General features: G+C 59.0%; 53 protein-coding genes, 2 tRNA genes and 3 pseudogenes (2 of these 58 cut by a window edge). 16 read left to right on the forward strand and 42 right to left on the reverse strand.

The genetic code is table 11. From position 1 onward, the window contains the following. The 3 genes from BJ985_RS05965 to BJ985_RS05975 form a co-directional block, all read right to left on the reverse strand. A protein-coding gene (locus BJ985_RS05965; protein ID WP_179386909.1) for an ABC transporter substrate-binding protein crosses the window boundary here: on the reverse strand, positions 1–560 show its 5' end (the start). The gene continues 604 nt to the left of window position 1, outside the view; only the first 560 of its 1,164 coding nucleotides appear in the window; it begins with the start codon at positions 558–560; the stop codon falls past the left edge of the window. Positions 561–650: 90 nt separating this feature from the next. Continuing rightward, the gene (locus BJ985_RS05970) at positions 651–1,928 is read right to left on the reverse strand and encodes a glutaminase (RefSeq protein ID WP_179386910.1); all 1,278 of its coding nucleotides are present in this window, start codon (positions 1,926–1,928) and stop codon (positions 651–653) included. Positions 1,929–1,978: 50 nt separating this feature from the next. Beyond that, on the reverse strand, positions 1,979–2,257 hold the full coding sequence (locus tag BJ985_RS05975) for a DUF3618 domain-containing protein (protein ID WP_005323988.1): 279 nt from the start codon (positions 2,255–2,257) through the stop codon (positions 1,979–1,981). A gap of 96 nt (positions 2,258–2,353) precedes the next feature. Between BJ985_RS05975 and bcp the strand changes: the two genes are divergently transcribed. From bcp to BJ985_RS05990, 3 genes are all read left to right on the forward strand, one after another. Continuing rightward, positions 2,354–2,821, forward strand: coding sequence for a thioredoxin-dependent thiol peroxidase (gene bcp / locus BJ985_RS05980; RefSeq protein ID WP_179386911.1), 468 nt, complete (start codon positions 2,354–2,356; stop codon positions 2,819–2,821). A 3-nt stretch (positions 2,822–2,824) separates the two neighbouring features. Next, positions 2,825–3,451, forward strand: coding sequence for a TetR/AcrR family transcriptional regulator (locus BJ985_RS05985; protein WP_179386912.1), 627 nt, complete (start codon positions 2,825–2,827; stop codon positions 3,449–3,451). Positions 3,452–3,526: 75 nt separating this feature from the next. Continuing rightward, positions 3,527–4,513: an HNH endonuclease signature motif containing protein gene (locus BJ985_RS05990; protein WP_179386913.1), complete on the forward strand. Its 987-nt coding sequence runs from the start codon at positions 3,527–3,529 to the stop codon at positions 4,511–4,513. Positions 4,514–4,724: 211 nt separating this feature from the next. On the opposite strand, the gene BJ985_RS05995 is transcribed toward BJ985_RS05990, so the two are convergent. The 4 genes and pseudogenes from BJ985_RS05995 to pflB form a co-directional block, all read right to left on the reverse strand. Beyond that, positions 4,725–5,873: an SPFH domain-containing protein gene (locus BJ985_RS05995; RefSeq protein ID WP_179386914.1), complete on the reverse strand. Its 1,149-nt coding sequence runs from the start codon at positions 5,871–5,873 to the stop codon at positions 4,725–4,727. 59 nt (positions 5,874–5,932) lie between these two features. Then, positions 5,933–7,171 carry an alpha/beta fold hydrolase gene (locus tag BJ985_RS06000; RefSeq protein WP_179386915.1) on the reverse strand — a complete coding sequence of 413 codons (1,239 nt, stop codon included), beginning with the start codon at positions 7,169–7,171 and terminating at the stop codon, positions 5,933–5,935. Positions 7,172–7,182: 11 nt separating this feature from the next. Next, positions 7,183–8,052, reverse strand: a complete 870-nt coding sequence (pflA, locus tag BJ985_RS06005; protein WP_005327293.1) for a pyruvate formate-lyase-activating protein — start codon at positions 8,050–8,052, stop codon at positions 7,183–7,185. A gap of 2 nt (positions 8,053–8,054) precedes the next feature. Then, a pseudogene (gene pflB, locus BJ985_RS06015) lies at positions 8,055–10,436 on the reverse strand (formate C-acetyltransferase). Positions 10,437–10,752: 316 nt separating this feature from the next. Between pflB and BJ985_RS06020 the strand changes: the two are divergent. Beyond that, complete coding sequence (locus tag BJ985_RS06020; RefSeq protein ID WP_150850376.1) at positions 10,753–12,663, forward strand: solute carrier family 23 protein; 1,911 nt, start codon at positions 10,753–10,755, stop codon at positions 12,661–12,663. Here BJ985_RS06020 and BJ985_RS06025 read toward each other — a convergent pair whose 3' ends face one another. Both BJ985_RS06025 and BJ985_RS06030 read right to left on the reverse strand, forming a co-directional pair. Further along, positions 12,664–13,254, reverse strand: coding sequence for a hypothetical protein (locus BJ985_RS06025; protein WP_236587107.1), 591 nt, complete (start codon positions 13,252–13,254; stop codon positions 12,664–12,666). Positions 13,255–13,332: 78 nt separating this feature from the next. Then, a tRNA-Leu gene (locus BJ985_RS06030) sits at positions 13,333–13,414 on the reverse strand. Positions 13,415–13,504: 90 nt separating this feature from the next. On the opposite strand from BJ985_RS06030, the gene BJ985_RS06035 reads away from it, so the two are divergent. Beyond that, a complete protein-coding gene (locus BJ985_RS06035; protein ID WP_236587108.1) occupies positions 13,505–13,927 on the forward strand; it encodes a hypothetical protein in 423 nt (140 codons plus the stop codon). Positions 13,928–13,929: 2 nt separating this feature from the next. Next, a complete protein-coding gene (locus BJ985_RS06040) occupies positions 13,930–14,274 on the forward strand; it encodes a DUF3817 domain-containing protein (RefSeq protein WP_179386919.1) in 345 nt (114 codons plus the stop codon). Here BJ985_RS06040 and rdgB read toward each other — a convergent pair. From rdgB to clpS, 8 genes are all read right to left on the reverse strand, one after another. After that, positions 14,271–14,879, reverse strand: coding sequence for an RdgB/HAM1 family non-canonical purine NTP pyrophosphatase (rdgB, locus tag BJ985_RS06045; RefSeq protein WP_005327300.1), 609 nt, complete (start codon positions 14,877–14,879; stop codon positions 14,271–14,273). The two genes, BJ985_RS06040 and rdgB, sit on opposite strands and share 4 nt — an antisense overlap. Further along, a complete protein-coding gene (rph, locus tag BJ985_RS06050; RefSeq protein WP_005323955.1) occupies positions 14,873–15,601 on the reverse strand; it encodes a ribonuclease PH in 729 nt (242 codons plus the stop codon). Before rph ends, rdgB begins: the two co-directional genes overlap by 7 nt. Positions 15,602–15,616: 15 nt before the next feature. Continuing rightward, positions 15,617–16,378, reverse strand: coding sequence for an MBL fold metallo-hydrolase (locus tag BJ985_RS06055; protein WP_179386920.1), 762 nt, complete (start codon positions 16,376–16,378; stop codon positions 15,617–15,619). A gap of 71 nt (positions 16,379–16,449) precedes the next feature. After that, complete coding sequence (gene murI / locus BJ985_RS06060) at positions 16,450–17,229, reverse strand: glutamate racemase (protein ID WP_179386921.1); 780 nt, start codon at positions 17,227–17,229, stop codon at positions 16,450–16,452. Next, entirely contained in the window at positions 17,229–17,882 is a 654-nt protein-coding gene (locus BJ985_RS06065) for a rhomboid family intramembrane serine protease (RefSeq protein ID WP_005323951.1), read from the reverse strand. Before BJ985_RS06065 ends, murI begins: the two co-directional genes overlap by 1 nt. Before the next feature lie 13 nt (positions 17,883–17,895). After that, positions 17,896–18,822: a P1 family peptidase gene (locus BJ985_RS06070; protein WP_179387590.1), complete on the reverse strand. Its 927-nt coding sequence runs from the start codon at positions 18,820–18,822 to the stop codon at positions 17,896–17,898. After that, positions 18,822–19,358: a DUF2017 domain-containing protein gene (locus tag BJ985_RS06075; RefSeq protein ID WP_005327313.1), complete on the reverse strand. Its 537-nt coding sequence runs from the start codon at positions 19,356–19,358 to the stop codon at positions 18,822–18,824. Before BJ985_RS06075 ends, BJ985_RS06070 begins: the two co-directional genes overlap by 1 nt. Positions 19,359–19,362: 4 nt before the next feature. Next, positions 19,363–19,689 (reverse strand): ATP-dependent Clp protease adapter ClpS, encoded by a 327-nt coding sequence (clpS, locus tag BJ985_RS06080; protein WP_005323948.1) that lies wholly within the window; start codon positions 19,687–19,689, stop codon positions 19,363–19,365. A 122-nt stretch (positions 19,690–19,811) separates the two neighbouring features. Between clpS and BJ985_RS06085 the strand changes: the two genes are divergently transcribed. After that, the gene (locus BJ985_RS06085; protein WP_179386922.1) at positions 19,812–21,140 is read left to right on the forward strand and encodes a nicotinate phosphoribosyltransferase; all 1,329 of its coding nucleotides are present in this window, start codon (positions 19,812–19,814) and stop codon (positions 21,138–21,140) included. 18 nt (positions 21,141–21,158) lie between these two features. Next, positions 21,159–23,138 (forward strand): ATP-dependent DNA helicase, encoded by a 1,980-nt coding sequence (locus BJ985_RS06090; protein ID WP_179386923.1) that lies wholly within the window; start codon positions 21,159–21,161, stop codon positions 23,136–23,138. On the opposite strand, the gene BJ985_RS06095 is transcribed toward BJ985_RS06090, so the two are convergent. The 4 genes from BJ985_RS06095 to nrdF all read right to left on the reverse strand — a co-directional run bounded on the left by BJ985_RS06095 (position 23,104) and on the right by nrdF (position 28,148). Next, positions 23,104–23,835 (reverse strand): aminoacyl-tRNA hydrolase, encoded by a 732-nt coding sequence (locus tag BJ985_RS06095; RefSeq protein WP_179386924.1) that lies wholly within the window; start codon positions 23,833–23,835, stop codon positions 23,104–23,106. The two genes, BJ985_RS06090 and BJ985_RS06095, sit on opposite strands and share 35 nt — an antisense overlap. Then, a complete protein-coding gene (gene serB, locus BJ985_RS06100; RefSeq protein ID WP_179386925.1) occupies positions 23,828–25,018 on the reverse strand; it encodes a phosphoserine phosphatase SerB in 1,191 nt (396 codons plus the stop codon). Before serB ends, BJ985_RS06095 begins: the two co-directional genes overlap by 8 nt. 103 nt (positions 25,019–25,121) lie before the next feature. Further along, positions 25,122–26,816 (reverse strand): aa3-type cytochrome oxidase subunit I, encoded by a 1,695-nt coding sequence (ctaD, locus tag BJ985_RS06105; protein ID WP_179386926.1) that lies wholly within the window; start codon positions 26,814–26,816, stop codon positions 25,122–25,124. 342 nt (positions 26,817–27,158) lie between these two features. Continuing rightward, positions 27,159–28,148: a class 1b ribonucleoside-diphosphate reductase subunit beta gene (nrdF, locus tag BJ985_RS06110; RefSeq protein ID WP_179386927.1), complete on the reverse strand. Its 990-nt coding sequence runs from the start codon at positions 28,146–28,148 to the stop codon at positions 27,159–27,161. Between the two features lie 146 nt (positions 28,149–28,294). Between nrdF and BJ985_RS06115 the strand changes: the two genes are divergently transcribed. Next, a complete protein-coding gene (locus tag BJ985_RS06115; RefSeq protein WP_179386928.1) occupies positions 28,295–28,990 on the forward strand; it encodes a FadR/GntR family transcriptional regulator in 696 nt (231 codons plus the stop codon). A gap of 55 nt (positions 28,991–29,045) precedes the next feature. Here the strand turns inward: BJ985_RS06115 and nrdE are convergent, their stop codons facing one another. From nrdE to BJ985_RS06145, 6 genes are all read right to left on the reverse strand, one after another. Then, positions 29,046–31,208 (reverse strand): class 1b ribonucleoside-diphosphate reductase subunit alpha, encoded by a 2,163-nt coding sequence (gene nrdE / locus BJ985_RS06120; protein WP_179386929.1) that lies wholly within the window; start codon positions 31,206–31,208, stop codon positions 29,046–29,048. 53 nt (positions 31,209–31,261) lie between these two features. Further along, positions 31,262–31,693 (reverse strand): class Ib ribonucleoside-diphosphate reductase assembly flavoprotein NrdI, encoded by a 432-nt coding sequence (gene nrdI, locus BJ985_RS06125; protein WP_005327333.1) that lies wholly within the window; start codon positions 31,691–31,693, stop codon positions 31,262–31,264. Between the two features lie 23 nt (positions 31,694–31,716). Further along, positions 31,717–31,956, reverse strand: coding sequence for a glutaredoxin-like protein NrdH (gene nrdH, locus BJ985_RS06130; RefSeq protein WP_179386930.1), 240 nt, complete (start codon positions 31,954–31,956; stop codon positions 31,717–31,719). A gap of 307 nt (positions 31,957–32,263) precedes the next feature. Beyond that, the gene (locus BJ985_RS06135; RefSeq protein ID WP_179386931.1) at positions 32,264–33,169 is read right to left on the reverse strand and encodes an alpha/beta fold hydrolase; all 906 of its coding nucleotides are present in this window, start codon (positions 33,167–33,169) and stop codon (positions 32,264–32,266) included. Positions 33,170–33,333: 164 nt separating this feature from the next. Further along, positions 33,334–33,456 carry a type B 50S ribosomal protein L36 gene (gene ykgO / locus BJ985_RS06140; RefSeq protein WP_003847162.1) on the reverse strand — a complete coding sequence of 41 codons (123 nt, stop codon included), beginning with the start codon at positions 33,454–33,456 and terminating at the stop codon, positions 33,334–33,336. A gap of 120 nt (positions 33,457–33,576) precedes the next feature. Next, complete coding sequence (locus BJ985_RS06145) at positions 33,577–34,932, reverse strand: sugar porter family MFS transporter (protein WP_005323927.1); 1,356 nt, start codon at positions 34,930–34,932, stop codon at positions 33,577–33,579. Positions 34,933–34,959: 27 nt separating this feature from the next. On the opposite strand from BJ985_RS06145, the gene nadE reads away from it, so the two are divergent. Beyond that, the gene (gene nadE / locus BJ985_RS06150) at positions 34,960–35,781 is read left to right on the forward strand and encodes an NAD(+) synthase (protein ID WP_179386932.1); all 822 of its coding nucleotides are present in this window, start codon (positions 34,960–34,962) and stop codon (positions 35,779–35,781) included. Here the strand turns inward: nadE and BJ985_RS06155 are convergent. Beyond that, positions 35,778–36,503 carry a fructosamine kinase family protein gene (locus tag BJ985_RS06155; protein WP_179386933.1) on the reverse strand — a complete coding sequence of 242 codons (726 nt, stop codon included), beginning with the start codon at positions 36,501–36,503 and terminating at the stop codon, positions 35,778–35,780. The genes nadE and BJ985_RS06155 overlap by 4 nt on opposite strands. 30 nt (positions 36,504–36,533) lie before the next feature. After that, the gene (locus BJ985_RS06160) at positions 36,534–36,908 is read right to left on the reverse strand and encodes a DUF805 domain-containing protein (protein ID WP_236587109.1); all 375 of its coding nucleotides are present in this window, start codon (positions 36,906–36,908) and stop codon (positions 36,534–36,536) included. 80 nt (positions 36,909–36,988) lie between these two features. On the opposite strand from BJ985_RS06160, the gene BJ985_RS06165 reads away from it, so the two are divergent. Next, complete coding sequence (locus tag BJ985_RS06165) at positions 36,989–37,897, forward strand: NAD(P)/FAD-dependent oxidoreductase (protein ID WP_179386935.1); 909 nt, start codon at positions 36,989–36,991, stop codon at positions 37,895–37,897. Positions 37,898–37,950: 53 nt separating this feature from the next. On the opposite strand, the gene BJ985_RS06170 is transcribed toward BJ985_RS06165, so the two are convergent. From BJ985_RS06170 to pgm, 4 genes are all read right to left on the reverse strand, one after another. Then, positions 37,951–38,023 (reverse strand) — tRNA-Ala (locus tag BJ985_RS06170). Between the two features lie 1,031 nt (positions 38,024–39,054). Further along, a complete protein-coding gene (locus BJ985_RS06175; RefSeq protein ID WP_179386936.1) occupies positions 39,055–39,813 on the reverse strand; it encodes a DsbA family protein in 759 nt (252 codons plus the stop codon). Positions 39,814–39,867: 54 nt separating this feature from the next. Further along, positions 39,868–40,332 carry a MauE/DoxX family redox-associated membrane protein gene (locus tag BJ985_RS06180; RefSeq protein ID WP_236587110.1) on the reverse strand — a complete coding sequence of 155 codons (465 nt, stop codon included), beginning with the start codon at positions 40,330–40,332 and terminating at the stop codon, positions 39,868–39,870. Between the two features lie 16 nt (positions 40,333–40,348). After that, on the reverse strand, positions 40,349–41,965 hold the full coding sequence (gene pgm, locus BJ985_RS06185; RefSeq protein WP_179386937.1) for a phosphoglucomutase (alpha-D-glucose-1,6-bisphosphate-dependent): 1,617 nt from the start codon (positions 41,963–41,965) through the stop codon (positions 40,349–40,351). Between the two features lie 136 nt (positions 41,966–42,101). Between pgm and BJ985_RS06190 the strand changes: the two genes are divergently transcribed. Genes BJ985_RS06190 through BJ985_RS06200 form a run of 3 tightly spaced genes read left to right on the forward strand, consistent with a single transcriptional unit; the run spans position 42,102 to position 44,192 of the window. Next, on the forward strand, positions 42,102–43,523 hold the full coding sequence (locus tag BJ985_RS06190; protein WP_179386938.1) for an alanine/glycine:cation symporter family protein: 1,422 nt from the start codon (positions 42,102–42,104) through the stop codon (positions 43,521–43,523). A gap of 10 nt (positions 43,524–43,533) precedes the next feature. Beyond that, positions 43,534–43,836, forward strand: a complete 303-nt coding sequence (locus tag BJ985_RS06195) for a fluoride efflux transporter family protein (RefSeq protein WP_005327346.1) — start codon at positions 43,534–43,536, stop codon at positions 43,834–43,836. Further along, positions 43,833–44,192, forward strand: coding sequence for a fluoride efflux transporter FluC (locus tag BJ985_RS06200; protein WP_005327348.1), 360 nt, complete (start codon positions 43,833–43,835; stop codon positions 44,190–44,192). Before BJ985_RS06195 ends, BJ985_RS06200 begins: the two co-directional genes overlap by 4 nt. Positions 44,193–44,242: 50 nt before the next feature. Here BJ985_RS06200 and BJ985_RS06205 read toward each other — a convergent pair whose 3' ends face one another. From BJ985_RS06205 to BJ985_RS06215, 3 genes are all read right to left on the reverse strand, one after another. After that, the gene (locus BJ985_RS06205; RefSeq protein WP_179386939.1) at positions 44,243–46,786 is read right to left on the reverse strand and encodes an ABC transporter permease; all 2,544 of its coding nucleotides are present in this window, start codon (positions 46,784–46,786) and stop codon (positions 44,243–44,245) included. Next, complete coding sequence (locus BJ985_RS06210; RefSeq protein ID WP_005323898.1) at positions 46,787–47,515, reverse strand: ABC transporter ATP-binding protein; 729 nt, start codon at positions 47,513–47,515, stop codon at positions 46,787–46,789. A gap of 384 nt (positions 47,516–47,899) precedes the next feature. Then, positions 47,900–49,150 (reverse strand): MFS transporter, encoded by a 1,251-nt coding sequence (locus BJ985_RS06215; RefSeq protein WP_179386940.1) that lies wholly within the window; start codon positions 49,148–49,150, stop codon positions 47,900–47,902. 653 nt (positions 49,151–49,803) lie between these two features. On the opposite strand from BJ985_RS06215, the pseudogene BJ985_RS06220 reads away from it, so the two are divergent. After that, a pseudogene (locus BJ985_RS06220) lies at positions 49,804–50,022 on the forward strand (hypothetical protein). A 127-nt stretch (positions 50,023–50,149) separates the two neighbouring features. Here the strand turns inward: BJ985_RS06220 and BJ985_RS06225 are convergent. From BJ985_RS06225 to BJ985_RS06240, 4 genes and pseudogenes are all read right to left on the reverse strand, one after another. After that, a protein-coding gene (locus BJ985_RS06225; protein ID WP_100067808.1) for an IS3 family transposase occupies positions 50,150–51,342 on the reverse strand; the annotation gives its coding sequence in 2 pieces (ribosomal slippage) (positions 50,150–51,063 and positions 51,063–51,342; 1,194 coding nt in all). Positions 51,343–51,634: 292 nt separating this feature from the next. Further along, positions 51,635–51,961, reverse strand: a pseudogene (locus tag BJ985_RS06230) (transposase); the annotation flags it as partial. Further along, positions 51,936–52,457, reverse strand: coding sequence for a hypothetical protein (locus tag BJ985_RS06235; protein ID WP_236587112.1), 522 nt, complete (start codon positions 52,455–52,457; stop codon positions 51,936–51,938). The gene BJ985_RS06235 and the pseudogene BJ985_RS06230, both read right to left, overlap by 26 nt. Positions 52,458–52,615: 158 nt before the next feature. Continuing rightward, complete coding sequence (locus tag BJ985_RS06240) at positions 52,616–53,143, reverse strand: HNH endonuclease signature motif containing protein (protein WP_236587113.1); 528 nt, start codon at positions 53,141–53,143, stop codon at positions 52,616–52,618. Positions 53,144–53,219: 76 nt separating this feature from the next. Between BJ985_RS06240 and BJ985_RS06245 the strand changes: the two genes are divergently transcribed. Further along, positions 53,220–54,436, forward strand: a protein-coding gene (locus BJ985_RS06245) for an IS3 family transposase (RefSeq protein ID WP_101679514.1) whose coding sequence is annotated in 2 segments (ribosomal slippage) — positions 53,220–53,481 and positions 53,481–54,436 — 1,218 coding nt in all. Because the reading frame shifts where the segments join, the coding sequence is not laid out codon by codon here. 16 nt (positions 54,437–54,452) lie between these two features. On the opposite strand, the gene BJ985_RS06250 is transcribed toward BJ985_RS06245, so the two are convergent. Further along, a complete protein-coding gene (locus tag BJ985_RS06250; RefSeq protein WP_236587114.1) occupies positions 54,453–55,190 on the reverse strand; it encodes a hypothetical protein in 738 nt (245 codons plus the stop codon). A 156-nt stretch (positions 55,191–55,346) separates the two neighbouring features. Further along, positions 55,347–56,524 (reverse strand): IS3 family transposase gene (locus BJ985_RS06255; RefSeq protein ID WP_100067808.1). Its coding sequence is split into 2 segments (ribosomal slippage): positions 55,347–56,260 and positions 56,260–56,524, totalling 1,194 coding nucleotides; it runs 15 nt beyond the window's last position; the frame shifts between segments, so codons are not numbered across the junction.

Consider the following 56,524-nt stretch of genomic DNA (forward strand, 5'->3'; position numbering starts at 1 on the left):
CGGTCCTCCTGGCCGAAGATTTCGCCGAAGATGTCCATGGTCTTAGGCGTATTCTCCAGCGGCTTGCGGCGGAAATCGGTCACCGCGTACTTCAGGCCGGCCTGCTCCATCTTGTCGGTCAGGCCCGCTTCGCGGGAGGCATCGTATTGATCCAGCGACAGCACGATGAGATCCGGATCCAAGCTCACAAGCTTTTCCACGGTGACATCGCCCTTGGTGAAGCCGCCAATCTCCGGAACCTCGTTGACGGAGGGCAGCTCCTTTTCCAGTGCGTTGTAGTAATCCGGCACATTTTGCTTGAGGTCCGTGCCGATGCCAACGACCTTGTCCAGCGGATTATCGGTATTGAGTACGCCGGTAGCAAAAAGCGATCGGCCCTCTCCCAAAATCACGCGGTCGGGAGCCTTATCCAGTTCCACGTCACGGCCGGTGATATCGGTGAAGGAAAATTCGGCTTCGCCGCTGGCGCCGCCGGTTACTTCTTCGGCCGCTCCGCAGCCGACGAGCGCGGTTGCCGACGCCGCCACAACCGCCATCACCTTGAAGGGGGTATGAGCCATTTTTAGTCCTTGGTTGTTGGATGCCCTCGCGGCAGCCGCGAAGAGCCTTACATAGGACATCCTAACCTGACTAAGTAAGGTAACCCAAACCTAAACGGATTCGCCGTTGATCGCGTAGTCTTCCGGCTCGCCCTTGGGCACCTCGGTGCCGTCCGACATGGTGCGATCTTCCAGCTCCCCATCCGGATCCACGATGGCGATATCGAAGCCAGACTCGCGAATTCGGCGCAGCCCCTCCTTCAGCATGCGTCGACCCATGCGGTTCGTGCCCGTAATATGCGATAGCTCGAGCACCACCGTGCCCTCGCCAAAGTCCGACTCCATCAACTCGTACAAGATAGTCTCAGCCGCGTTGAAGTTGATCAGGCCCTGCAGATAAATCACGGTCAGCTCCGCATCCTGCTCCACCTTGCGCACTGGGTTCACGCCGTAGCGCTCGTCCGTGGACATCAGGTGCAGGCCCATGTCCTTCGACAGCAGCTTGAACGCATCCACCCCGCGCACCGAGTTGCCTTCTTTGTTCAGTCGCGGCGAGAATGTCGCCACGCCCAACTGGCCCGGCAGCGTGCCCAGCAGGCCACCCGAAACGCCCGACTTCGCCGGGATACCCACCTCGGCCATCCATCGGCCGGCGCCGTCGTACATGCCAGCCGAGCTCATTACCGATAGCGTCAACCGGCACACGTCCGCATCGAGAATCTTGTCCCCCGTCACCGGCTGCACGCCGCCATTGGCCAGCGTTGCCGACATCACGGCCAAGTCCCGCACCGTCACCACAATCGAGCACTGCTCAATATACGTTGACACCGCATCGTGTGCCTCGTCCTGGATGATGTCGTAGTTGCGCAACATGTGCGCCAGCGAAAGGTTGCGTTCGCTGACTTCCAGCTCGGAGGAACGCATGGCGTCGTCGATAAGCAAATCTCGCCCCGCCAGCCGCGAAAAATAGGTGCGCAGGCGCTCCACGCGCGCGGCAGGCTCCGAATCCACGCCATTAATCAGCTGCGTGACCGCAATCGCGCCCGCATTAATCATCGGGTTGACCGGCCGATGGTCATCGCGGTTGAGCGAAAGCTCGTTGAAGGCCTCGCCCGAAGGCTCCATGCCCACGATGTCGCGCACCGCGGAAAGACCAAGCTCCTGGAGAGCCAGCGCATAAACAAAAGGCTTGGACAAGGACTGAAGGGTAAATTCCACCTCATCATCGCCCGCAGAATAAACGTGGCCGGTGGTGGTGCACATCGCGGCGCCGAGATACTCGGGTTCCGCCTTAGCCAGCTCCGGAATATAGTCCGCCACGGCGCCGTCGCGATTATCGCGCACCTTGGTGAGGATTTCCTGCAAATAAAAAGGGATTGGTGTCTTCATCCCAACCCAGCCTACGAAAAAAGTCCCCGCGGTGTGCGGGGACTTCACAATTAGTGGCGCTCGGACAGCAGGCGCTGCAGCTCCTTCAGGTCGCTCTTGCGGCGGCGAGAGCGGAAGACCGAGAAAGCAATCAGGCCAACCACAGCGGCGCCGACACCGCCCAGGGCCATCTGCACGTTGCGGTCCTGCAGCTTATCGGTGGCCGCGGTCTTAGCCTCGTTGGCAAAGTTCTGCGGCTTGCTGCGCTGTGCCAGCTCGTCCAGGGTGCCGGCCAGCTGGCGGCGGGTGCGCTCGATATCGCGCTGAATGTCTTCAATATTGCGTGCCACGAAGTTCTCCTCTTAACTTAGGTTCGCTCTTAACGGGGTCATTCTACCCCGCCGGCCCAAAAGCGTGCAGCCCGGGCGGTAAGTAAGGTGGAAACTATGACTGAAAACCGTTTGAACGTTGGAGATACCGCCCCTGCCTTTGCGCTTGCCGACGACGCCGGAAACACCGTTTCCCTCCCCGATTACGCAGGCCAGCGCGTACTGGTCTACTTCTACCCCCGCGCCAATACCCCGGGCTGCACCAAGGAAGCCTGCGATTTCCGCGATTCCCTGGAACAGCTCAATGATCTCAATATTGCCGTCGTAGGCATCTCGCCAGATAAGCCGGAGGCGCTGGCGAAGTTCCGCGCGGACCACGAGCTGAACTTCCCGCTGCTTTCGGATCCGGATAAGTCTGTCATGACCGCCTACGGCGCATTTGGGGAGAAGAAGAACTACGGCAAGGTTGTCCAGGGCGTTATCCGCTCCACCTTCCTGGTCGAGCCGGATGGCACCATCGGCCAGACGCACTACAACGTCAAGGCCACCGGCCACGTTGCCCGCGTAATGAAGGGGCTTAGCTAGCGCGTGAGAGAGATTCTGCTACCGCGGCGTCGGCCAGCGCAGGCGCGCAGTCGCGAGCGCTTCGAGCGCATTCTGCAGGCCGCCCGCGCCGTGCTTGTCGACGTCGGCTTTGAATCCTTCACCGTCGACGAGGTCGCCCACCGCGCCGGAGTGCCCATCGGCACTCTGTATCAGTTCTTTGCCAACAAATACGTGCTCGTCTGCGAGCTCGACCGCCAAGACACGGCCGCCAGCCGGGCCGAAATCGAGCGCTTCTCCCGCCGCGACCCGGACGTGCAGTGGCCCGATGTGCTGGATGAAACCATCGATCACCTGGCGCGCATGTGGCGCGAGGATCCTTCCCGGCGCGCCGTGTGGCATGCCGTGCAATCCACCCCCGCCACCCGCGCGACAGCCGCAGATACCGAGCGTCAGCTGCTTTGCCCCTTGTCAGAAATCCTCTCCCCACTCGCGCCGTCCATGAGCGATGACGAACGCATTGACCTGGCCGGCTTCCTTATCCACAGCGTGGTCTCGCAGCTCAATTACGCAACTGCGGGCGACCCCAGTGGCTTTGATGCTGTGGTCGTAGAGATTAAGCGCATGCTCGTTTCGTATCTATTTTCCACTGCGGCCCACTGGGGCAGTTGACGCTTAAACAAGTTATCCACAGCTGCGGACGTCTTCGCCTCGGCTCGCCCGCCGGCTCTGCATAAAGTTGCAGCCATGAGCTCACTTAAGGCCTATGCCACCCATATTGCCTCGGCGATGGACATCCTCGCCGAGGCCCACGGCATGTCTGAACGCGCCCTTGTCGAGCTGGGTTTGCCGGATGTCGAGGCCCACGACCTCCGCGCGCTGGCCGCGGTCTACTTCGGTCCGACCGGCTTCAGCCGCAAGCAACGCCACGCAGCCGCGGCCGCCCGGCACCACGACCTCGTAACGCTCAAGCTGATTGAAAAGTACGTCTCCCGGGTGCGCACGAAGCGTGAAGCGTGGAACCTACGCGTGGAGCTGTGCCGCCTGCGTGGGCCGGCTTCTGAAATCGCCCGCCGCGCTAAGCAACGCCTGCGCGAACTTCGCCCGCGCCGCATGCCACCCCGCGAAGGCGTGCAACTCCTTCGTCGCCCGAACGGACCGTGGACTATGCGGATTACCGCGCCCTCGGCCTTCCTTGCCGAATTCGACGCCGCGCTCGACCCCGACCGCCCACTCGATTCCCTCCGCGACCTACTTCGCGGCACCGGCGCGCCCTCCGCGCGCACCACCACCAACGTCATCATCCCGCTCAACGCCCTAGACCAAATCCTGGACGGCGACGGCGAGGAAGTCACGCTGCGCCTTACCAATGGCGCCACCATTTCCGGCGCCGAGCTCGTCGAGCGCACCTTCACCGAGCACGGCCTTGCGACGCTAATCCACCCCGTCAAGGGCCCCGTCAACCTGTATCGCACATCGCGTTACGCCACCGAGAAACAGCGGCAGATGGCCGCGGCCGAAAATCCCACCTGCCCGTGGCCGCCGTGCAACCATCCGGCGGACAAGGCCCAGATCCATCACCTCAAGGCGTGGAAACACGGCGGGTTGACCAATATGGAGAACCTGACGGTGTGCTGCCCCTACCACAACGGGGTCAACCAGGATGATCCAAATGCCCCGCCGCTGCGCGGGCGCCTTGCCCGAGTCAATGGCAAGGTCCGCTGGGTTCGTTAGCGCTGCCTCTGCGAGGTAGCGCTACTCGGCGTGTCATCGGCCATAAGAACGTCGTGGACAAGGTCGCGCGCGGCGCTTAACGCATCACGACCTGAGTCAGGATGGCCGTCGTTGGCGAATACCTGGCACTCGTGATCAGGGATTACCTCCGCGCGGCGGGTTATGCCACGCTGCGCGGTATAGGCATCAAAGAGGTTATCGATGCTCAGGACTAGTCCTCGTTTTTCAGTTGTTCGCGCAGCTGCTGAAAGTACTCGCGGGCAGCCTGGGGCTGCGCGGTGGAGTGCTGGCCCTGCTGCGGCTGCGGCTCTGCCTGCTGGTTCTCGGAGCGTTGCTGCTCAGCGCGCTGGGAAGCGGCGATGGCTTCGCGCTTAGCGCGTTCGGCCTGTCGCTTAGATTCGCGCTCGATTTCTTCGGCGCGGGAAGGCTTCTTAGGCTGCGGGCGACGGCGCTGCGACGGCTCCTCGGCGGAGTCGAGGGCGCGGTTGGCCATGAGCACGTCGCGCATGCCGCTGAAAAGATCGCCCATCCCCTGCGGGTTGGAAGGCATGTAAAGAACGGACGCCTGGCCGTTGTGGGAGACGTCGACCATTGCGTCGAGGTACTGGGAAACCAGCATGAGGGCTTCGGGGGATTCTTCCACGCCGGCGTCGCGAAGCATCTCGTACTGCTGGGCAATGCCCTCGACGATTTCCTTGCGCTGGTCGGCGACGCCGCGGCCCTGCAGCTTCTTCGCCTCGGCTGCACCCTCAGCTTCCTTCACCACGCGGATCTTCTCAGCCTCCGCCTGGGCGACGGCCGCCTCGCGCTCGCGCTGCGCCGCGTTAATCGAGTTCATGGACTCGCGCACCCGGGAATCGGGGCGGATATCGGTGACCAAGGTGTTGACGAAGTTCCAGCCGTACTCGGCCATGTTGTCGCGCAAGGAGGCCGCAACATTGCGGGCGATGGTGTCCTTGGAGGAGAAGGAATCATCTAGGTTCATATTCGCCACGGAGGAACGAACATTGTCCTGAACGTAGGCCACAATCTGCTGCTCGTGATTGGAGAGCATGTAGTACGCCTCGCGCTCGCGACCCTGGACTACCTCGTACTGCACGGCGACAGGGATTTGGACGAAGACATTGTCCTTCGTCTTGGTCTCCACCATCACGTCCAGCTGGCGCACCTGCAGCGAAATCTTATCGCGTACACGGTCCACCCACGGCATTTTAAAGTGCAGGCCAGCATGCGCCACCTTTTGGAATTTACCCAATCGCTCCAGAATGGCAGCTTCGCGAGTGCGAACGATGAAATAACCATCGAAGAGCGTTCCCAAGATAATCAGCAGGATAATGACTAATACTATGGTGGCAATCATTGAGTCTCCCTAAATGTCGTAATGATCACTAATATTTTCGCATAGGAAATAGCGAAATGCTAGTGATCGTCGATAAGCGAAAAGAGCTTTCCCAAGATGGTCGCACCATCCTCGCGAATGCCGTTGTGCTGGAACTCATTGTTGATCCACGGCCGCAGGTCTCCCAGGTGCGCGGCCGTAGCCAAGGACTCCTCGAGCGGGACGAAAATATCATCGACGTAGATGGCCGCAGCCGTGGTGGGTACCTCGCCCAGCGCATAGGGCGGGGAGAATTCGTGGCGGGCGAGGCCATGGGCGGCGTCGGCAAACGCGTGCAAGGCCGGGTCCTCGTCGAACTGCCAGGGGAAAATGTGCTCCCCGGTCAGCCAGGTACCGGCCTCCGCAAATTCCGGAAATTCCTCGCGCACGCGGTGCGCCGCCCAGTTCGTAGCGGCCTGGCCACCGGCGCCGCCGTAAATCGACTCATGGATTGCGGCGTACAACGGAGCATCCGCAAAGCTCACGCGCTGGCCGACGTCCGCCAGGAAGTCACCCCGCAACCGCTTCTCCCCCGCTACGGTGCGGAAGGGCTCTTCCAGCAGATAGGCCAGCGAATCAAAGCCGGTGCCGCGGCCGAGCTCGATGCCGATAGTGCGAAACCGCAGTGCGGACAAGCGCTCACCGGTAGGAAGCCGCTCATCCGAATTGTCGAGGTGGGAAATGATCTCCTCGATCCGGCCCTGTGCCCACGGGAATTCGCGGTAGAAGCGCTCCTGGCGGGCCTTGAGTTTGCTGAAGGTAGCGCGGTAAAGATCGTCCGCGCCTTTCAGCGTGGGGATACCGCCGGTGAAGAAGGCATGCTCGACGCGCTCGGGCGCTTGGGAAAGGTAGGCGGTGATACAAAAGCCGCCGAAGGATTGGCCGAACAGCGACCATTTCTCGAGTCCGAGGTGCTCGCGCAGGCGCTCGGCATCGCGGACGATATTGTCTTGGCGCAGCAACGCCAAGTGCCCTGCAGTGCGCTCTGCGGCCGGGCTAAGCGCGTCAATGCGGTTTGAGCGGCCGGTGCCGCGCTGATCCATGAGGAAAACGCGGTAGCGCTCTAGCGCCTTGCCAATCAGCCCCGTAGGCGCCAGCGGCCGAGGCGCCGGGAAACCGGGACCGCCCTGCAGGTATAGCAATGCGGGCAGGTCCTCGCCGCCGGGAGGGATTATTTCGCGGGCGTAAAGCCCAAAAGTCCCGTGGGGATTGGAATAATCCCACGGGACTTCTAGGTGGTGCTCTTTAATTGTGTGGCCGAAGCGGCGATAGGAGGTCATGTCCTCCCAGGCTAGTGGACTTCCAGACCCTTCGAGCGGAAGACGTCGCGGATTTTCTCCACATCCTCCGGCTTCGGTGGCTTCGTGTCAGCTAGCTGGTAGTTCATACCCAAGTTATCCCACTTGTCCTTGCCCATATTGTGGAAAGGCAGGACCTCAACGCGCTCAACGTTGGATTTCCAACGCGCCACGATGTTGGCCACATTTTCCACGTTCTCTGGCGAGTCCGTGAGGTCTGGCACCACCACGAAGCGGATCCACACCGCCTTGCCCATCTTGTTTAGCCTGTCGCCGAAGTCCAGCGTGGGCTGGAGTTCGCGCTGAGTGACCTTGCGATAGGTTTCCTCGTCGCCCGACTTGACGTCGAGAAGCACGAGGTCGATATTGTCCAGGTCCTCGTCACGCAAACGCGCACCGAGATAACCGGCAGTATCGATGGTGGTGTGGATGCCCGCATCGTGAACTTCCTTCAGCACGCGGCGCGTGAAAGAAAGTTGGAAGAGGGGTTCACCACCGGAGATGGTGAGACCGCCACCGGAAGCGTTGAAGATTGGCTTATAACGCTTAATGCGCTTGACCACATCCTCGACCCGCTCTAGCGTGCCGGTCTTCATCTCCCAGGTGTCTGGGTTATGGCAGTACTGGCAGCGCAGTGGGCAGCCGGACATGAACATCGTCATGCGGGTACCCGGGCCATCGACGGCGGTCACGAGCTCCCAAGAGTGCACGAGGGCAATATCGCCGGTACGGCGCGCCTCCATGAGTTCGGGGCGGGTAATGTCATCGAATTGAGCGTCGTCTCCCAGGCCCGCGGCCGCGCCGCGGACTCGCTCTCCCTCTTCAGGAGAGAGGGTAACGACACCAGTAACGCCATCTGCCATGATTAGGAACCCTGGTGGAAGGTGCGGGAGATAACGTCGAGCTGCTGCTCCTTGGTCAGCTTGACAAAGTTGACAGCGTAGCCAGAGACGCGAACGGTGAGGTTCGGGTACTTCTCTGGGTGCTCAACGGCGTCCTCGAGGGTGGACTTGTCCAGCACGTTGATGTTTGCGTGGTACAGACCAGAGTTCATCTGGTGTGCATCGCGGTTTGCCTTCATTGCTGACATGCGGTCTTCGAAAGTTGGGGTTGCCATGATTTTCTCCTTTTCGAGATGGTTGAGGGGGGTTAGTGGTTTTTACTTCTCCATGATGAAGCCAGCATCCAGAACGCCCACCAAGTTATTGATGCGCTCTTCTGGGGTGCGGCCCAATCCGGAAGGAGTAATGGTGTTGGTCAGCGAGATGCCGTCCAAGGCGTCCTTGTAATCCAGCTTGCCGACGGACAGCATGGAAGCAACCATGCCGTGGCTGTCAGCACCGTTTTCAGGGTTAGCGCCTGGGGAGAACGGCGTGCCGGCCTTGTGGCCCGACGGGAAGGCGCCTGTTGCCTTGCCGTAGACCACGTTCGAGGTAATGGTCAGCACGGACTGGGTTGGGATGGCATTACGGTACATCGGGATGGCCTTAATCTTTTCCATCACGGTGTGGACAATGGTAGCGGCGATATCATCGGCGCGGTCATCATCGTTGCCGTAGAACGGGAAGTCACCTTCGGTGACGTAGTCCGTAATCAGGCCGGTCTCGTCGCGTACCGGGGTGACCTTAGCGTACTTGATAGCAGCCAGGGAGTCGGCGACGATGGACAGGCCGGCGATGCCGCAGCCCATGGAGCGGACGATATTGGAATCGTGCAGCGCCATCTCGACTGCCTCGTAGGCGTACTTGTCGTGGGAGTAGTGGATGATGTTGAGGGCTTCTACGTAGGTGCCAACAACCCAGTCCAGCATCTCCTCGTACTTCTGCCATACCTCGTCGAAGTCCAGCGGGCCGTCGCCCTTGATGGGCTCGTAGCCTTCGACAACCTGCTTGCCGGATACCTCATCGCGGCCACCGTTGATGGCGTAGAGCAGAGCCTTTGCGGCGTTCACACGAGCGCCGAAGAACTGCATCTGCTTGCCAACTTCCATCGGGGAGACACAGCAAGCAATTGCGGCGTCGTCGCCCCACTGCTCACGAATCTGGCGGTCAGACTCGTACTGGATGGAGGAGGTCTCAATGGAGATGTGGGCACAGAATTCCTTGTAGCCCTCTGGCAGCTTCGGATCCCAGAAGATGGTGATGTTTGGCTCAGGTGATGGGCCAAGGTTAACCAGGGTCTGCAGCAGACGGAAGGAAGTCTTGGTGACCATGTGACGTCCGTCGTTGCCAAAGCCAGCGTCGGACCAGGTTGCCCAGTATGGGTCGCCGGAGAAGATCTGGTCGTAGTCGATGGTGCGCAGGAAGCGAACGATACGCAGCTTGAGAACCAGGGAGTCGATGATCTCCTGGGCGTCTTCCTCGGTGATGATGCCAGCAGCGAGGTCGCGCTCGAAGTAGCAATCGAAGAAGGCGGACAGGCGGCCGATGGACATTGCGGCGCCATCCTGGGACTTAATGGAAGCCAGGTAGCCGAAGTAGGTCCACTGTACTGCCTCGTGAGCGGTCTTGGCCGGCTGGGAGATGTCGAAGCCGTAGGACTCGGCCATCTTCTTGAGCTTCTTCAGGGCCTTGATCTGCTCGGAGTGCTCCTCGCGGAAGCGTGCCCAGTGCTCAGAGAAGCCAGCATCTGCGACGGAATCGCGGGAAGCCTGCTTTTCCTCGATCAGGTAATCCACACCATAAAGTGCGACACGGCGGTAGTCGCCGATGATGCGGCCACGGCCGTAAGCATCCGGCAGGCCGGTGATGATGTGTGATGAACGAGCAGCGCGGATGCGCGGGGTGTAGATATCGAAGACCGCATCGTTGTGGGTCTTGCGGTAACGGGTGAAGATCTTCTCCACCTCAGGATCTACTTCCTTGCCCGCTTCGGCGATAGCCTGCTTGACCATGCGCCAGCCACCGAACGGCATCATGGCGCGCTTCAGCGGGGTATCAGTCTGCAGGCCGACGATAACGTCGTCGTCCTCTGAGATGTAGCCGGCCGGGAAGGCGTCGATATCGGTCGGGGTGTGGGTGTCAACGTCGTAAACGCGCTGCTCGCGCTCGACGGACAGATACTTCTTTTCCAGGGTGTCCCAGACGCGCTTGGTCTTCTCGGTCGGGCCTGCCAGGAAGCTGGAGTCACCGTCGTACGGCGTGTAGTTGCGCTGGATGAAGTCGCGGACGTTAATGCCCTCGGTCCATGGACCGGACTCAAATCCCTTCCAAGCTTCAAACTGTTGAGGCTGCGTTGCGGTAGTCATAATTCCCTTCTTTCGGGCGAATTTCTAGCAGGGGATAAATGCCGCTTTCTTCGAGCCACAGCACCAAGCCCCTCTGGCCTCAATTGTTGACCAATTCCCTGGTAATAACAAGTCTCGCAAACGTTTGAAAGCTAAGTAATAAACCGGTCGTGTTGTTTCGCAGGTGAGTGATTTTATGCAGTACGCACGTACGTCTTCCATCGGGGGTGAAATAGCCCCGAACGTGTTCCTCATCACCACTAAATTTTGGCCGCTACCTGCGCGAACCTCTACTGTTAATCCCGTTCAGCTTCGCTTCCGCACAAAGGAGGACTTCGTGGCTTCCCAGCCCAAGCATCCAGTAGATATCGTCCCACCCGCCCCCAAACTAGCCGCCTTGGGTTTACAGCATGTGCTGGCGTTTTATGCCGGCGCAGTCATCGTCCCGCTGCTCATTGCCGGCTCGCTCAATCTGGATGCGGAAACGACCATCCACCTCATTAATGCGGACCTGTTGACCTGTGGCATAGCTACGATCATTCAGTCCATGGGCGTCGGCAAGCGCATAGGCGTGCGCCTGCCCATCGTGCAGGGCGTGACTACTACGGCCGTCTCCCCGATTATTGCCATCGGCCTGGGCGCGACCGACGGCGCGGGTGGGGTGGCCTCGCTGCCAACCATTTATGGCGCCATTATTGTCGCCGGCCTTTTTACCTTCTTCGCGGCGCCGGTCTTTGGCAAGGTGCTGCGCTTCTTTCCGCCGGTGGTCACCGGTTCGGTCCTGCTGGTCATGGGTACGTCGCTGTTGGGGGTATCGGCCAATGACTTTGTCAATTACGCCGAGGGAGTGCCGGCCACCCGCGACTTGCTCTATGGCTTTGGCACGCTCGCGGTCATCATCTTGGTGCAGCGCTTTTCCTCCGGCTTCCTGGGCACCCTGGCCGTGCTCATCGGCCTAGTCTTAGGCACGGGCGTGGCGCTCGTGCTTGGCGACGCCTCCTTTGACGAGGTCTCCTCCGCCCCCGCCCTCGGCATTACTACCCCGTTCTACTTCGGCATGCCGAAGTTTGACCTGGTAGCCATCTTCTCGCTCATCATCGTCATGATCATCACCATGGTGGAGACCACCGGTGACGTCTTTGCCACCGGCGAGATTGTAAAAAAGCGCATCCGCCGCGATGACGTCGTGCGTGCCATTCGCGCCGATGGCCTGTCCACCCTGGTGGGCGGCGTGATGAACTCCTTCCCCTATACCTGCTTTGCCCAAAACGTTGGCCTGGTACGCCTGACCAGCGTGAAGTCACGCTGGGTGGCCGTTGCCGCCGCCGGGTTCATGATGGTGCTGGGCATTTTGCCCAAGGCCGGCGCGGTCGTAGCCTCCATCCCCTCCCCCGTTCTCGGCGGCGCCTCCCTGGCGCTTTTTGCCAACGTGGCGTGGGTGGGCCTACAGACCATCGCCAAGGCCGATCTTTCCGATGGCCGCAACTCCGTCATCGTCACCTCCGCGCTGGGGCTGGCCATGCTGGTGACCTTCAAGCCGGATATCGCCACCGCCTTCCCGGAGTGGGCGCAAACCTTCGTCTCCTCTGGCATGTCCATCGGCGCGATTACCGCCATCGTGCTCAACCTTTTGTTCTTCCACACAGGAGGCAAGCAGGGAACGCAGGTGTCTCGGGCCGTCGGCAAGAGCGTGAGCCTCCAGCAGCTCAACGGCGCCTCCCGCGAGGAATTCGTCTCCGCACTGCGCCCGCTGTTTAATAACGAGACCTGGCCGCTGGAGCTGGCGTGGGAGTCGCGTCCCTTCGGCGATGTTAATGAGCTGCGCGCGGCCATTCAGGTGGCCGTGCTGACCGCGGATGATTCCCGCCGCGCCGCCCTCATCCACGATTACCCGGCCATGGATGAGCTGCTGCTTGCCGACGCCGACGAAGCCGCCACCATCTCCGCTGACCGCGGCTCCCTCGGTCTGACCGACCTGGATGATGTGCAGACCGAGCGCATCACCGAGCTTTCCGCCGCCTACCGCGAGCGCTTTGACATGCCGTTTGTGGCCTATTTGGATACCAATGACACCGTCGAGCGCGTCATTGATGCCGGCGTGCGCCGCCTGGCCAACTCCCCGGAGCAGGAAAACCGCACCGCGCTGGGCGAAATCGTAGAAATTGCCAACGACCGCTTCGATATCCTGCTGGCCGATGCCAACCCGGTCCGCTCCTCGTGGGACCGCAAGTTCACCGAGGTGGACTAGTTAGCGAAAAGAAAAGTCCACCTCGGCCTCTGGGTCCACTCCGGAAATAATGCCGGTGTAGAACTGCTTGGCCTGGGATTGGAGGACATCGCGATTATCCGCGATGTCCTCTTTCTTTTTATCCTCATTGAGGATTTTGGTGATGGTTTCCGCCTTATCGATATCCGGGGTAATCCAACTCAGCGCCCCGTTGTCCTCCACCGCGGTTTCGAAATTCTCATCCGAGTGCCCGATGAAAATGAACTCGGGGATCTCCACGCGGAAGTGGTGCGGGGATTCTTCTTCCACCTGAACCTGCGAACCTTCGATGCCGAGCTTGGCACGGTAGGAGTACTTGATGTACTGGGTGCGCTCGCTGCCCGGGACCTGCCAATTCCACAGCTTGCTGGTAGCGGATTCCTCCGATAGGCCCTCGATACCCAGCGAGACGAGCACCACCTGCTCTTCACGCTCCACAGCCTTGATGACCTTGGTATTACTCGATTCGGTCTCCACCTCCACCGGTTCCCGCACCTGCCAAATGAACACCGCGGCGGCAGCCACGGCGGCAATGAGAATGACGGCGACAAGGGTGGAAAGCAGCTTTTTCATGATGACCATCTTAGGGCGACTATGCGGGCGGTGATATGCGAAAGCGCCGCCAGCTTCGAGAGCCAGCGGCGCCGATAGTGCGCCCGGTGAGACTTGAACTCACACGTCATAAGACACTAGAACCTAAATCTAGCGCGTCTGCCAATTCCGCCACGGGCGCGGGGGACTTGCCATAGTGTACACGGCACGCCGTCAATCCAGAAACCAGGGGTGTTCTGTTTTCCGGCCGCTGGTGGGTAGGGTGGAACGCGTGAGCACTCAAGAGGAAAAGAAGAACAAGCGCGTGCAGGTGCGGTGGTGGCACATCCTCCTCATCGCGATTTTCGTCGTGCTCTTCCTATTCCTGGCCTATTGGCAATGGACGCGCTTCCGCTCCGGCTCGGGCACCTTCCAAAACTTGGGCTATGCCTTCCAGTGGCCACTGTTCGCCGTGTTCGTGGTCTATGCCTATCGCACCACGCTGCGCTATGAAAACGAGCGCCTCGCGGCCGAGGAAGAAGCCCGCGACATGGATAGCACCACCACTGAGGCCCCGGCTGAGTCTCCTGCACAGCCGCAGGCAGATACCAAAATCGATGAGGATTTCCTGCCCCAGCGGCCTCAAATAGATGTGGACACGTTCAACGCCATGAATACCCCGCGCCGCCGGCGCGGCGAGAATGAAGAAAGCTGATTATGACCAATAAAGTTCACCCCGCCCGCCAGGCCCGCATCCGCGGACCTTTGAAGTTTTTCTCCATCGCGGCCACCGTGACCGGTATCTTCCTGATTATCCTGGTCATCCGCATGGTCTGCCAGTACCTCATCGGCATGGAGATCCCAGAATGGGCCACCTATATCGCGATCGTGCACGGCATCGCGTACATGACCTACCTGCTGTCCATCCTGATCCTCGGCCCGCGCGCGCTGTGGCCGGTGGGCAAGCTCTTTACCACCGCCCTCGCCGGCGTGGTGCCCTTCCTGTCCTTCTGGATGGAGCACAAGCGCCGCAAGGAGATTAAGGAGGAGTTCCAGCTCTAGGAACTGCGAACCAGCTCCGCGATGGCGGGGACTAGTTGACTTAGAGCGCGGCCGCGATGCGAGACCGCGTTCTTTTCTTCTGGGGACATCTCCGCGGCCGACCGGGACTCGCCTTCTGGCTGAAAGAGCGGGTCATAGCCAAAGCCGTTGTCCCCGCGCGGCTCGCGCAGGAAGCGGCCTTCCCAGCGGCCCTCGGCCACGTGCTCGGTGCCATCGGGAGTCACGAGCGCGCAGACGGAGACAAAGGCGGCGGCGCGGCGCTCATCGGGGACATCGGCCATCTGTGCCAAGACCAGGTCATTATTGGCCTGGTCATTGCCGTGCTGGCCGGACCAGCGGGCGGAAAGCACGCCGGGCATGCCGTTGAGCTCTTCGATGGCCAGGCCGGAATCATCCGCGACGGTAGCAAAGCCGGTAGCGGCCGCGCCGGCGCGGGCCTTGATGAGCGCGTTATCGGCAAAGGTGCGGCCGTCCTCCACCGGCTCTGGGTAGGGCTCCACGGCGGATAGCGGGCGCAGCTCGACGCCCTCGATGCCGGCATCGGCCAAGATGCGCTCGAGCTCCGCGAGCTTTTTCGGGTTATTGGACGCGACGAGAATTACCACCCCAGCGCCGCCTTCTGTGCGGCGATGAGCTCGCGGCAGCCCTTCTGCGCTACGTCGAGCATCTCGTTGAGTTCCTCGCGGCCAAAGAGGCCGTGCTCGCCGGTGCCCTGGATTTCCACGAAGTCACCGGATTCTTGCATCACCACGTTGAGGTCGACCTCCGCGCGGGAATCTTCCTCATAAGGCAGGTCGAGGCAGATTTCGCCATCAATGATGCCGACCGAGACCGCGGCGATGGGATCGAGCAGCGGCTCGCCGGGGACGACGCCCTCGGCCTTGAGGTGTGCGATGGCGTCGGCAAGCGCAACATAGGCGCCGGTGATAGACGCAGTGCGGGTGCCGCCATCGGCCTGCAGGACGTCGCAGTCGAGCTGGATGGTGTTCTCGCCCAGCTCCTCCAAGTCCACCGCAGCGCGCAGGGAACGGCCGACGAGGCGGGAAATCTCATGGGTGCGGCCCTTGACCTTGCCCTTCATGGATTCGCGCGGCATGCGATCGTGGGTGGCGGAAGGCAACATGGCGTACTCGGCGGTAAGCCAGCCTTCGCCCGAATCACGCTTGAAGCGCGGCACGCCGTATTCCACAGATGCGGTGCACATGACGCGGGTATTGCCAAACTCCACCAGCACCGAGCCGGCCGGGTTGGTGGTGAAATTGCGGGTAATGCGGACGCTGCGCATCTGGTCCAGCGCGCGCCCATCGGCACGAGTAAATTCAGTCATGCCGTCCAGCGTATCTTAGAACTCCATCCCCGCGGCGCCGAGGACAATCTCGCCAGCAAATTCGGAGCGGGCTGCCTCCAAAGTAGCTTGCGCATCGCCCCACGGCTGAATGTGGATGAGCACCAGCTTGCTCACCCCCGCCTCGCGCGCCGCCCTACCGGCTTCCGCGCCCGACATGTGCATGTCCGGCGCCTTGCCCTCAGAGGTCTCGCCCCAGGCCGCCTCGCAGAGGAAGATATCGGCACCACGGGCGGCTTCGACAAGCGCGGGCGTATACGAAGAGTCACCGGAATAGGTAATGGTCTGCCCCGTCTTCGTGTGCTCCACGCGCAAGGCATAGGCCTCTACCGGGTGATTTACCGGGAAGGGGGTGATATAGACATCGTCCACGAGCTGTCGCTCGCCCGGCTCCCAGGCGCTAAAGGCGAAGGTATCGGACATGTCATCGATGCCATCGACCTCATCGGAGGACAGGCGGCCCAGATGCGTAGGCGTAGCCTTCGGCCCGAAGCACATATTGCGCGAAGCCGCCGGCGCCGTGGGATGGAAGCGGCGCCACACCATCAGGGAAGGAAAATCCAGGCAGTGATCGGCATGCAGATGGCTAAAGGCCACGTGCGCATCACAAGGATCCTGCTGCTGTTCCAGCTGCGCCAAGGTGCCAGGGCCCATGTCGAGGACGATGGACGGCGCATTATCGAAGGACAGCAAGTAGCCGGAGGCGGGATTTTGGGCGGTGGGGACGCTACCGGAGCAGCCTAGGATGGTCAGCTTCATGGGCTCAATAGTTCCATGAATTCGCCCCGCATGCGTACTCAACGTGCAAACGGGGGAGAAATTGCGCTCCCCTATGCAATCTGGGGGCCGAGAAAGCGCGTGGCAAGGCGGGCAAAGGCTTCCGGATCGCCGGTGGATTCAAAAGTGTGGACCGGCTGATTATCTGCGGGGGCCAACATCTCCGTTTCCGTGAGAATCCGCATCACGTCCTTAGTGGTCTCCTCCGAGGAGGTCACCAGCGAAACATTTTCGCCCATCGCCAGCTGGATAATGCCGGTCAACAGCGGATAGTGCGTGCAGCCCAAGACCAGCGTGTCCACCCCTTTTGCCTGCAGCGGGGCCAGGTAGCCCTCGGCGACGCCGAGAATCTGGCGGCCGGCGGTAATGCCGCGCTCGACAAAGGGAACAAAATCCGGGCAGGCGGTGGCAAAGGCCTGCACCTTGGGGTTGAGCGCAAAGAGATCCTGATAGGCGCCAGACTTGATGGTGCCTTCGGTGCCGATGACACCGATTTTTCCGTTGCGCGTGGTGGACATGGCACGGCGCACCGCGGGCCGGATGACCTCCACGATGGGGATATCGTAGCGCTCGCGCGCATCGTGCAAGAAGGCGGCGGTGGCGGTATTGCACGCGATGACAAGCATTTTGCAGCCGCGCTCGACCAGCCGATCGGCCACGCCTTGAGAAAAGGCGCGGACTTCCGAGATGGGCCGCGGGCCATATGGACTGTGGGCGGTATCGCCGGTATAGATGACGGATTCGTGCGGCAGCTGTTCCATCACCGCGCGGGCCACGGTGAGCCCGCCCACGCCGGAATCAAAGATGCCGATGGGAGAGGTCGCAGTTGGCATTAGCGCTTCACTGCCTTAACCGGGTCGTCCGAGGTAATGGTCATGCCAGCGAGGATTCCGCCGATGGCACCGAAGAGGTGGCCCTGCCAGCTCACGCCCTCGTAGACGGGCAGCACGCCCCACACCAGACCGGAATAGGCGAAGCCGAGCACGATGCCCAAGATGGTCTGGATGAGCGAGCGGTTAAAAATTCCGCGCACAATCAGATATGCCAACCAGCCATAGACCAAGCTGGAAGCACCGATATGCGAGGTACCGGGGCCGCCGATAAACCAGGTTCCAAGGCCCGCAACCAGTGTGGTGATCAGCGTGACCTCCCACCAGGCCTTGCGGCCGGAAAGGCCGATAAGGAAGCAGAAGATGGCGCCGGGCACCGAGTTGGACATCAAGTGCTCAAAGTTCGCGTGGAGCAACGGGGCGGTGACAATGCCCCAGATGCCATTGAAATCCAGCGGGCGAATGCCGTAGTTAGAAAGCTGGCCGCCGAACAGAAAGGCGTTGATGATGTGGACCGCCCACTCCACCACGAGGAAACCAAAGGCTATAGAAAAGCCGGTGGTGATGCGGCCACTGCGGGTGTAGTTCTTGGAATCGCCGCGATTGACCTGTCCCGTGGGCGCCGGCCGGTAGTTAGATGTTCCACCTGAAGTCATAATGCGCCTTATCTTAGTCCAGCAGATCGCGGTACGCGCTCAAGCCTAGGCCGGGGTCGGCGGCGGTGACCGCGTTGACGATGGCTTCTTCCACGGCATCGGCGGCCGCGGCGCACAGCTGGGTTACCATCTGCGTACTCAGGTCGGCCGGGCGTTTGGCGGTGGACAGGGCAAAGATCGTATCCCCATCCAGCGGCGAATGCGCAGGACGTACCGCACGGGCGATGCCATCGTGGGCAGTCATGGCCAGGCGTTGGGCTTGGGCGGTGGTAACGGGGGCGTCGGTAAGCACGGCGCCGATGGTGGTATTGAGCTTGGACTCCGCTGGGTGCGGCAAGGCGCGGTAGGCGGCAGCATTGACCGGGGTGCGCCCCGGCGCGCCGTACAGCCGGCCGGATTGCGGCTCAATGACCTCGCCCACGGGATTGGCAACCATCGCGGCGCTGACCTCGTAGTCACCCACCCGGCGGGTGGCCAGCCCGAAGCCGCCCCGCAGCTTGCCCGCGGTAGCGCCCACGCCGGCTCCCACCGAACCCATGGATTCGTCGCTGCCCGCGAGCGCAGCTTGCAGTGCAGCCGCGCCTTCTTTCGGCCCAGGGCGGGAAGGCCCGACCAGCAAGTCAAAAATGACTGCGCCGGGAACGATGGGCACGCGCGGCCCAGGCTTGTCCTCGCCGAAGACGGGAAAGCCGATCCCTTGCTCTGCCAGCTCATTCATCACGCCGTCGGCAGCGGCCAGGCCAAAGGCGGAGCCGCCTGCTAACACCACGGCGTGGACGCGCTCGACCGTATTGTGCGGCTGTAAAAGGTCCGTTTCGCGGGTGCCTGGGCCGCCGCCGCGCACATCGACGCTGCCGAGCGCTCCGCCCGGCCCGAAGTAGAGCACTGTGACTCCGGTATCGGTGCCGCTATAGTGCCCGATGCTCATGCCGTCCAGCATTAGTCCATCAGCACCTGCAGCAGCGAATCCTGGCAAAAAGCCAGCCATTCCACGAGGCTATCGCGGTCAGACATCAGGTTGTTATCGGCCACATCGCCCGCCGCGACAAAGAGGCGGAGGTCGTTCAGGCCAGCGACGAAGGCCTGGGCCTCTTGCTCGTTGATAGTAACCTCTACCCCACCGGTAGGTCCGAGGGCAGAGCCAATTACCTGCAGGTTTTCCAGCTTGGCGCGCGCAATGTCGTTTTCATGCAGGGAACGCAGCAACGACGCATCGCCTTCATATTCCTCATCGCCGGGCATTTCAAAGTCCGGGAAGAGACGAGCCAGCGAGGGATCGTCCGGGGCCTCGGTGTGGCCGGTGGGCATGTCCAGCATTTCCGCCAGCTCGTCCTTGGGCGCGGACTGGGCGCGCTTAATGATCGCCTCAGAGACGGTAGCGGTGAGATCGCCCAGCACCTCGCGCTCCATTGGTTCGAATACGGCCGTGATCTTCGGCGCGCGCATGAGGGACTTCTTTTTCTTCCACGGTTGCATCTATTTAACCTGCCTGCTGCATCGTTGCCCACAGACCGGCGATCTGGAGCTTTTTCACGTCCGCTTCAATCTTGTCGCGCTCGCCGCTGGACACGGCGGCTTTGCCCTCGGTGTGGACCTGCATCATGAGTTCATTGGCCCGCTTCTTGTCATAGCCCAACACTGTTTGGAATACATAGGACACGTAGCTCATCAAGTTGACGGGGTCATCCCACACGATGCACATCCACGGCAGGTTCTCGCTCGTGGCTACGTCTACGTCGAGTTCTTCATCCAATTCGGGCGTAGCCATCGGAGAGCTCATCCGGACTACAGGAAATTGCGCCTTCATGCCCTCTAGCCTAACCATATTTGGGAATCTATTGTGGGCCCGCGCAATCTGGCTTCGCACATTCCGGCGCCAAAGAATCTAAACCCCTGAAAACCACCTAGTCAGTGGGTATTATCACTCCCGTGAATGACAAAGCTATCCCTAATGATCGCTCTACTGCACTGCTCACGGATAAATATGAGCTAACGATGCTCCAGGCCGCGCTGCGCGATGGCTCGGCAAACCGCCAGGTCACCTGCGAGGTATTCGGCCGCCGCCTGCCCAATGAGCGCCGCTATGGCGTCGTTGCCGGCACCGAACGCGTCCTGCGCGCAGTGGAGGATTTCCGCTTTTCGGCCAATCAGTTAGCGGAGATGGACTTCCTGGATGAGCAGACCAAGGAGTACCTGCGCCACTACCGCTTTTCCGGGCAGATTGACGGTTACCGCGAGGGCGAGCTTTATTTCCCCAACTCCCCCATCCTGACGGTGCGCGGCACCTTTGGGGAATGCCTGGTTCTTGAGACCGTCATCTTGTCCATCATGAACGCCGATTCCGCGGTGGCTTCGGCCGCCTCCCGCATGGTCACGGCGGCCGACGGCCGCCCCATTATCGAGATGGGCTCGCGCCGCACCCACGAGTATGCGGCGGTAACCTCCGCCCGCGCGGCCTACCTGGCCGGCTTCAATGCCACCTCCAACCTGGAGGCGGGATACCGCTACGGCATCCCGGTCTCCGGCACTGCCGCCCACTCCTGGACCTTGGCGCATACCAACCCGGATGGCACCCCGAACGAAGAGGCCGCATTCCGCTCCCAGATCGACACCCTCGGTGTGGACACCACGCTGTTGGTCGATACCTATGACATCACCAAGGGCGTCGAAACCGCCGTCAAAATAGGTGGCCCGAAGCTCGGCGGCGTTCGCATCGATTCCGGTGACCTGGGTGCGGTTACCCGCCGTGTGCGCAAGCAGCTGGATGATTTGGGCAATCACAACACCAATATCGTGGTCTCTTCTGATCTTGACGAGTTCGCCATTGCCGGCCTGCGCGGCGATCCGGTAGACGTCTACGGCGTCGGCACGTCCGTAGTAACCGGCTCCGGTGCGCCCACCGCGGGCATGGTCTACAAGGTCGTAGAGGTAGACGGCATCCCGGTGGCAAAGCGCTCTTCCTCCAAGCAATCCGTCGGCGGCGCCAAGCGGGCGCTGCGCACCTACCGTTCCTCGGGCGTGGCGGTAGAAGAGATCGTCTACCCCTTCGACGCTCCCGCGCCGGATACCGGCCAGCTCGATACCCGCGAGATGACCATTCCGCTCATGCGCGATGGCCACATCGTCGACGGACTGCCGGATCTGCATGCCTCCCGCGAGTATTTAGCTCAGGCCCGCAAGACCCTGCCATGGGAAGGCCTGGCACTCTCCCGCGATGAAGCGGCCGTGCCCACGCGGATGGTGGGCTTTAAAAAATAGGCCGCTAGACTGTGTGGGGTGAGTGAGCACGCAGATGAGCCCCTAAACCTCGACACGGAAACGCTGCTGGGCAAGGCCGTTGACGCGCTGGGCGGCAGCCGGCGCGAAGGCCAGGTGCGCATGGCCACCGCCGTCTCGGCCGCGCTCGACAAGGAGCGCCACCTAGCTGTGCAGGCCGGTACCGGTACCGGTAAGTCCCTGGCCTATTTGGTCCCGGCTATCCGGCATGCGATGAACTCGGGGTCCACTGTCATCGTCTCCACCGCGACGCTTGCCTTGCAGCGCCAGCTGGTGGAGCGCGATCTGCCGCGGCTTACTGAGGCGCTCGCCCCTGTGATGGAGCGTACGCCCACCTTCGCCATCATGAAGGGCCGCAATAACTACCTGTGCATGAATAAGATTGCGGCTACCCCGGATGATCCGGAAGCTCTTATCGACGAATCCGAGATATCCCACCGCGGCAAGGCCGTGCGCCGTATCCACGAGTGGGCGCAGGAAACCGACACCGGTGACCGCGATGATCTAGAGCCGGGCGTGCCGGACTTGGTGTGGCGGGCGGTATCGGTCACTTCCAACGAGTGCTTGGGCGCGTCGCGCTGCCCGCACGGGCCGGATTGCTTTGCGGAAGAGGCTCGCAGGGCGGCTGCCGACGTCGACATCGTGGTCACCAACCACGCCATGCTCGCCATCGACGCGGTTTCTGAGGCAAATATCTTGCCGGAGCACGACGTCGCCATTATCGATGAGGCCCACGAGCTCGACGGCCGCATAACCTCTGTATCTACCGCGGAGATTACTACCCGCGCCATCAAGATGGCCGCCAACCGCGCGAAGTCGCTGGGCAATGCCGGCAGCCTCTCGGACTTGGCCGAGGAATTTGATGACCTGATGAAAATCCAGGAGCCAGGCCGATGGACCGACTTGGATGAAACCTCACAGGGCCACCTGCGCGCGCTTGCCGACGAATTCCTGCGCGTTAAGTCCCTCATTTCTCGCGCGCCAGAAGGCGAAGCCACCGACGATCCGGAGAAAAACGCCGAGCGCCAAAACTTGAGCAACCACCTCTCCGACCTCGCGCAGGCCGTGGCGCGCATGCTGGAGGTTTTCGCCACCGATGACCCGGCCAAGCAAGACGACGTCGTCTGGCTCGAGCGCGATCCGCGCAGCGACGCCGAGACCCTCGCCGTGGCGCCCCTATCCATCGCCCACATGCTGCGCGAAACCCTCTTTGGGGAACAAACGGTGGTGCTGACCTCAGCCACCCTCGCCCTCGGCGGCCGCTTCGATGCCATGGCCGCCCAGTGGGGCATGCCGAGCGGCACCTACGACACCTTGGACGCGGGCACGCCTTTCGACCCAGCCAAATCCGGCATCCTGTATACCGCCAAACACCTACCCACGCCGGGCCGCGACGGCCTGCCCAAAGAAACCATCGATGAGATCTACGAGCTCATTATGGCCGCCGGCGGGCGCACGCTTGGTCTGTTTTCCTCCCGCCGCGCGGCGGAAGAGGCGGCCACCGCCCTCAAGCCGCGCATCCCCTTTGACCTCTTCGTGCAAGGCGAGGATTCCATCGGCGCCCTGGTAGAGAAATTCTCCCAAAAGGAAAACTCCTGCCTCTTCGGCACGCTTACCCTATGGCAAGGCGTGGACGTGCCGGGGCCGGCCTGTTCGCTGGTCATCATCGACCGCATTCCGTTCCCCCGGCCGGACGATCCCCTGATGCAGGCGCGCGCCCAAGCGGCCGATGCTGCGGGCCGCTCCGGGTTCATGGAGGTCTCCGCCAACCACGCCGCCTTGCTCATGGCACAGGGCGCAGGCCGCCTGCTGCGCCACGTGACCGACCGCGGCGTGGTGGCCGTACTCGATAACCGCTTAGAATATAAGCGCTACGGCAGCTTCCTCAAGGCCTCCATGCCACGCTTTTGGCAGACCACCGACGCGGATACGGTGCGCGGCGCGCTTAAGCGATTGGTCGCCGCAGGGCGCACACGGTAGCCGAGTCCGGCGCAATCTCCGTAAACCCGGCGTCCACGATGACCACGGCGCCATCCTGCGCGCAGGCCGTGCGAAAATCTTCGCCGGACACCTCGCGCACCGAAAGCTCAAAACCGGTATCGGCCCAGGCACGGGCCTCGTCCACCGACATCGCCGCGGCGAGCATCATCGAACCGTGGCCCACCTGCGCTGCGGCCTTGCCGGCAGACATGTCGAGGCTGCGGTCGACGTAGATGACGGGGGCGTCGCCAAGCGGGGCTCCCGGCTCATCATAGGCAAGCTCAGTGTGCCCGATCTGCAGCTTGCCGATGAGCGGATCCACCTCCCCCACGGCCGAAGGCGCGAAGGCCCGGGCACGGTCCGCCACAGTCACGCCCGGCAGGCTCTGCACATCGCGCCAGGCCTTATTGCGCGCCCGGCGGGCGATTTTGCGGATGCGGTGGCCATACCACTGTCCCAGGGCGTGGGCGAAGGCCCCGTCCTCCCCCGCGCGCTCGTCCAAGCACACGGCCACAACGGCGCGAGCGGCCGCCTCCAGCACTTCCGTGCGCGCCGGCGGCTCCTGCTTTGGCAGGTTAAGCGCAATCTGCATCGCTTGGATAGTGGCCGGCTCGTCAGGATTTTCTGGGTCATCGCGCCACGAACGCGAATCACAGGCTTCTACCAAGCGCTGGTGGGCGATTACAAACTTATCCACGAACAACCTCCTCGGCCGGGATTCCCAAGATCTGTAGTACCTCATCCAGCCGCCGGTGGTTCACCGAGGTATCCGCCACTTCTTGCAGAGCCGGCTTAGCGTTAAAGGCGATGCCCAGCCCCGCGGCGGTAATCATATCGATGTCATTGGCGCCGTCGCCCACGGCGACCGTCTGGCGCATGCCCACTCCGGAATCCGCGGCGAACTCCCGCAGGAATTCCTCCTTGGCCTTGCGATCAACCACCTTGCCGGTTACGCGGCCGGTGAGCTTGCTATCGGTGATCTCCAAGGTATTGGCGCGGACGTAATCTAAGTGCATTTCTGCGGCTAGGTCCTCCAGAACTTGGATGAACCCACCGGAGACCACAGCGGTGCGATAACCGATGCGGTTGAGCGTGGCAATGGTCTCACGGGCACCGGGGGTTAGCTGAATCTCGCGGGCTACCTCATCAATGATGGAAGCATCCAGGCCGGCCAGAACGGCCACGCGCTCGCGCAGGGACTCCTCAAAATCCAATTCGCCGCGCATAGCCCGAGCCGTAACGGCGGCAACCTCTTCCTCCTTGCCGGCGTGCGCGGCCAGCATCTCGATGACCTCGCCTTGAATGAGGGTGCTATCGCAGTCGAAGCAGACGAGGCGCTTGGAACGCCGGCCCAGACCCGCAGGTTCAATGGCAATGTCGATACCAATCTGCTGTGCCAGCTCTGCCAGCGCCTGGCGCACGGGTGCCGCGGAACCATCGAGGGACAAGAAAAGCTCCAGCCCGGTCAGCGGAGAGGTGGAAAGCCCGCGGATGCGATCGATATTGGCATCGAAGTTGGCCAATACGCGGGCGACTTCCTCTACGTGATGGGCGGTGACTTCCGCTCCCATGAGGACCACCGCATGCGTGGAGCGAGCTCGCGCGGTGGATTCTTCCTCCCGCACGTCCACGGATACCTGCTGCCCATAGATGCTCAAGGTATTGCGCAACCCCTGTGCAATCTGCTCGGCACGCGCGCCGGGAATGCGGGTATGGGCAGCGAGGGTGATGCGGCCGGAAAAGATAGCCTGTTCGACGTCGATAAGCGCGGCGCTATAAGACGCCAACACGCGGAAGAAGGCCGCCGAGACCCCAGGCTTGTCCGGCCCGGTGGTGGTAATAACGGCATAGGTATCAGCTTGGGTACTCACGCCGCCCATTATCGCACGTGGGGCAAATAAGATACGCCAAAGCCGCCTCCCACGGCCCGTTGCGGGTTGGGAGGCGGCTTAAGTCAGGAGTGCTTTAGCGAGTTATATCGCTTTAGTGGCTACCCACGTGTGCTTCTTCGCGCATGCGCTGAACCATGTGCGGGTAGTGCAGCTCGAAGGCCGGACGCTCGGAGCGGATACGCGGCAGCGACACGAAGTTGTGGCGCGGCGGCGGGCAGGAGGTTGCCCACTCGAGGGAGTTGCCGTAGCCCCATGGGTCATCCACGGTGACGATCTCACCGTAGCGCCAGGACTTGAATACGTTCCACACCAGCGGGATAACGGAAGCGCCGAGGACGAAGGAGAAGATGGTGGAAATCTGGTTGAAGACCGTGAAGCCATCGGACTCCAGGTAGTCAGCGTAACGACGCGGCATACCCATGTTGCCGACCCAGTGCTGGACCAGGAAGGTGCCGTGGAAGCCGATGAAGGTCAGCCAGAAGTGAATCTTGCCCAGACGCTCGTCCAGCATGCGGCCGGTCATCTTCGGGAACCAGAAGTACAGGCCGGCGAAGGCGGAGAACACAACCGTACCGAACAGGGTGTAGTGGAAGTGTGCAATCAAGAAGTAGGACTCAGCCAGGTGGAAGTCCAGTGCCGGGGATGCCAGCATAACGCCGGTCATACCGCCGAAGAGGAAGGTTGCCATGAAGCCCATGGCGAAGATCATCGGGGTATCCCAGGTGATGTGGCCCTTCCACATGGTGCCGACCCAGTTGAAGAACTTAACGCCGGTTGGAACCGCAATCAGGAACGTCATGAAGGAGAAGAACGGCAGCAGGATAGCGCCGGTGACGAACATGTGGTGTGCCCACACAGCCATGGACAGGGAGCCGATGGCCAGCAGTGCGAAGACCAGGCCGATGTAGCCGAAGACCGGCTTGCGGGAGAAGACCGGAACGACCTCAGACACAACGCCGAAGAACGGCAGCGCGAGGACGTAGACCTCAGGGTGGCCGAAGAACCAGAACAGGTGCTGCCACAGGATGCCGCCACCATTAGCGGAATCGTAGATGTGGCCGCCCAGCTTGCGGTCATACAGAACGCCCAGTGCCGCAGCGGTCAGCAGCGGGAAGATCATCAGCACGATGGCGGACGCGGTAAATACTGCCCAGCTGAAGACCGGCAGGCGGAACATGGTCATGCCCGGTGCGCGCAGGGTCAGGATGGTCGTAATCATGTTGACAGCAGAGGCAATGGTACCGACACCGGTAGCGCCCACGCCGACGATCCACATATCCGCGCCGATGCCCGGGGTGTGGACACCATCAGCCAGCGGCATGTACATGGTCCAGCCGAAGTCAGCCGCACCACCTGGGGTTACGAAGCCCAGCAGCATCACGGTGCCGCCCAGCAGGGTAACCCAGAAGCCGAAGGCGTTTAGACGAGGGAAGGCCACGTCCGGCGCACCAATCTGCAGCGGCAGGATGTAGTTACCAAAGCCCCACACGACTGGGGTCGCAAACAGCAGCAGCATCACGGTGCCGTGCATGGTGAACAGCTGATTGAACTGCTCATTGGACAAGAACTGGAGACCCGGGGTGAACAGCTCCGCGCGGATCAACAGTGCCATAAAGCCACCGAGGAAGAAGAAGCTGAAGGACATGATCAAGTACATGATGCCCAGCTGCTTGTGGTCGGTGGTGGTTAGAAATACCCAAGCCTTTGAACCGGTCTTCGCATTACCGGTTGGCTCTGGACGTGTGGGGGCGACGTAATCGTCGACCCGTGGCGCCACAGCGGTCATAAAATCCTCCTGAATAACAAAGTGTCTGTGGACAGACTCCACCTACACCTAGGTTTACTCGCCTTATATTAGGCCATTTTCCCCTGTTCTTTCCAGCTTCCCCCAATACTTCGCCACAAGGCCAAGCCTCACCACTGACCACATCTGCCACATTGCCCCTGCACGTGGCGCGGCCACTATTTCCACCGACGGTTTTCGCCAAAGATCTAGCGTGCTATATGTCACAGCCGCGCCGAATTGTGCGGGCCCAAAACGCAAAAACACACCCCCGCTCGTTATCAACCTTTCGGTTGAGTTCGAGCAGAAGGTGTGCCGCTAAACCACGCTGATCAGCGGGAATGCTTAGAAGTCCCAGTCATCATCCGTGGTGTCCTCAGCCTTGCCGATGACATAGGACGAACCCGAACCAGAGAAGAAGTCATGGTTCTCGTCGGCGTTCGGCGACAACGAGGACAAGATAGCCGGGGAAACGCGGGTCTCATCGGCTGGGAAGAGCCCCTCAAAGCCCAAGTTATTCAGTGCCTTATTGGCGTTGTACCGCAGGAAGCGCTTAACGTCCTCGGTCCAGCCCAGGTCATCGTAGAGATCCTCGGTGTAGTCGATCTCATTGTCATAGAGGTCATAGACCAAGTCGAAGGTGTATTCCTTCAGCTCCGCCTGGCGCTCTTCATCCAGCTGCTTATACGCCTGCTGGAACTTATAACCAATGTAGTAACCATGCACAGCCTCATCGCGGATGATCAGGCGGATGATATCGGCGGTGTTGGTGAGCTTCGCACGGGAGGAGAAGTACATCGGCAGGTAGAAGCCGGAGTAGAACAGGAAGGACTCCAGCAGCGTGGACGCCACCTTTTTCTTCAGCGGATCATCGCCCTTGTAGTAGGACAAGATGATCTTGGCCTTCTTCTGCAGGTTCTCGTTTTCTTCGGACCAGCGGAAGGCATCGTTGATCATCGGCGTGGACGCCAGGGTCATAAAGATATTGGAATAGGACTTGGCGTGCACGGACTCCATGAAGGCGATATTGGTGTAGACCGCTTCCTCATGCAGAGTCTGGGAATCCGGAAGGAGGGAAATCGCACCCACTGTGCCCTGGATGGTATCCAGCAGCGTCAGGCCGGTAAAGACCCGCATGGTGGTTTCCTTTTCCTTCTCCGTCAGCGTCTTCCAGCTAGGCAGGTCATTGGAGACGGGGACCTTTTCTGGCAGCCAGAAATTACCGGTGAGGCGATCCCATACCTCGAGGTCCTTTTCATCCGGGATGCTATTCCAGTTAATGGCCTTAACTGGCTTTTCATGACTAGAAACGTAGTCATCGTACTCGTGCGACACGCGGCGTCACTCCAATACTAAAAACGGACACTTTTAGCTCCCCAGCATACCCAATTCGCCCGCCCTCTAAATCATTGTGGTGGATGCCTCATGCCTATACTGATCCCAGCTATACCCAGTGCCTGCACAGAGAGGATTCACCCACCATGAGCGCCACCCCTCCCCTACTCGGCTCCGTGGTGGATCAACTCGGCGCGGACATCGTGAGCGGAGACCTCGCGGAGGGCGAGCGGTTCCGACTGGGGGACGTCGAAAAGCGTTTTGGCATCTCCCGCACCGTGGCCCGCGAGGCCATGCGTGCCTTGGAGCACCTCGGCATGGTGAGCTCTGGGCGCCGCGTGGGAATCACAGTGCTGCCAATGGATAGGTGGGCGGTATATGACCCAGCGATCATTGGCTGGCGCCTCAACAACGATAAAGCGCGGGGGCAGCAAGTCGCCCGCCTCAACGAACTGCGGCTTGGCATCGAGCCGGTAGCCGCGCGTTTGGCTGCCGGCAATGCCACCGCCCAGCAGCGGGCGGAATTGCTGCGCCTCGCCGCTCGCTTGGCCGAGCTGGAATCCACCCCGTCTCCGCGCGTGGGCGAAGAATTGGAAACCGATCTGCGCTTCCACACCCTCATCCTGCGGGCCTCTGGAAATGAAATGCTGGCCGCGCTTGCCCCTTCCCTGGTGGCGATGCTCAAGGGCAAGTCGGTTTTTGGCTCCCGCAAGCGCGACCCCATCGGCGGCACCACACAGCTGCACATGGAACTGGCACGCGCCATTGACGCCGGGCTTGCCGACGCCGCCGAAGAAACCTCCCGCACCATCCTCGACCGCACCCGGGCAGAAAACGGCTAAGCGCCTCGCTGCACGTCCTTCCCCACGACGTGCAGCGAGGCGCCCTACCTGCGGTTTAGAGCATGCAGGATACGCAGCCCTCGACCTCGGTGCCCTCCAGCGCCATCTGGCGCAGGCGGATGTAGTACAAGGTCTTAATGCCCTTGCGCCACGCATAAATCTGCGCGCGGTTGACATCGCGGGTGGTCGCGGTGTCCTTGAAGAAGAGCGTGAGCGATAGGCCCTGGTCCACATACTTGGTGGCTACGGCATAAGTATCGACGATTTTCTCGTAGCCGATTTCATAGGAGTCCTTGAAATACTCCAGGTTGTCATTATCCATGTGCGGCGCCGGGTAGTAGACGCGTCCGATTTTGCCTTCCTTGCGGATCTCAATCTTGGAGGCAATCGGGTGGATGGACGAGGTGGAGTTATTGATATAGGAAATCGAGCCCGTCGGCGGCACCGCCTGCAGGTTGCGGTTATACAGGCCGTACTTAGCCACTTCCTGCTTCAAGTCCTCCCAATCCTGGGCGGACGGGGTGTGGATCGAAGAGGCGTCGAAAAGCTCCTGCACCTTCTTGGTCTTCGGCTTGAACTCTTCCGGATCGTAGCGGTCGAAGAATTCGCCGGAAGCATACTCGGACTGCGGGAATTCCGTGAAGTACTCGCCGCGCTCGCGGGCAATCTTATTGGAGGCACGCAGCGCCGCATACAGCACGGCCGCGAAGTAGGCGTTGGTGAAGTCCAAGCCTTCTTCCGAGCCATACTCGATGTGCTCGCGGCCCAAGTAACCGTGCAGGTTCATCTGGCCTAAGCCGATGGCGTGGGACTCATCATTACCACGGCGCACGGACGGCACGGAGTCAATGGAGGTCTTATCCGCCACGGCGGTCAGGCCGCGGATGGCGGTTTCCACCGTATTGGCAAAGTCCGGCGAATCCATGGTCATCGCGATATTCAGGGAACCCAAGTTGCAGGAAATATCGCTGCCCAGCTCGTCATAGGTCAGGTCCGCGTTGAATTCGGATGCGGAGTTGACCTGCAGGATCTCCGAGCACAGGTTGGACATGTTGATCCACGAGGTCTTCACCGGGTTCGCGCGGTTTACGGTGTCCTCGAACATGATGTACGGGTAACCGGACTCGAACTGCAGCTCTGCCACGGTCTGGAAGAAGTGGCGGGCGTTGATCTTCTTCTTGCGGATGCGTGGGTCTTCCACCATCTCCTCATAGTGCTCGGTGACGGAGATGTCACCGAAGGCCTTGCCATAGACGCGCTCGACGTCATACGGCGAGAAGAGGTACATATCATCATTGCGCTTAGCCAGCTCAAAGGTGATATCCGGCACAACGATGCCCAGCGAGAGGGTCTTAATGCGGATCTTCTCATCCGCATTCTCGCGCTTAGTATCCAGGAAGTTCATGATGTCCGGGTGGTGCGCGTTGAGGTAAACCGCACCGGCACCCTGGCGGGCACCGAGCTGGTTGGCGTAGGAGAAGGAATCCTCCAGCAGCTTCATCACGGGGATGACGCCGGACGACTGGTTCTCAATGTGCTTAATTGGTGCACCGGACTCGCGGATATTAGACAGCAGGAGGGCCACGCCGCCGCCGCGCTTGGAAAGCTGCAGCGCGGAGTTGATGGAGCGACCGATGGACTCCATATTGTCCTCGATGCGCAGCAGGAAGCAGGAAACGAGCTCGCCGCGCTGGGCCTTGCCGGCGTTGAGGAAGGTCGGGGTAGCCGGCTGGAAGCGACCGGTCATGATCTCGTCTACGAGGTGCTCGGCCAAGCCTGCGTCGCCGTCTGCCAAGAACAGGGCGGTCATGGACACGCGGTCCTCAAAGCGCTCGAGGTAGCGGCGGCCATCAAAGGTCTTCAGCGTGTAGCTGGTGTAGTACTTATACGCGCCTAGGAAGGACTTGAAGCGGAACTTATAGGAATAAGCGCGCTTGAACAGCTCCTTAATAAAGGAGAAATCATACTGCTCGATGACCTGCGGGTCGTAGTACTTGTTATTAATCAGGTAATCGATCTTTTCTTCCAGATCATGGAAGTAGACCGTGTTTTGATTAACGTGCTGCAGGAAGAATTGGTTAGCGGCCTCGCGGTCTTTTTCAAACTGAATCTTGCCGTTAGCATCGTAGAGATTCAGCATCGCGTTCAGAGCGTGGTAATCCAACTGCTCCTCTGGCTTTACTGGCTCGGCGACGGTCTTCCCCAATTGCGTACTCACAGCTGACAAGGCCTTTCTAAAAATCAGGATCTTTATTTAAGTCGTGGTGGGCGCTAGGCCGCAGCCTCGAGCCCAAGCTCGGCGGCGTTAGCCAATAAACCTTCACGACAAATTTTTATATCGTCATCGTTTCCCAGCAACTCGAAACGATATACATAGGGCACTTTACATTTGGCGCTGATGACGTCACCAGCCTTGCCAAAGTCGGCACCAAAATTGCTATTGCCACCCGCGATCACCGCGCGAATGAAACTACGGTTGTGCTCATCGTTCAGGAACTTAATTACCTGTGTGGGCACCGGCCGAGAGTTCTGGTGGCTAATGGACGCACCCCCGCCGTAGGTGGGGCACACCAAAACATAAGGCTCGTTGACTTTGAGGGGCTCGTCCGTGCGGCGCAACGGGATGCGCGCACTAGGAAAGCCCAGTTTCTGCACGAACCGGTGCGTATTTTCCGTCGCGGAGGAAAAATACACGACCAACATCGCTACTGGCCTCCCCTACTCCCCTAAGCGGATGCGGTCAGGGAAGCCAAGCCCTTGATACGGTCAGGGCGGAAACCGGACCAGTGCTCGCCATTAGCCTCAACTACCGGGGCCTGAACGTAGCCCAGTGCCATGACGTAGTCACGGGCTTCATCATCAACAGAAATATCGACCAAGTTGTAATCGAGACCGGCGCGGTCGAGGGCCTTCTTGGTGGCATTGCACTGGACGCATGCTGGCTTGGTGTAAACGGTGATAGACATATAGATCCTTAAAGCTCCTGCATTGAAAAATTCGTCAGAGCGGGGAGCGTTTTCCCGCCTAAACGGGCGCTTCCTGCGCCGCTCTGAGCAACATCAACGACACTATACTTTGGGGGAAATACCCGCAACTAACACAATATGTAGTAGTTACAGCCGTGGTATTCCCAGGATGGCACACCCCCGGACCCCACATGTTGACCACACCTACGGACAGCCATGAAACTACACCAATGGGATTCCTGCAGGTTTACCTGGAGTTCACCATTTTGTGTGCCAAAGTTCACATTTAAGGGGCCGGCGGCCCGCTCTAGGCCCCGCTTATCGGCGCCCCCTCAGAGACGCAGGTCGACGGGTCCGGACCCTCCCCCGGGGCGCGCTTCAGGCCAAAAATGACCTGACTCAACACCGTCTGGTTGGTCGGCAGCTTGTCGTGCCGAGGAGCCACGCCGCAGACCTCGCCCAGGTCGAGGTTGACCACATCGGCGCCGTCGCCAAGCGCCAGCTGCGAAGAACTATTCGGAGTCACCGTCGTATCCCCCGGCGAGTAAATGGAGGTATAAAGCACGCCTGGCGCGGTATCTGGCAGCGCATTGAGCCGTTGCATAAACTCCGACCCCACTACTTGCTGGATGCCGGCCGTACTTGCCAGGAAAGCAGCGAGGTGCGGTGCGAAGGCAATGATTTTAGAGAGCGCCTCCCCCTGCCCGTTAAGCGTGGTGCCGTGGAAGTTGCCGCCCAGCGCCACCGCATGGGAGACGTGGTCGGCCCCATCGTGCATCTGGGTATAGGTCTTGATGTGCATACCGCCTTGGGAATGGCCCACCAAGTTCACCTTGTCCGAGCCAGTGATCTCGCGGACATAGTCCACCTGATCCGCAATTTCCGCGGCCGAATCATCCAGGTCCGCGATGGCTTTGACGCTTGGAATCATATTCTGCAAGGTGACATCATCGGCGCCATAGTCAAAGGCCCACACGCACGCCCCCTGGTCCTGCAGAAGGTGGACCAAGTTTCCCCAGACGGAAGCATTATTCGAGGTTCCATGCAGCAACACAACGGGCTCAGTGATGTCCCCTGAAGGCACGCAGGACGGGTCATTGATACCAAGGGACTCCGGCGCAGAGGATTCCCACTGTGGCTCTGCAGCATGCGCCACTGGGGCGGACAATCCGAGGGCGGCGGCAGTGAGCGCGGCAACGATTCGCTGGGACATAATTCTTCTTTCTCACGGCATGGATAGACAAATTAATTATATTCATACATTTGTCTTTATGTTCACTTGGATTTAAAAGAATTTATCCTTTGTGCCGGAGCTCACGCATAAAAAAATCCGCCCCACTCCGGAAGCCGGAGGGAGCGGATGGAATCGCGTCTCAATTAGCCCTGACGAGCCTTGAAACGGGGATCCTTCTTGTTGATCACGAAGACCTTACCGTGGCGGCGAATAACCTGGGCGCCCGGCTTCTTCTTCAGCGACCGAAGGGACTTACGGACCTTCATCGGGCGCTCCTTTCGTTATGCGCAATCTACATGCGGTTGAATAAGTAAAGCACGGACTGGGAATCCCCAGCCATGACACGAGGAAAAATGTTACCTCACACGGCCGTCAATACCAAAACACTAAGGCTTCACGGGTGCGGACTCGCGCTCGTAGCGCGACTTCATTTCCTCGCCTACCTCATCCAGGCTACGTCCCATAGTCTCTGGAACCAAAACCTTGGTGTAGCCGATGGCGATGAGGCCGAAGACTCCGAAGACGATAAACGCCACCGGGCCGGTCAGCCACTCCACTAGCGGCAGGAAGTACTGCGCCACGGCCCAGTTGGTGGCCCATAGCGAGAGCCCCGCAATGCCCATGCCTAGGCCGCGCACCTGCAGTGGCACCAGCTCGGAAATGAGCAGCCACGTCGTAGGCGACACTGCAGCCTGCTGGAAGGCGATAAACAGCGCCATGAATACCAACGAGACCATGGCCATAGCGGTGGAGTCCTGCGCATGAGAATAGGCAAAGGAGAGGATAAACAGCGAGACCACGTTGCCGGTCAGGCCGATCAGCAACAATCGCTTTCGCCCAATGCGGTCCACGACCTTGAGCCCCACCCAGCAGGCCAACACGGATACCGTGCCGATAACGATGGAGGTATAAACCGAGTTGGCCGTGGAAATCCCCACCTGGTTCATCATGGTCGGCGCGAAGTACACGATGGCGTTGACGCCGGTAATCTGCTGCGTCAAGCCCATCAGCATGGCAAGCAGCACCGTAATCTGCATCCACCGATTGGCCTTCAGCGCCTTCCATTCGGATCCGCTGGATTTTCGCGCGGTCTCCTGCGAGGTCAGCTCCGAGATATCCATCCCGGCGCGCCCGGCGATCTCCTGGGCGCGGGGCATTTTCCCGTTAGTGGCCAGCCATACCGGCGTCTCTGGCAGGAAAGCCATTCCGAGCGCCAGCGCCAGGCCCGGCACTGCGGCTAGGCCCAGCATCCACTCCCAACTGCCGGTAGAGGCCAGCGCGGAGTTGACCAGGTAGGCCATCAACTGCCCCACCACAATCGCGAGGGTGTTGAGCGAGACCATACGCCCGCGCACCTTGGCGGGCACGATCTCCGCGATGTACATGGGGGACACGATGGAGACCGCACCCACGGCAAAGCCCAAAAAGGTGCGCGCCGTTGCCAGCATTCCCACCGATCCGGAAAGCGCACACCAGATGGAACCCAGCACGAAAATGATGCCGCCTGCAATCAGCGTGAAGCGGCGCCCATACCTATCGGCGATGCGCCCGGCCGTCAGCGCCCCTACGGCAGCACCCACGAGCAGCATCGAGGTCACCCAGCCCTCTTGGTGCGCGCTCATGTCGAATGCGGGGCTAATAAAAAGCAAGGCACCGGACATCACGCCGGTGTCGTATCCAAATAGCAGCCCACCCAGGGCCGCTATGCCAGCTACTACCTTGACATAAACTTCCTTATTCACAGCACAATATTGTGTCAGGCGGCTACCATGAACGTCATGTCGAATGATGCCGAAAACCTGCAGCAAACCATCATAAAAGCCCTGGGTGTGCGCCCCTTTATCGATCCAGAAGCGGAAGTGCAGCGCCGCGTGGACTTCCTGGTTGATTACCTGCGCACCACCGGCGCTAAAGGCTACGTGCTGGGTATTTCCGGCGGCCAGGATTCCACCTTGGCGGGCAAGCTCGCGCAGCTGGCGGTGGAGCGCGTCGACGGCGCGGAGTTTTGGGCCGTGCGCCTGCCCCACGGCGTGCAGGCCGATGAGGACGATGCCCAGATTGCCCTGGATTTCATCCAGCCCGATCACCGCCCCACCGTCGATATCAAGCCGGCCACCTTGGCCCTCGACGAACAGGTGGCGGATGCGCTGCAGCTTGCCGACGTCACCGATTTCAACCGTGGCAATACCAAAGCCCGCCTGCGTATGACCGCCCAATACGCCATCGCCGGCGAGGTCGGCGCGCTAGTCATCGGCACCGACCATGCGGCGGAAAACGTCACCGCCTTCTTTACCAAGTGGGGCGATGGCGCGGCGGATCTCCTCCCCTTGGCCGGCCTCAATAAGCGCCAAGGCGCCGCCCTCCTAGAGCACCTTGGTGCCCCGCGCTCTACCTGGGAGAAGGTTCCCACCGCGGACTTGGAGGACGATAAGCCCCAGCTTCCCGACGAAGAAGCCCTCGGTGTCACCTACGCCCACATCGATGACTACCTAGAGGGCAAGGCGGTTCCCGACGCCGCCCGCGAACGCATCGAAACCTTATGGCACCGCGGCGCCCACAAGCGCATCATGCCGCAGGGACCGAACCTTTAGGCCAGCGCCTCCAAGGTCGCGGCCGCCGCGCGCTCCAGCGGCCGGTTATAGCTGGCGCCGTGCGTCAGCGCATGCACCGCCAACGGATGCAGCTGGTGCATGGGAATCCACTTTTCGATGTCCTTCGGCGCACCATAGCCCCGGAAAATCTCCTCAAGGTACGGTGCCCCGAAAAGTGCCAACATCCCCAAATCCGTATGCGGGTGCCCACCATGGGCGGCGGGGTCAATCATGATGCCGCCATCCGCGCCAAAAAGCAGGTTGCCCGCCCATAGATCGCCGTGGATGCGCGCCGGTGCCACATCCCAACTGCGCGCGGCGATGGCATCGCAGGCACGCCTTACCAAGTCCAACTGCGCTGCACTAATCCCCGCCAGTTCCGCGAAGGGCAGCACTCGCTGTTCAACATAAAACTCGCCCCAATTATCCGTCGGGATGCAGTCTTGCTCGATGCTGCCGATGAAGTTCTTGCCTTCCCACCCGGTAGGAGGCGCGCCAAAGGCTTCGGCTCCCGCGCGGTGCATGCGCGCCAGCTCCGCACCAAATGTACGCGCCGCCTCCGGTGTGGGCATGACCTCGTCCACGCGCTCGGTAACTATTTCTAGCCCGTCGGCGCTCACGACGTTGACCACCGCGTCGGTGGCCTCCCCGAGCCACCGCAATCCGGCAGCCTCTGCACCTGCTTGATCTCTGTCGCGTACTCGCTTTGAAAAAGTCTGCATGCCGCCCAGCCTAATCAGGCAAAGAAATTTTTAAAGCGCCGCATGCTCGCGCGTGGGCAGGGCCATCATAAAGAGCAACGCGATTCCACCAAACACGGGAATGAACCCAATCAGGCATAGCAGCCCCGTCCGCCCAGAATCATGCAGCCGCCGGCACATCAAAGAAACGACTGGAATCACAAGTACCGCCTCGGCAATAGTCTCAATATCCACGCCAAAGTGCCGATCGATAATGCCGATTGCCACAGAAATCAGCACGAGGAAACCAAAGACCCACCAAAACTCACTCATGGACGCCCGGCCACGGAAGTTGAAGTATTTTACAAAGAACCTGCCTACCGCCTGTACAGGTGACGCCCCATAGATCGCTTCGCGTGTAAAGAACCCTGTGGAATCATCAGCCATTCTGCGCGCGAGCCCCTTCGATGTTGACTGCATATACTCGGCTGCGCACCATGCTACCCACTTCCCATAAAGGAGGAGCAATGTACTCGGACGTCATCATCATCGGCGGCGGCTTTGCCGGCACCGCTGCGGCCATCACCTTGGCCCGCGCTAACCGAAATATTCAGTTAATCGATTCCGGCGCTCCCCGCAATCGCTTCAGTGAACATGCCCACGGCATCCTTGGCCTCGATGGCGCGGCTCCCGCCGAATTGCTTCAGCGCGGCCACGCGGAGGTGGGGAAATTCGGCGGAATCATTACCCAGGGCTCGGTGGAGAAACTCACCCGTGTTTCCGAGCACGGGCCTTGGCAGGTAGAATTTGCCAGCGGCGAGGTCCTCGAGTCCCGCCACGTTCTCGTCGCTACGGGACTCACGGACAAGCTCCCTGCAGTCCCCGGCCTCAGCGATTTGTGGGGCACTAGGGTCTTTCACTGCCCTTACTGCCATGGCTACGAAGTCACCGGAAAGAAGGTTGCACTCGTTGGCGGCGCAAATCCGCCTTTTACCATCCGCATCAGCAAACTGCTATCCAAGTGGACGGACACGCTGACTTTCTTCCCCAACGGCCTTGAGCTCACCGATCTTGATCGCACTCAACTCGCCGGATTGGGCGTAAAAGTAGTCGATGCAAAGGTGACACAGGTCCAAGCAGATGAAGCGACTCCAACCGGTGTAAAGGTGCACAGTTCTGCTGGAGAAGACACCTACGAAGCATGCTTTACTGGGCCCGATTTTCTGCCCAATGACGCACTGCTGCGGGATGCCGGCTGCGAATCAGCCAACGGGTGGGTCAGCGTAGAGCGTGGCCAGACCTCGGTATCGCGCCTGTGGGCCGCGGGCAATGTGGTCAGCTCGCCGGACCAAGTCTCGCAAGCGATGGGCAGCGGTGCGGCCGTCGGCATCGCCATCGATCAGCGCATGCTCGACGAGGACCTAGCGGAGCTCTAGCCCACCGCAACAAGGAAAAAGGAGAGGAACTAATGTTCCTCTCCTTTATATTGTGGAGCTAACGGGATTCGAACCCGTGACCCCCACACTGCCAGTGTGGTGCGCTACCAGCTGCGCCATAGCCCCTCACTCAGAGAACTCTACCTCGAAAGCTACTCCGAACCAAATCCGGATTAAGTAGCAGGAAGGGATGACGAAAATCCTCCGAGACTTAACCCGCATCCCCGCCCGCTACTTAGCCCATACCATGTTCTCATTTTGACTGAGCGCTTTAGGTTCAGAGATAGCCCATTCTATCCCCACTCGATGGCTCGGCAACTGAGATATTTAGGTCTGCGTGAAGCTGAACCGTCCATACTGAGATTAACTCAGTAGAGCCAAACTTCTCAGCCACAGATTCCAACCACTCAGCGGAATCGCCCTCGCAGGCGGCGATCGCGCCACACTGGAGCGGGTCTAAGCAATTCTTTCGCAGCACAGAAATCGAACATCTTTATTCATGCTAGCCCGTGCAAGCATAAACGTGGCAAATTACAAAAATCTTAGTGGAACTGTCGGAAAGTCAACGGCGCCGAATGACGGTATTGCAATCTGGAAGACAACTTTCGAAAGATGAATCGGAAACCTAACCGATTATAATTCTAAACCGTTGACATCACCCTCCCCTATGAATAGGGTTTTAAATGTCTTTGCAGTTCAATTCTGAAAGGAAACGTTACTTATATGCGTCGAGCAATTGTCACAGCCGTAGTCGCAGGCCTACTCTGCGCCGGTCCCGCAAACGCAGAAATCGGCCGCTGCGTACAACATGGACCGTTCTCCTCTGCAGGAGAGTGTTTGCAGGCCAAGAAGCAGGAAATGAAAAAGCATCAAACAACCCCCTGCGAAATAGGAAACGGAGCTTGGTACTTTAACTCGTTCTAAAGGTCGAGAGACCCCACATGAGCTAATCAACACCTTTAGCGTTGCTAGCTTTCACACTTTGAGACCAGGGATAGAAGTTCCGTCCCTGGTCTCAGCAGTCTACAGTTGCTAAACATAGCTAGACAGAAGGGGATGGGAACGGAATATATCAAGATTCCGTTCCCATCCCCTTCTGCTCTCAAGTTCCTATTTAGAAGTTCCCAAAAAGGAACCTAACTGCGAAGACCATAAACTCACTTTAGAGCAACATCGACCCACTCAAAGATATTTTCTTGAGAAATATCTTTCCCGTCTTGCAAAACTCGCGGTGACGAAACCGTTCCCGTTTGTTCCTTTAAAGTTTTGTCATTAGAACGACCAATCCCATTTCCGTCCTCTTTAGAAACTTGTTCAACCGCTTTTACCACGGAACTATCGGCACCTAAACGTTTAGCTGCATCAGCAAAGTCTCCAATCTCCCACTTTTCGTAAACATTACTTTGATTCTGCATCAAATATTTCCGCAGAGCCCAATAGGTTTCTACGTCCCCCTGCTCGGCAATAGCCTTTACGACTCCTGCCGATTTTGTTGAATGCGAATCCAACATTATCGATTCATCGCGGAGGTAGTCCTCCATTTTTTGGTTTCCAAGATCCAGAAAATTGAGGGTATGAATATTCACAATTAACCGACCAGATTCAATCTCCTGTTTCATCCTCTCATCAGTTTTCTCGGCCAACTCAGCACAATGAGGACAAGAATAGTCCTCATATAGGTCGACTTCCGCCGCATTGTCGACTGGGTGTGACGACTTTAGGGTAATAACGCCTTCGGAGTAAGAAATCCCCATCTCCGTAGCTTCTCTATTGACATCTCCCACTCGGTTTGAATCTGACTGCTTCCCATTCCACACGATGTAGCCGATAACAACGGCAATGATGACGAGGAGCACGCCGACTCCCCAAATAAATCCGTTGCCACCCTTGGCGTTCGGGTCAGTAACTTTGCTCATTTGAACCTTGCCTTTAAAAATCTTCGGACCAATTCAGCCTACCTTGCCCACCGTTTAGGGGTAAAGGGCAAACTTGGTGAAGGGGCGCTTGATGGTCCATAGGGTCAGGAATAGATATGCGGCGTCGCGCAGCAGCGTCTTCGCATAATCCATTCCTCGGTCAGGATTTTGGGCGTCATAGCCAAAGCAGCCGCAGTCAATATCCAGTCCACGGGCCCAAGCTTGTGCGATGCCCACCATAAAAAGCAGCAACACGACGGTGGCCACGATGGAGGACTTTCGCAAAAACAGCCCGAGCAGCAAGAGCACGCCACCAATAACCTCCAGTGGGCCAATGACCGTTGCGAGGTAAAGAGCCCAATCAGGCGTAAAAATGTCATAGCCCTTAATGGCCTGGGTCATGTCTAGGGTCTTGCCAAGCTTATGCACGCCGGCGTCAATCCACACCCAGGCCATGCCAAAGCGGGCAATGAAGCTGATGACATCAAGCACCAGCTTCCCATTAATCTTGTTACTCACGAGGATGAGTGTAGCGTTAAACCCCTAATACATGGGAAACAACTGCCTGTGCTTCTGCTTGCACCTGCTTGAGATGTTCCTCACCCAAGAAAGATTCGGCATAGATTTTGTACTTATCTTCAGTGCCGGAAGGACGCGCGGCGAACCAGGCATTTTCCGTCGCCACCTTCAACCCGCCAATCGCCGCACCGTTGCCGGGTGCCTCCGTCAGCTTGGCCACAATGTCCTCGCCCGCCAGCTCCGTGGCGGAAACTTTTTCAGGAGACAGCTTCTTAAGAATGGCCTTCTGCTCGCGGTTAGCGGGGGCGTCGGTACGAGCATAGGCTGGGGCGCCGAATTTCTCCGCCAGTTCTGCATAACGCTGGGAGGGAGTCTTGCCGGTGACGGCGGTAATCTCCGCGGCGAGCAGATCCATAATGATGCCATCCTTATCGGTGGACCATACGGAGCCATCGAAGCGCAGGAAGGATGCACCGGCGGACTCCTCGCCACCGAACCCAATGGCGCCTTCGACCAACCCCGGCACAAACCACTTAAAGCCGACGGGCACTTCCACCAATTCGCGGTCCAGGCTTTTCACCACGCGATCGATCATGGAGGAGGACACCAAAGTCTTGCCCACACCGGCGCTCCCCCACTGCGGGCGGTGGCTAAAGAGGTACTCGATAGCCACGGCAAGGTAGTGATTGGGGTTCATCAGGCCGGCATCGGGAGTGACAATGCCATGGCGGTCCGCATCGGCGTCGTTGCCGGTGGCAAGGTCGAAGTTAGAGCGGGCGTCGATAAGCGAGGCCATAGCATCCGACGAAGAACAATCCATGCGGATCTTGCCGTCCGTATCTAAGGTCATAAAGCGGAAAGTGGAATCCACCTCCGGATTCACCACGGTCATGTTGAGCTCATAATGATCCGCGATGGCCTGCCAATAATCCACGGAAGCGCCACCCATGGGATCGGCACCGATGCGCAGGCCGGAATCTTTAATGGCCTGCATATCCACCACGTTCTTCAGGTCAGCCACGTAGTTGTGCACGTAGTCGTGCTTCACGCAGCGCTCGTCCAGCACGCCCGCGACAGACGTCCGCTTCACACCCTCCAGCCCAGCGCGCAGGTACTCGTTCGCGCGTCCTGCAATCCAATCCGTGGCCTGCGCGTCGGCCGGTCCACCGGTAGGCGGGTTGTACTTAAAGCCGCCATCGCGGGGAGGATTATGGGACGGGGTAATCACGATGCCATCGGTGCCGGGGTGAGTCAGGATAGCGTGGGAGACCGCTGGGGTCGGCGTGTAGCGGCCGCGATCATCGACGCGAACCTCCACCCTATTGGCCAGCAGCACCTCAAGGGCGGAGACCATGGCAGGCTCGGACAGCGCGTGGGTATCTCGGCCGATGAAAATCGCCCCAGCAACGCCTTGTTCCGCGCGGTAATCCACAATGGCCTGGGTAATCGCTAGGATATGAGCCTCATTAAAGGCGCAATCGAGCGCTGAGCCGCGGTGGCCGGAAGTACCGAAGGACACCTGCTGATCCGGGTCCTCCGCATCTGGGGTGCGGGTGTAGTAGGCGGTGACCAATTCTGCGATATCAATAAGATCCGTGGGCTGTGCCAGCGTGCCGGCGCGCTTGTGGGCCATGGCGTGCTCCTTGAAGGGTTGGGGTGGTATGCAATTCCAGCTTGCCCGCTCTCCCGTGGTTGCGCAGGACGAATATTCCCCCGGCTGGGGGTATAGGCAAATTTACTCCATTTCTATAGTTCGCTAGATTTGCAGAATGGACTCGCTTAATTCCATCCTCTCCGCCATCAGCACCGTGGTGTGGGGACCATTCATCCTCATTCCCCTCCTACTGGGCACCGGCTTATGGCTGACCATTCGTTTGGGAGGACTCCAATTCCGAGCGCTGGGCCGCGCGACGCGTCACGTCTTTGCCGCAGACTCTGACGATGAGTCCACCGAGGGTGATATTTCCAATTATCAGGCGCTGACCACCGCCCTTGCCGCCACCGTAGGCGTGGGAAATATCGTGGGCGTGGCCACCGCACTGTCCATTGGCGGCCCTGGCGCACTGGTATGGATTTGGATTACCGGCCTCGTGGGCATGGCGTCCAAGTACACCGAGGCCTACCTGGGCGTGCGTTTTCGCACCACGGATTCCAAGGGCGAAATGTCCGGCGGGCCACAGCAATACCTGAAGCGTGGCATCCCCGGACCACTCGGATCGGTGCTCGCAGTATTCTTTGCCATCTTTGCAATTTGCGCCTCCTTTGGCATCGGCAACCTCGCCCAAGCCAATGCTGTGGCCACCAATATGGAATCAACCTTCGGTATCGCCCCGGCGGCCACTGGAGCGCTCCTCTTCGTCTTGGTGGGATCCGTGCTCCTCGGCGGAATCCAGGCCATCGGGCGCATTACCGCCGCCTTCGTCCCGTTGATGATCATCGTCTACGTCCTGGGCGGGCTCTATGTAATCTTCTCGCATGCCGCGGAGATCCCCGCCGCCTTTGCGATGATTTTCAGCGATGCCTTCACCGGCACCGCCGCGGGTGGCGGGTTCGTGGGCTCCACCATCATGATGGCCATCCAATACGGTGTTGCCCGCGGCATCTTCTCCAATGAATCCGGCATGGGTTCCGCCGCCATCGCCGCCGCGGCTGCCAAGACCCCGCACCCGGCGCGCCAGGGGTTGGTATCGATGACCCAGACCTTCATTGACACCATCATCGTGGTCACCATCACCGGCTTGGTCATTGTGGTGGGCGGTACCTGGGATATGGGCCGCGACGAGGCTGGAATCATGACGGCCGAGGCCTTTTCTCGCGTACTCCCAGGTGACTGGGGTGGCACCATCGTTTCGCTCTCCATTATCTTCTTCGCCTTTTCCACCATCATGGCCTGGGCGTATTACGGCGAGCGTTCCTTGGAGTCCCTTTGCGGCCGCAAGGCTTCTATCCCCTACCGCATGTTTTTCGCGTGCCTGCTCTTTGTCGGCTCCGTCTCGGAGCTCGAGCTCGCTTGGACCTTCTCCGACCTAGCTAATGGCCTCATCGCCATCCCGAACCTCATTGGCCTGCTCCTGCTCTCCGGCCTCGTGGCCCGCGAAACCAAGGCCTACCTAGCCTTTGACCCCAAGCTCAATAAGCCAGTGGATGAGGTGCGCGCGTTCGTAAAGTCCCAGGGGATGGACTGGAAGTAACATAGGCCGCATGCCTCAGTTCCTCGTCGTGGGTGCTGGCGCTGCGCTCGGCGCGGTAGCCAGGTACCTCCTCTCCGCCGCGCTCGGCGGCGGCATGCTCCCGCTGCTCGTCATCAATATCCTCGGCAGTGCCCTCATGGGCTACTTCCGCCCCGGCCCCTTTTGGGGCACCGGCGTGCTCGGCGGTTTCACCAGCTTCGCCACCTTCGCTTTCCTGACCTCCGAGGCCCATTGGACCGTGGCCCTGGCCTATGTCCTTGCCACCATCATCGGCTGCGTGGGCGGCTACCTGGCAGGTGACAAGCTGCGATGAATCTTCTCTGCGTCCTTCTCGGCGGCTTCATCGGCGGCAGCCTGCGCTATGGCTTTACCCGGCTTATCCCCGCCCCCTACTGCACCTTCGTGGCGAATATTTTGGGTTCCCTAGCCCTTGGCCTGGCCTATGGTTTCACCCAGCTTGCCGACGTCCCCCTTCTCCACCCCTTCCTCGCCCTCGGCCTCGCCGGTGGCCTATCTACCTGGTCCACATTGGCGAAGGAACTGGGCGAGATGACCAAACGCAAGCAGTGGTGGCGACTGTGTAAGTACCTCTTCTGGACCATTGGCCTCGGCATCGTTCTAGCCTGGCGCGGCACCATCTGGGCGGCCCGCATTTATCACGGCATATAAGCAAAATGGTCTCATTCTCCGCGCGAAGAATGAGACCATTAGCTGTATACCTAGTCTGCGATTGCCTCCAATGGCGGCGTCTTTGCCGCGCGGTTCGACGGCCAGACGGCCGCGATAATGCCGACGATGGCCGAGCCTACGAGCATAATGAGCACCATCGCCCACGGAATCTGCGCGGAATCCAATCCCTCATCACCGAGGATCTTGATAAAGGACCAGCCCAAGCCGAGACCAATGAGGATGCCCATCACCGCGCCAAAGAGCGCGATCTGCACGGACTCCAGGGTAATCATCGTGCGGATCTGGCGGCGTTGCGTGCCCACGGCCCGCAACATACCGATCTCCTGGCGGCGCTCGATTACGCCCAAGGTCAAGGTATTGACAATGCCCAGCACCGCAATGATGACGGCAAGGGCGAGCAGACCATAAAGGATGGAAAGCATCTGGTCGATGAAGCCGGCCGCTTGGCCCGCATACTCCTCACCGGAATTGACCTGAACCACGACCAAATCCTTGACCGAATCCTCTAGGTTGTGGCGCAGCTCTTCCTTGTCATAGCCTTCCTGGCCCAAGACGCCCACCATTTGGACGGTAAAGGACTTCTCGGGAGCGACCTTTTCAGCCACGTCTTGCGAGAGCACCATATTCTGGACCACATCGGTGGGCTTAAAGGTACCGACCAGCTTGGCCTCGGCCTTCTTGTCCTTTTCCGCAGAAGTAACCTTGTAGGTCTCTCCTACCTTCCAGCCGTGTTCCTTGGCAAAGTCTTCGGTAGCAATGAAGCCCTTCTCCAAGTTGGCATCGCCCTCGACCATGTCGAGCGCAATCATCGACGACGGATCTCCATCCGCAGTCATCGTTTGTTGGAATTCTGGACCATAATCCATCGATGCCTGACCATCGACGGCTACCGGAGCCATACCGACGGTAATCACCTTATCGACGCCCTCGGCCTCCGCCGCGCGCTTACCCGTATCCTTCGGCGTCGGGAATTCACCGGAGCTAGGACCGGAAAGCAGGTAATCAGAAGTGATGTTCTGCTCCACGGTATCGGCCACAGAAGACTTCATAGTTGCGCCAAGCATGCCAATGGCGGTCACTAGGGCCACGCCCAAGGTCAGCGCAAATGCGGTGGCTGCCGTACGGCGCGGATTGCGACGCGAGTTGGTCGCCGCCAGTGAACCAATAGCGCCAAACGGTGCCCCGATTGCCTTGCCCACCGTCGGCACCAAAGGCAGCGACAAAGCAGGGCCGGCCAGGAAGAATCCCACGATGACGCCGAATGCGCCGAAGCCGACGAGGATGGCGCGAACGTTCGTCTCGGCGTCGGAAAGCACGCCTGCCAACGCCGCAACAATGCCCACCAGCAAGATAATGGCACCGAAAATCGTGCGTACCTTCAGGGAGTTTCCGGAAGCAGATTCGGTAGTGCGCATTGCCTCCACCGGCTGCACCCGGCCCGCGCGCCGTGCCGGAGCCCACGCGGATACAACCGTCACGATAGTGCCCAAAATGATTGGAACTACGATGGCCGAAACGCTCAGGCCCAAGCCGCCATCGAGCGGCATTCCCTGCGCGCTCATTACTGCCTTAATGATTGCGACCAAACCCATACCGGCAACCACGCCGACAATGGACCCCAGAACACCAACAATGGCGGACTCCACCACCACCGAGTTTGTGATCTGGCGACGGGAAGCACCCAGCGCACGTAAGAGAGCGAACTCCTTGGTGCGCTGCGCGACAATCATCGAGAAAGTATTAGCAATGATGAAGGTGCCCACCAACAGCGCAATCAGGCCGAAGGCGATGAGGAAGTAATTGATGAACTTCAAGGCAGAGGACATCATCTCCGAGGTCTCCTCAGCCAGGCGCTCACCCGACTCCGCTTCGACTTCATACTTCTCATTCAGGTGATCCACCAAGGCATTCGCATCCACTCCATCGGCTGCCGAGACCTTGAGCTGGCTCGGCTCACCGTAGCGCTCCAGGTAATCCTTTTCAGCCATGCTGAGAACGATGCTCTCGCCCTGGTCGACCGCAGGCTCCGAGATGCCAGAAACGGTAACCGTATCCTGCTCATCGGGGTGAACCACAGTCAGCTTCTGACCCACGGAAATGTCGTACTTGTCGGCCGCGGAAGAGTTGATGAGGACCTCTTCCTTACCGCTAGGCTCCTCGCCCTCCTTCAGCTCATCGGCGCCACCAACGACCTTGTCTTCCGGGTAGAACGGGACAACACTGGCCGTGCCGCCCTGGGTTTGATAGGCCTCCGAGTTCTCATCGGCCACGACAACGGTCTCCGAATCCGCGATATTGATGTTCTTGACATCCTTATCGTCAGCCAACTTCTGGCGCAGTTTGTCATCCAGTTTCGCGCCATTGTCGTCCTTTTGGCTCACCACTGCATCCACGCCGCGGAACTGATTGTCCACGGCGGAGTCAAACGTAGACTTTAGCGAATTGGTGAACATGAACGAGCCGGCGATAAACGCGGTGCCCAAAACCACCGCGAGAATCGTCAGCCCAAGGCGCAATTTATGCGCCACAATATTACGCAGAGACACTCTGCGCATTGCGTTTCCGCGTGCCATTTAGCCCTCAATCTCCGCCATTACCTGGTGAATGGCCTCCATCGTCGGATTGTGCAACTCATTCACAAGCTTGCCGTCAGCAAGGAAAACCACCCGGTCCGCATACGAGGCGGCCTTGGCATCGTGTGTCACGATGACCACTGTTTGGTCGTCCTTATCCACCGCGGTTCGCAAAATGTCGAGCACCTCGGCCGAAGAATTCGAATCCAGGTTGCCCGTTGGCTCATCGCCGAAGATGATTTCCGGCCGAGAAACCAATGCACGAGCACAGGCCACGCGCTGCTGCTGTCCACCAGACAATTCAGCTGGGCGGTGTTCCAGGCGCTCTGCTAGGCCGAGGCGGCTAGTGACCTCCTCAAACCACTGCTTATCGACGCCCTTACCCGCAATATCCGTAGGCAGCGTAATGTTTTCCGCCGCAGTCAGCGTGGGCACAAGGTTAAAGGACTGGAAAATAAAGCCCAGCCGGTCACGACGCAAGGCCGTAATGTTTTTGTCATTGAGCGCCGACATATCGGTATCACCGATAAATGCTGATCCGGAGGTCGCTGAATCGAGACCAGCCATGGTGTGCATCAGCGTCGACTTACCGGAACCCGATGGGCCCATGATCGCCGTGAATTCGTTCTTGCCGAATTCAATGGATACATGATCAAGAGCGACGACAGCTGTGTCATCGCTTCCGTATTGCTTAAACAAGTCAACGGCGCGAGCCGCAGCATCATTCATGAGACAAATTCTCCTTGTAAATGGGAAATTACCTATTTAAGTCTAGCGACCGTGGCCTCCGGCCAACATCATCCCTGAGGAGGAAAACGGCACACTAAGGCATGGCGCGATCGTTCGCTCACCTGAGCTTGAAGTTACCCTCGTTTCCACCTCGACCGGGGTTCGGTATCCCAAGCTTTGGTGGAACCTAGTCTCGTTTCACCCTGATACTGTCAGGTTAAACTACACTGACCCGTCCAATTTGAACAAAGAAGATTTGTTTTACATCTTGATGATGCCTGAACACGGGGTCGTCGATACGCAAGTAATCATGGCTAGACAAATTCAATGAGGCCTAAGTTCGCGCAAAGCCGATGGCACGCCTGCGGTGCTTCCTTCCCTTCATCACCCAGAAACAGCATCTTCAGCCATATCTGCTGTACGCGGCGAACGCGCCGCAGGCAAGGACGATGCAGCAGCTGCGACTACCAACGCAGCTGCCAAGGCAACCGCCGCAACACCAGGATGAGCAGAAAGTGCCGCGAAAAGAATCATTCCAAGCGGGGTACCTGCGGTAAAGACGAGCTGATCCTTTGTGGCGAACTGGTGCACCATACCATCATCTCCCAAAGACTGCCCGAGAGAATCCCACGCAATACCTGACGCTGTCATTAGCAAGGACGCGGCAGCACCAACTGCTGCGATGAGCACGAAGGCAGGGGTGAATGCCAAAGCCAGGATCTGTCCAGCCAGAAGTATCAACATTAACATTTGCAAGGTGCTAAAACGCACCCGATCTAATGCCTTCAGAATTGTTGCGGCTGAGCCAAGCAGCGAGCCAATCGCAAGAGCAGTTGCCATAAACCCCCAGGACTTTTCGTCGAAGGTATTCATAATCCACGTAGGGCCTGCACTTCCCAGGAAGCCATTGACAACTGCCGCGACCAACCAAGTACCGAGTCCCACCCTTACCCAGCTAGGGAGCATTGGAGTAGAAGGAGTTTTATTCTGAGTCGAAGACCCTGCGCTTTCTGGTTCTGATTCAGCAGATACGCCATTGGAGCTTTCAACTGCTGGTTCTCTACGCACTGAGAGAAACGGAAGAACAAAGAACATGGCCACTAGGAAAGTGGCGCCGTCGATAAGCAATACCGTGTTAAATCCCAAGGTGAGCACTGCCGCTGTACCGATGAGGGGGCCAGCGATAAACAGCACATCACCGAGCATCGACAGGGATCCATTGACACGGGTGCGCTGCTCACCGGAAAACAGCTGGGACAAAAGGCTAAACCTTGCTGGCCCAAAGAATGATGAGGCACAACCGTACGCACCACTTGAGAACGCGAACGCAGCGATGGAATCGCCGCGAGTAACCACCCACGCTACAAGTCCCCACTGCGCCAACATCCGAACGACATCGCTACCCAGCATCCAGGTCACTGGCCGGTGAGGGGGTGGCAGCTTTCGGACTACTAAAGAACTAACGAAGCGGCCCGCCCACAATGAGATAAGCACCACCGTCAAGCCGCGGCCCGACGAATCTACACGGTGTGCCTGAAGCGCAAAAGCGATGGGAATGAGGCCGTCACCCAACCCGGAAACGACAGCAGCTGCGAAGACGAGCGAAAACGTAGATTTAAAAGAAAGTCTATTCATCAGAGCAACTCTGTATCATCCATAACCGGTGTAAATAAAAGGGCCCGACCCCGGAAAGTGGACACGTCGGGGGTCGGGCCCGTACTACTCAAGGCTCGATTACAGGCAATCGAGACAGCAATTCGAAGCGTCTCCATTAACGATTCTCCTCAAAATAGACGAGGTGGGGAGTCGACCCACCTCGTCTATCAAATACTCGGGTTAGTGGCCGACGTCCTGGCGAGGACTGAATGCACCCTCTACATCCTCAACCTCGACATCGAAATCCAATTTTCGAGACTCTTTCAACTCAACCCCTTTCTCTCAACAAGGAAAAATCAAACAAAGATAGACCAATCCTTAAACGTCCCATCCCCATCTGGTGATGTACATAACATACCCCATTCTCACGAGCTGTGTCTCACATTTGGTTCTTATATTTCTAAACCTTTCTATCAATTGACCCGTTCCGGCCTTCCTCCAGGAACAAATGGTCAAGCTAAAACCAAACCCTGTCTAAGTTCACTACGTATTTGACACCCTGTTCCCTCGAAGACTGTCCTGATACTTGACAGGTGAGTCGGGACAACCTTGACCCTTAGCCCACCCTTGCCGTGTCAGGAGAGGATGCCCTCGTTTAGTGGACACCTGAAGTGTCCCAGGCTTTATTCCGTTTGAGTAGATGGGAAAATCTGGAATATGCCGAGAAAGTTTGACCCGGATGCCAAGGACCGTGTGGTCCGTCTCGTGGAAGATCGCATCTTGGCGGAAAATATGTCGATGCAGGCCGCGTGCCAGGCAGTAGCCCCAAAGTTGGGGTTTCATGGCACACGGCTCGTCAATGGACTTTGGCAGGCCCGCCGTTCGGGAAACACTCTAGAACCTGTACCTGAAGATTTGGCCGCCGAAAACGCGAGGCTACGCCGTGAAAATCACCAGCTACGCGATATTAATGAGCTGCTGAAGGCTGCCTCGGCTTTTTGGGCCTGACCCCCGGAAAGTGGACACGTCGGGGGTTAGCTATGCTGCTCTAGTCAGTGTAGCTGAATTCTCGGCTTCAAAGACGTCAGGAGCTGAAAGATTGCACCAGGAGTGCCGTCGGCGTGTGTTGTAGCGCATGCACCACCGGAAGACTTCTTGGCGGCAGGAGATCGGATTGTCAAAGACTTTCCTGTCACGCAAGATTTCCCGCTTGAGCGTGGCGTTAAACGATTCTGCTAGGGCGTTATCAGCACTCGTTCCTACCGCTCCCATAGACTGGCGCACACCCAACGACGAGCAATAGTTCCTAAAGGCTTGTGAGGTGTACACGCTGCCGTGATCAGAATGGAAAATTGCCCCTTTAAGGCTTCCGCGGACTTTCCTGGCATGGGACAAAGCTTCGATAACCAGTGATACCCGCATGTGATCGGCGAGTGCATGTCCGACAAGTTTGCGCGAGTAGACGTCGATGACCGTGGCCAGGTACATGTTCTTGCCGCCCTTACACGGCAGGTACGTAATGTCGCCTACATAGACGTGGTTTGGCCTGTCAGCTGTGAATCTGCGGCCTACTAGATCTGGCATGACGCGGTGACCAGGCTTACGCCTGGTAGTGACGCATCGGCGGCGTTTGGTAAAGCCTTTAAGTCCCATGGATTTCATGATTCGTGCGACTTTCTTGTGATTTATCGGGCCAAAGCTCGTATCGGCTTTAAGGCTTGCAGCGATGCGTTTAGCACCATAAAGCCCGTATTCATCATCGAAGATGGTCTTGATTCTTGCACCAATAAGAGCATCCGAACACGTCTTTAACCTGCGTTCTTCGCGGGTTTGCACCCATTTGTAGAACGAGGAGCGATTGAGCTTTAACACCTGGCACATCCGCTTAACCGAGAATTCGGTTCGGTGGTCATAGACAAACTGGAAGCGGATCACCAGTGAGTCTCTTCGGCAAAATATTTCGCGGCCTTGCGCAGGATGTCACGTTCTTCGCGCAGCTTTGCGTTCTCTTTTTCTAACTGGCGGATCCGTTCGGAATCATTCGCTGCTTGGACCTTGTCGCGCATGCTTTTTGTGCGGGCACGTTTGCCGGTGCCGTACTTCTTGATCCAAGAATGCAGCGAGGCACGGTTGATACCGAGCTCTGCTGATGCTGAGTTCAGTGAGAGGTCCTCATTGTTTTCGTAGAGGGCCACGGCATCGCGTTTGAACTGTTCGGAGTACCTGGACATGGTGGTAGATTACCTTTCTTCCAGCCCGACTGGGCTGGATATCAGGTGTCCACCAAACAGGGGTCAGGTCCTTTCGCGTCGGAACCAGGCCCAAAACGTTAAGAAATGACCCGGTTCATCGATGAACACCGGAGTAGTTTCTCCGTCGAGCCCATCGGAAAGACGTTGAAAAATGACCGGGCTGGTGGGTTTATCACCTCGCGTGGTTATCGCCTGTTCAAGGCCCGTGGACTAAGTGCTCGTCGCTGGGGTTGCCCGCAAATCGTGGACACGTAGTGGAGTTGCTTAGTGGTTAGGCAGCTATTTCTTTTCTGCTGGTGGTTAGACCAATGCGGTTCTCAAAGTCGACGGGGCTTATCATCCCGATGGACGAGTGGCGACGGCGCCGGTTGTAGACAATGTCAATCCAGCGAGCCACCGCCTTTCGGGCTTCGTCGCTGATTCGCCATTTCTTGCGATCGTAAAATTCGGTTTTCAATGTCGACCAGAACGACTCGGCCATCGCATTGTCAAAGCAGACACCAGTACGGCCGACCGATTGTGCAATTCCTAGTTCTTGACAGACCCGCCACAGCTGTTCGCTGATGAACTGGCTACCACGATCGGCGTGGAAGACCACGCTTCGCGTACTCCCACGCGGCCCCATACTCACCGATTTCTTCTAAGGCTTTAGCTGTCTCTTCGAAATAAACCGCGTAACCTCCCTCGGACAAGTGCGCACCTATGATTGCGGCGACGTTCTGGTCTAAAACCGCAAAGCGCTCTTCCATATACTTGCGGTGGAAAGAATCTGCGCTTTCCGCCCAGGCGCACACCCGAGCCAGTCCGTCTTCCCCGAGGACCGTTGAATAAGCAACAGGGTCAAGCTCGAAATAATCAACCTCGTTGCTCTCATGGAAATCAATGAACCACTCGGCCAGCTCCATTGGCGCGGGCTTGGCTCGCTGTGCGGTCTTAGCGTGCAGCTCGATGAGCTCTTCAACAACCTCACTTAGCACGCGAAGTGAGTCATCCGCGTTGGCAATCACCCCTACTGCAATCTCCAGCGCTTCTTGCACAATCGAGAAAACTTCAGCTGGATCCTCCGAAGGGTCCTCCACGGCAAAATCAAGCATGCCAATTCCATCTTGCATTTTCAGTGCGCGTCTAGCTGCCCGATCCTCACCGAGAAAGGATCGGGTCCTACTCCGAAAAGAAGGCAGGATGATGTCAGGCAGTGAGCTCATCAGTTCAGCCTCTTCGGTACGCTATCAACCCACTTTAACGGCGTCCCCTACCCTTTAGCGGCCTTCCTTTTTGTTCTTTCTTGCTGTTGTGTGAGGTATTGTGCCCAGGTGTGGTTCCAGTGTGTTTGGTGTGTGGCTAGTGGTCCGGTGGGGTGGTCTAGTTGGTAGGTGCCATCGTGGTGGAGCCAGGCGATGGTGCCGGTAATCGGGTCGAGGATGTAATGGATTCTGCGGTCGGTTTTGATGTTGTGGTGGTGTTGGCAGAGGTTTACTAAATTGTCTGGGCTGGTTGGCCCGCCGAGGTGGTATTCGATGCGGTGGTCGAGTTGGCACCGGGTGGCGGGGACGGTACAGCCGGGCCAGCGGCAGGTAGCGTCTCTGCCTTGGGTGTAGGCGCGGATGTCGGTGGTGGGGGTGTACGAGTCTGCCTCGTCGGCTAAGAGTCGGCGGATGAAGGTGTTGTCTGTGGGGGCATGGTTGAGGTTTATCCATCCGGCACCGGGGTGGAAGACGAGGTTGGCTTTCTCGTTTGTGGTGAAGGTGTTGATGGCAACACTGGTGTGGGTGTCTTCCAAGATGAGGTCGATGAGTTGAGGTTACCCTCGTTTAGTGGACACCCTATTTGTGCGGATCTTGTGTCCGTAGGAGAGGATGTTCATTGTGAGTCAACAGCGCAAGAAGTACACGCCGGAGTACCGGCGTGAAGCCGCGAACCTTGTAATCGAGTCAGAGCGCCCGATCGCTCATGTGGCTAAGGAGATTGGCGTCTCCGCCGGGCTTTTAGGCCGGTGGGTCAAACTCGAGCGTGAACGCCGAGGGGCCTCGGATGGGATGAGTGAGGCTGATCTTCGTGCTGAGAATGCTCGTCTGCGCCGTGAGTTGGCGGAAGCCAAGATGGATAATGAGTTCTTGTCAAAAGCGACAGCCTTCTTCGCCGCGAAGCAACGCGAGCAGAAAAGTTCGAATTGATGCAGCAGGAGAAGGCAAACTACAGCATCAAACGCATGGCACGGCTATTAAAAGTGTCTCGGTCTGGATACTACAAATGGGCTGATACGCAGCAGAAGCGACTATCTGGCGAAAATGATCGTGCTGCATTTTACGATGGCGTTGACCGAAAGATTCATCAGATTTGGAAAGACTCCGATGAGGTTTATGGTGCTCCGCGGATCACCGCAGAACTTACCGAGCGCTACCAGATCACCCTGAATCGCAAGACTGTGGCTAAGCGGATGCGCATGATGGGCATTGAAGGGATTTCACCGCGTGCCTTTGTCCCGGTGACAACGATTCAATCCAAGCGTAAGTCAGCTCTTCCTGACCTGGTCAAGCGCATGTTTGATACTGGTGAGCTCAACCGAGTGTGGATGTCGGATATTACCTACCTACGCACCAGCGAGGGATGGTTGTACTTGTGTGCGGTCCGCGACGGCCATTCCCGCAGGGTGCTGGGATGGGCAATGGATAGCGTTCAAGATACATGCCTGGTCGAACGGGCCCTGCGGATGGCACATACACTGCGCGGTGACGTTCCTAATGGGCTGGTGTTCCACGCTGACCGCGGAACGCAATTTACCAGCGAGAAGCTCTGGGAAGTCTGCCATAACCTGGGCATTGCTCAGTCTGTGGGGCGTACTGGTGTGTGCTTTGATAACGCGATGGCTGAGTCGTTCTGGTCGACGCTTAAAACCGAGTTCTACGACCGTAAGCGTTGGCCTACCCGCGATGCTGCGCGCAAGGCCGTTGCCTACTGGATGGAAGTCGTTTACAACCGTCGGCGCCGGCACTCTGCACTAGGGATGGTCAGCCCCGTCGACTTCGAAAACCACATTGGTCTAACCACCAGTAGAAAAGAAATAGCTGCCTAAGCACTAGGTAGCCCCACTACGTGTCCACGATTTGCGGGCAACCCCAGAGTGCTTGTGCTGCGGTGGTGGTGGTCTGGTTGGTGTAGGCGTCGATGTGGCGGGCGATGATGGTGGCGGTGGCACTATCGCAGGTCAAAGATAGTGTGGTGGTGTTATCCGGGTTGTAGTTGATGCGCAGACGCGGTTCGGGTTGTTGTTCTTTGTCTTCGGGGCGCAGGTGGGTGTCGATGAAGGTGCGAATGAAGCGGCGAAGGTCGGCGTCGGTGGGGACTGTTTGGTTGGGTGTGGTGGGGGTCAGAAAGTCTGCGAGTGCGGCGTCGATGGCTTCGAGGTGGTCTGGGTTGTCTTCTAGGCGGGTGAGTTCGCGGTCGATGATGCGCAGTTTGGTCAGGTCTAGGATCCAGTGGAGGCCTTGTACTTCGGTGACTAGCGGTAATTGGCGCATGCGGAAGTGGGCACGGATGTATCCGAGGAGCTTCGAGTAGGAGATGCCGAGGTCTTTAGCCAGGCTAGTAAGGCTTAGATCAACGTCTTCGTCTAGTTGGGGGAGAATGGCGCGGAAAAGAAACCAGGAGGTTTTACGCGTGTAGGTGCCGGCTTTACCGATGTGGTTTCCGGGTGCGTTGGTGGTGTAGAACGCTTCCGGCACATCACCATCGTCTAAGGGACCGGTATCGGGGTGGTCGCCGATGAGGAGGGTGTTTGGGTAGTCGAGGGTGGTATCTGGTTCGGGCGGGGCGAGTGTAGCAGTCATGGACGGGGCACTCCAGCAGAAAAGAACAGGATTCGTATATGCTTTCCAACAAGTGCCCTTATAGTATCGCGAGTGCCGGACATGTGGCTTTTGTGGGGGGGCATTTCTGTTCGAATAAGGGCCTGACCCCCGGAAAGTGGACACGTCGGGGGTTAGCTATGCTGCTCTAGTCAGTGTAGCTGAATTCTCGGCTTCAAAGACGTCAGGAGCTGAAAGATTGCACCAGGAGTGCCGTCGGCGTGTGTTGTAGCGCATGCACCACCGGAAGACTTCTTGGCGGCAGGAGATCGGATTGTCAAAGACTTTCCTGTCACGCAAGATTTCCCGCTTGAGCGTGGCGTTAAACGATTCTGCTAGGGCGTTATCAGCACTCGTTCCTACCGCTCCCATAGACTGGCGCACACCCAACGACGAGCAATAGTTCCTAAAGGCTTGTGAGGTGTACACGCTGCCGTGATCAGAATGGAAAATTGCCCCTTTAAGGCTTCCGCGGACTTTCCTGGCATGGGACAAAGCTTCGATAACCAGTGATACCCGCATGTGATCGGCGAGTGCATGTCCGACAAGTTTGCGCGAGTAGACGTCGATGACCGTGGCCAGGTACATGTTCTTGCCGCCCTTACACGGCAGGTACGTAATGTCGCCTACATAGACGTGGTTTGGCCTGTCAGCTGTGAATCTGCGGCCTACTAGATCTGGCATGACGCGGTGACCAGGCTTACGCCTGGTAGTGACGCATCGGCGGCGTTTGGTAAAGCCTTTAAGTCCCATGGATTTCATGATTCGTGCGACTTTCTTGTGATTTATCGGGCCAAAGCTCGTATCGGCTTTAAGGCTTGCAGCGATGCGTTTAGCACCATAAAGCCCGTATTCATCATCGAAGATGGTCTTGATTCTTGCACCAATAAGAGCATCCGAACACGTCTTTAACCTGCGTTCTTCGCGGGTTTGCACCCATTTGTAGAACGAGGAGCGATTGAGCTTTAACACCTGGCACATCCGCTTAACCGAGAATTCGGTTCGGTGGTCATAGACAAACTGGAAGCGGATCACCAGTGAGTCTCTTCGGCAAAATATTTCGCGGCCTTGCGCAGGATGTCACGTTCTTCGCGCAGCTTTGCGTTCTCTTTTTCTAACTGGCGGATCCGTTCGGAATCATTCGCTGCTTGGACCTTGTCGCGCATGCTTTTTGTGCGGGCACGTTTGCCGGTGCCGTACTTCTTGATCCAAGAATGCAGCGAGGCACGGTTGATACCGAGCTCTGCTGATGCTGAGTTCAGTGAGAGGTCCTCATTGTTTTCGTAGAGGGCCACGGCATCGCGTTTGAACTGTTC

Origin of the sequence: Corynebacterium tuberculostearicum (assembly GCF_013408445.1) — a bacterium.
Taxonomy (GTDB): Bacteria; Actinomycetota; Actinomycetes; order Mycobacteriales; family Mycobacteriaceae; genus Corynebacterium; species Corynebacterium tuberculostearicum.

Excerpts from the sequence above, each read along its gene's own strand:
- serB (WP_179386925.1), bottom strand. The coding sequence starts at position 25,018 with ATGGGCGGCGTGAGTACCCAAGCTGATACCTATGCCGTTATTACCACC.
- BJ985_RS06115 (WP_179386928.1), top strand. The coding sequence starts at position 28,295 with ATGAGCGCCACCCCTCCCCTACTCGGCTCCGTGGTGGATCAACTCGGC.
- BJ985_RS06205 (WP_179386939.1), bottom strand. The coding sequence starts at position 46,786 with ATGGCACGCGGAAACGCAATGCGCAGAGTGTCTCTGCGTAATATTGTG.
- BJ985_RS06000 (WP_179386915.1), bottom strand. The coding sequence starts at position 7,171 with ATGACCTCCTATCGCCGCTTCGGCCACACAATTAAAGAGCACCACCTA.
- clpS (WP_005323948.1), bottom strand. The coding sequence starts at position 19,689 with ATGAAGGCGCAATTTCCTGTAGTCCGGATGAGCTCTCCGATGGCTACG.
- nrdH (WP_179386930.1), bottom strand. The coding sequence starts at position 31,956 with ATGTCTATCACCGTTTACACCAAGCCAGCATGCGTCCAGTGCAATGCC.
- BJ985_RS06250 (WP_236587114.1), bottom strand. The coding sequence starts at position 55,190 with ATGACTGCTACACTCGCCCCGCCCGAACCAGATACCACCCTCGACTAC.
- nrdI (WP_005327333.1), bottom strand. The coding sequence starts at position 31,693 with ATGTTGGTCGTGTATTTTTCCTCCGCGACGGAAAATACGCACCGGTTC.
- nadE (WP_179386932.1), top strand. The coding sequence starts at position 34,960 with ATGAACGTCATGTCGAATGATGCCGAAAACCTGCAGCAAACCATCATA.
- BJ985_RS06065 (WP_005323951.1), bottom strand. The coding sequence starts at position 17,882 with ATGACTTCAGGTGGAACATCTAACTACCGGCCGGCGCCCACGGGACAG.
- BJ985_RS06215 (WP_179386940.1), bottom strand. The coding sequence starts at position 49,150 with ATGAATAGACTTTCTTTTAAATCTACGTTTTCGCTCGTCTTCGCAGCT.
- pgm (WP_179386937.1), bottom strand. The coding sequence starts at position 41,965 with ATGGCCCACAAGCGCGCCGGCACGCTGGCACAGCCCACGGATCTTATT.
- BJ985_RS05995 (WP_179386914.1), bottom strand. The coding sequence starts at position 5,873 with ATGATTGCCACCATAGTATTAGTCATTATCCTGCTGATTATCTTGGGA.
- BJ985_RS06075 (WP_005327313.1), bottom strand. The coding sequence starts at position 19,358 with ATGCAACCGTGGAAGAAAAAGAAGTCCCTCATGCGCGCGCCGAAGATC.
- ykgO (WP_003847162.1), bottom strand. The coding sequence starts at position 33,456 with ATGAAGGTCCGTAAGTCCCTTCGGTCGCTGAAGAAGAAGCCGGGCGCC.
- BJ985_RS06025 (WP_236587107.1), bottom strand. The coding sequence starts at position 13,254 with ATGAAAAAGCTGCTTTCCACCCTTGTCGCCGTCATTCTCATTGCCGCC.
- BJ985_RS06070 (WP_179387590.1), bottom strand. The coding sequence starts at position 18,822 with ATGCTGGACGGCATGAGCATCGGGCACTATAGCGGCACCGATACCGGA.
- BJ985_RS06190 (WP_179386938.1), top strand. The coding sequence starts at position 42,102 with ATGGACTCGCTTAATTCCATCCTCTCCGCCATCAGCACCGTGGTGTGG.
- bcp (WP_179386911.1), top strand. The coding sequence starts at position 2,354 with ATGACTGAAAACCGTTTGAACGTTGGAGATACCGCCCCTGCCTTTGCG.
- pflA (WP_005327293.1), bottom strand. The coding sequence starts at position 8,052 with ATGGCAGATGGCGTTACTGGTGTCGTTACCCTCTCTCCTGAAGAGGGA.
- BJ985_RS05990 (WP_179386913.1), top strand. The coding sequence starts at position 3,527 with ATGAGCTCACTTAAGGCCTATGCCACCCATATTGCCTCGGCGATGGAC.
- BJ985_RS06135 (WP_179386931.1), bottom strand. The coding sequence starts at position 33,169 with ATGTCCCAGCGAATCGTTGCCGCGCTCACTGCCGCCGCCCTCGGATTG.
- BJ985_RS06175 (WP_179386936.1), bottom strand. The coding sequence starts at position 39,813 with ATGAGCAAAGTTACTGACCCGAACGCCAAGGGTGGCAACGGATTTATT.
- BJ985_RS06055 (WP_179386920.1), bottom strand. The coding sequence starts at position 16,378 with ATGAAGCTGACCATCCTAGGCTGCTCCGGTAGCGTCCCCACCGCCCAA.
- BJ985_RS06210 (WP_005323898.1), bottom strand. The coding sequence starts at position 47,515 with ATGAATGATGCTGCGGCTCGCGCCGTTGACTTGTTTAAGCAATACGGA.
- BJ985_RS06040 (WP_179386919.1), top strand. The coding sequence starts at position 13,930 with ATGACCAATAAAGTTCACCCCGCCCGCCAGGCCCGCATCCGCGGACCT.
- BJ985_RS05970 (WP_179386910.1), bottom strand. The coding sequence starts at position 1,928 with ATGAAGACACCAATCCCTTTTTATTTGCAGGAAATCCTCACCAAGGTG.
- BJ985_RS06195 (WP_005327346.1), top strand. The coding sequence starts at position 43,534 with ATGCCTCAGTTCCTCGTCGTGGGTGCTGGCGCTGCGCTCGGCGCGGTA.
- BJ985_RS06165 (WP_179386935.1), top strand. The coding sequence starts at position 36,989 with ATGTACTCGGACGTCATCATCATCGGCGGCGGCTTTGCCGGCACCGCT.
- ctaD (WP_179386926.1), bottom strand. The coding sequence starts at position 26,816 with ATGACCGCTGTGGCGCCACGGGTCGACGATTACGTCGCCCCCACACGT.
- BJ985_RS06160 (WP_236587109.1), bottom strand. The coding sequence starts at position 36,908 with ATGGCTGATGATTCCACAGGGTTCTTTACACGCGAAGCGATCTATGGG.
- BJ985_RS06200 (WP_005327348.1), top strand. The coding sequence starts at position 43,833 with ATGAATCTTCTCTGCGTCCTTCTCGGCGGCTTCATCGGCGGCAGCCTG.
- BJ985_RS06155 (WP_179386933.1), bottom strand. The coding sequence starts at position 36,503 with ATGCAGACTTTTTCAAAGCGAGTACGCGACAGAGATCAAGCAGGTGCA.
- rph (WP_005323955.1), bottom strand. The coding sequence starts at position 15,601 with ATGACTGAATTTACTCGTGCCGATGGGCGCGCGCTGGACCAGATGCGC.
- BJ985_RS06235 (WP_236587112.1), bottom strand. The coding sequence starts at position 52,457 with ATGCTTGATTTTGCCGTGGAGGACCCTTCGGAGGATCCAGCTGAAGTT.
- murI (WP_179386921.1), bottom strand. The coding sequence starts at position 17,229 with ATGCCAACTGCGACCTCTCCCATCGGCATCTTTGATTCCGGCGTGGGC.